This window comes from Rhizobium indigoferae, assembly GCF_034554815.1.
Classification (GTDB): domain Bacteria; phylum Pseudomonadota; class Alphaproteobacteria; order Rhizobiales; family Rhizobiaceae; genus Rhizobium; species Rhizobium leguminosarum.
In genome coordinates this window covers 953,845-1,008,074 of the sequence record NZ_CP140635.1, presented here as the reverse complement: position 1 = coordinate 1,008,074, position 54,230 = coordinate 953,845, and the positions used below count along the sequence as shown (strand labels likewise).

General features: G+C 62.5%; 59 protein-coding genes (2 of these 59 only partly in view). 24 read left to right on the top strand and 35 right to left on the bottom strand.

Translation table 11 applies throughout. The features are described 5' to 3' along the window. Positions 1-620 carry the 3' portion of a DUF2336 domain-containing protein gene (locus U5G49_RS05165; RefSeq protein WP_193444759.1) on the top strand. It extends 427 nt beyond the left edge of the window, so 620 of the gene's 1,047 nt are visible here — the last part of the coding sequence; its start codon lies beyond the left edge, outside the window; it ends in the stop codon at positions 618-620. Between the two features lie 66 nt (positions 621-686). On the opposite strand, the gene U5G49_RS05160 is transcribed toward U5G49_RS05165, so the two are convergent. From U5G49_RS05160 to U5G49_RS05150, 3 genes are all read right to left on the bottom strand, one after another. Next, positions 687-1,031 (bottom strand): DUF1491 family protein, encoded by a 345-nt coding sequence (locus U5G49_RS05160; RefSeq protein ID WP_112906364.1) that lies wholly within the window; start codon positions 1,029-1,031, stop codon positions 687-689. 62 nt (positions 1,032-1,093) lie between these two features. Further along, on the bottom strand, positions 1,094-2,542 hold the full coding sequence (locus U5G49_RS05155; protein ID WP_131605300.1) for a methyl-accepting chemotaxis protein: 1,449 nt from the start codon (positions 2,540-2,542) through the stop codon (positions 1,094-1,096). Between the two features lie 132 nt (positions 2,543-2,674). Further along, a complete protein-coding gene (locus tag U5G49_RS05150) occupies positions 2,675-3,649 on the bottom strand; it encodes an oxidoreductase (RefSeq protein WP_193444760.1) in 975 nt (324 codons plus the stop codon). A 58-nt stretch (positions 3,650-3,707) separates the two neighbouring features. On the opposite strand from U5G49_RS05150, the gene U5G49_RS05145 reads away from it, so the two are divergent. Continuing rightward, positions 3,708-4,745: an AraC family transcriptional regulator gene (locus U5G49_RS05145; RefSeq protein ID WP_193444761.1), complete on the top strand. Its 1,038-nt coding sequence runs from the start codon at positions 3,708-3,710 to the stop codon at positions 4,743-4,745. A gap of 3 nt (positions 4,746-4,748) precedes the next feature. Here the strand turns inward: U5G49_RS05145 and U5G49_RS05140 are convergent, their stop codons facing one another. Then, entirely contained in the window at positions 4,749-5,702 is a 954-nt protein-coding gene (locus tag U5G49_RS05140) for a peptidoglycan-binding domain-containing protein (protein WP_131702251.1), read from the bottom strand. After that, positions 5,674-7,254: a sensor histidine kinase gene (locus U5G49_RS05135; RefSeq protein WP_210262232.1), complete on the bottom strand. Its 1,581-nt coding sequence runs from the start codon at positions 7,252-7,254 to the stop codon at positions 5,674-5,676. The genes U5G49_RS05140 and U5G49_RS05135 overlap by 29 nt, the downstream gene beginning before the upstream one ends. Positions 7,255-7,666: 412 nt before the next feature. Here U5G49_RS05135 and U5G49_RS05130 point away from each other — a divergent pair, with 412 nt between their 5' ends. Beyond that, positions 7,667-8,161: a DUF5330 domain-containing protein gene (locus tag U5G49_RS05130; protein ID WP_193444763.1), complete on the top strand. Its 495-nt coding sequence runs from the start codon at positions 7,667-7,669 to the stop codon at positions 8,159-8,161. Positions 8,162-8,523: 362 nt separating this feature from the next. After that, on the top strand, positions 8,524-8,946 hold the full coding sequence (locus U5G49_RS05125) for a SufE family protein (protein WP_018446245.1): 423 nt from the start codon (positions 8,524-8,526) through the stop codon (positions 8,944-8,946). 401 nt (positions 8,947-9,347) lie between these two features. On the opposite strand, the gene U5G49_RS05120 is transcribed toward U5G49_RS05125, so the two are convergent. The 9 genes from U5G49_RS05120 to U5G49_RS05080 all read right to left on the bottom strand — a co-directional run bounded on the left by U5G49_RS05120 (position 9,348) and on the right by U5G49_RS05080 (position 16,567). Next, on the bottom strand, positions 9,348-9,779 hold the full coding sequence (locus U5G49_RS05120) for a MucR family transcriptional regulator (RefSeq protein WP_003557810.1): 432 nt from the start codon (positions 9,777-9,779) through the stop codon (positions 9,348-9,350). Positions 9,780-10,219: 440 nt separating this feature from the next. Beyond that, entirely contained in the window at positions 10,220-10,552 is a 333-nt protein-coding gene (mnhG, locus tag U5G49_RS05115) for a monovalent cation/H(+) antiporter subunit G (protein ID WP_193444764.1), read from the bottom strand. Next, a complete protein-coding gene (locus tag U5G49_RS05110; RefSeq protein WP_193444765.1) occupies positions 10,549-10,899 on the bottom strand; it encodes a cation:proton antiporter in 351 nt (116 codons plus the stop codon). The genes mnhG and U5G49_RS05110 overlap by 4 nt, the downstream gene beginning before the upstream one ends. After that, positions 10,896-11,372: a Na+/H+ antiporter subunit E gene (locus U5G49_RS05105; protein WP_193444766.1), complete on the bottom strand. Its 477-nt coding sequence runs from the start codon at positions 11,370-11,372 to the stop codon at positions 10,896-10,898. The genes U5G49_RS05110 and U5G49_RS05105 overlap by 4 nt, the downstream gene beginning before the upstream one ends. After that, positions 11,369-12,937 (bottom strand): Na+/H+ antiporter subunit D, encoded by a 1,569-nt coding sequence (locus U5G49_RS05100; RefSeq protein ID WP_193444767.1) that lies wholly within the window; start codon positions 12,935-12,937, stop codon positions 11,369-11,371. Before U5G49_RS05100 ends, U5G49_RS05105 begins: the two co-directional genes overlap by 4 nt. A 67-nt stretch (positions 12,938-13,004) precedes the next feature. Beyond that, positions 13,005-13,382, bottom strand: a complete 378-nt coding sequence (locus U5G49_RS05095; RefSeq protein ID WP_032980268.1) for a Na+/H+ antiporter subunit C — start codon at positions 13,380-13,382, stop codon at positions 13,005-13,007. After that, on the bottom strand, positions 13,382-13,801 hold the full coding sequence (locus tag U5G49_RS05090; protein ID WP_027685425.1) for a Na(+)/H(+) antiporter subunit B: 420 nt from the start codon (positions 13,799-13,801) through the stop codon (positions 13,382-13,384). The genes U5G49_RS05095 and U5G49_RS05090 overlap by 1 nt, the downstream gene beginning before the upstream one ends. A 4-nt stretch (positions 13,802-13,805) precedes the next feature. Continuing rightward, entirely contained in the window at positions 13,806-16,163 is a 2,358-nt protein-coding gene (locus U5G49_RS05085) for a putative monovalent cation/H+ antiporter subunit A (protein WP_193444768.1), read from the bottom strand. Positions 16,164-16,351: 188 nt separating this feature from the next. Next, complete coding sequence (locus tag U5G49_RS05080; RefSeq protein WP_018241253.1) at positions 16,352-16,567, bottom strand: hypothetical protein; 216 nt, start codon at positions 16,565-16,567, stop codon at positions 16,352-16,354. 187 nt (positions 16,568-16,754) lie between these two features. On the opposite strand from U5G49_RS05080, the gene msrB reads away from it, so the two are divergent. Together msrB and U5G49_RS05070 are read left to right on the top strand one after the other, a co-directional pair. Beyond that, the gene (msrB, locus tag U5G49_RS05075) at positions 16,755-17,168 is read left to right on the top strand and encodes a peptide-methionine (R)-S-oxide reductase MsrB (protein WP_018241252.1); all 414 of its coding nucleotides are present in this window, start codon (positions 16,755-16,757) and stop codon (positions 17,166-17,168) included. A 105-nt stretch (positions 17,169-17,273) separates the two neighbouring features. Beyond that, a complete protein-coding gene (locus U5G49_RS05070; protein WP_193444769.1) occupies positions 17,274-17,801 on the top strand; it encodes a GNAT family N-acetyltransferase in 528 nt (175 codons plus the stop codon). 20 nt (positions 17,802-17,821) lie between these two features. On the opposite strand, the gene U5G49_RS05065 is transcribed toward U5G49_RS05070, so the two are convergent. The 4 genes from U5G49_RS05065 to U5G49_RS05050 form a co-directional block, all read right to left on the bottom strand. After that, the gene (locus U5G49_RS05065) at positions 17,822-18,523 is read right to left on the bottom strand and encodes a pentapeptide repeat-containing protein (RefSeq protein ID WP_112906353.1); all 702 of its coding nucleotides are present in this window, start codon (positions 18,521-18,523) and stop codon (positions 17,822-17,824) included. Positions 18,524-18,775: 252 nt separating this feature from the next. Next, positions 18,776-19,327 (bottom strand): GNAT family N-acetyltransferase, encoded by a 552-nt coding sequence (locus tag U5G49_RS05060; RefSeq protein WP_028733864.1) that lies wholly within the window; start codon positions 19,325-19,327, stop codon positions 18,776-18,778. Between the two features lie 34 nt (positions 19,328-19,361). Further along, positions 19,362-20,030, bottom strand: a complete 669-nt coding sequence (trhA, locus tag U5G49_RS05055; RefSeq protein ID WP_193444770.1) for a PAQR family membrane homeostasis protein TrhA — start codon at positions 20,028-20,030, stop codon at positions 19,362-19,364. 116 nt (positions 20,031-20,146) lie between these two features. Continuing rightward, a complete protein-coding gene (locus U5G49_RS05050) occupies positions 20,147-20,566 on the bottom strand; it encodes a universal stress protein (RefSeq protein WP_018446258.1) in 420 nt (139 codons plus the stop codon). Positions 20,567-20,859: 293 nt separating this feature from the next. On the opposite strand from U5G49_RS05050, the gene U5G49_RS05045 reads away from it, so the two are divergent. The 3 genes from U5G49_RS05045 (at position 20,860) to U5G49_RS05035 (ending at position 24,371) form a co-directional block, all read left to right on the top strand. Continuing rightward, a complete protein-coding gene (locus tag U5G49_RS05045; protein ID WP_246289026.1) occupies positions 20,860-21,720 on the top strand; it encodes a VOC family protein in 861 nt (286 codons plus the stop codon). A gap of 176 nt (positions 21,721-21,896) precedes the next feature. Continuing rightward, positions 21,897-23,063 (top strand): AI-2E family transporter, encoded by a 1,167-nt coding sequence (locus U5G49_RS05040; protein WP_018241245.1) that lies wholly within the window; start codon positions 21,897-21,899, stop codon positions 23,061-23,063. A gap of 18 nt (positions 23,064-23,081) precedes the next feature. Next, positions 23,082-24,371 carry an NAD(P)/FAD-dependent oxidoreductase gene (locus tag U5G49_RS05035; protein ID WP_028733861.1) on the top strand — a complete coding sequence of 430 codons (1,290 nt, stop codon included), beginning with the start codon at positions 23,082-23,084 and terminating at the stop codon, positions 24,369-24,371. 33 nt (positions 24,372-24,404) lie between these two features. On the opposite strand, the gene U5G49_RS05030 is transcribed toward U5G49_RS05035, so the two are convergent. Then, a complete protein-coding gene (locus tag U5G49_RS05030) occupies positions 24,405-25,217 on the bottom strand; it encodes a polysaccharide deacetylase family protein (protein ID WP_193444772.1) in 813 nt (270 codons plus the stop codon). A 102-nt stretch (positions 25,218-25,319) separates the two neighbouring features. Beyond that, positions 25,320-25,709, bottom strand: coding sequence for a DUF930 domain-containing protein (locus U5G49_RS05025; protein ID WP_003557772.1), 390 nt, complete (start codon positions 25,707-25,709; stop codon positions 25,320-25,322). Positions 25,710-25,962: 253 nt separating this feature from the next. Between U5G49_RS05025 and U5G49_RS05020 the strand changes: the two genes are divergently transcribed. After that, entirely contained in the window at positions 25,963-28,071 is a 2,109-nt protein-coding gene (locus U5G49_RS05020) for a S9 family peptidase (protein ID WP_193444773.1), read from the top strand. A 17-nt stretch (positions 28,072-28,088) separates the two neighbouring features. Then, complete coding sequence (locus U5G49_RS05015; RefSeq protein ID WP_027685440.1) at positions 28,089-28,613, top strand: DUF1697 domain-containing protein; 525 nt, start codon at positions 28,089-28,091, stop codon at positions 28,611-28,613. 11 nt (positions 28,614-28,624) lie between these two features. On the opposite strand, the gene U5G49_RS05010 is transcribed toward U5G49_RS05015, so the two are convergent. Beyond that, positions 28,625-29,293 (bottom strand): TetR/AcrR family transcriptional regulator, encoded by a 669-nt coding sequence (locus tag U5G49_RS05010; RefSeq protein ID WP_018241240.1) that lies wholly within the window; start codon positions 29,291-29,293, stop codon positions 28,625-28,627. A gap of 218 nt (positions 29,294-29,511) precedes the next feature. Here U5G49_RS05010 and U5G49_RS05005 point away from each other — a divergent pair, with 218 nt between their 5' ends. Together U5G49_RS05005 and U5G49_RS05000 are read left to right on the top strand one after the other, a co-directional pair. After that, positions 29,512-30,459, top strand: a complete 948-nt coding sequence (locus tag U5G49_RS05005; RefSeq protein ID WP_112906346.1) for a homocysteine S-methyltransferase family protein — start codon at positions 29,512-29,514, stop codon at positions 30,457-30,459. A 21-nt stretch (positions 30,460-30,480) separates the two neighbouring features. Then, positions 30,481-30,711, top strand: a complete 231-nt coding sequence (locus U5G49_RS05000) for a hypothetical protein (protein ID WP_112906345.1) — start codon at positions 30,481-30,483, stop codon at positions 30,709-30,711. A 17-nt stretch (positions 30,712-30,728) separates the two neighbouring features. On the opposite strand, the gene U5G49_RS04995 is transcribed toward U5G49_RS05000, so the two are convergent. Then, positions 30,729-32,183: a DHA2 family efflux MFS transporter permease subunit gene (locus tag U5G49_RS04995; protein ID WP_193444774.1), complete on the bottom strand. Its 1,455-nt coding sequence runs from the start codon at positions 32,181-32,183 to the stop codon at positions 30,729-30,731. Positions 32,184-32,432: 249 nt separating this feature from the next. On the opposite strand from U5G49_RS04995, the gene U5G49_RS04990 reads away from it, so the two are divergent. The 3 genes from U5G49_RS04990 to U5G49_RS04980 all read left to right on the top strand — a co-directional run bounded on the left by U5G49_RS04990 (position 32,433) and on the right by U5G49_RS04980 (position 37,032). Continuing rightward, on the top strand, positions 32,433-33,935 hold the full coding sequence (locus tag U5G49_RS04990) for a protein adenylyltransferase SelO (RefSeq protein ID WP_193444775.1): 1,503 nt from the start codon (positions 32,433-32,435) through the stop codon (positions 33,933-33,935). A gap of 198 nt (positions 33,936-34,133) precedes the next feature. Next, a complete protein-coding gene (locus tag U5G49_RS04985) occupies positions 34,134-36,473 on the top strand; it encodes a glucose/quinate/shikimate family membrane-bound PQQ-dependent dehydrogenase (protein WP_193444776.1) in 2,340 nt (779 codons plus the stop codon). Between the two features lie 94 nt (positions 36,474-36,567). Beyond that, entirely contained in the window at positions 36,568-37,032 is a 465-nt protein-coding gene (locus tag U5G49_RS04980; protein ID WP_112906342.1) for a hypothetical protein, read from the top strand. Positions 37,033-37,092: 60 nt separating this feature from the next. Here U5G49_RS04980 and bla read toward each other — a convergent pair whose 3' ends face one another. The 3 genes from bla to dmeR all read right to left on the bottom strand — a co-directional run bounded on the left by bla (position 37,093) and on the right by dmeR (position 39,547). Then, complete coding sequence (gene bla, locus U5G49_RS04975; protein WP_193444777.1) at positions 37,093-38,022, bottom strand: class A beta-lactamase; 930 nt, start codon at positions 38,020-38,022, stop codon at positions 37,093-37,095. 113 nt (positions 38,023-38,135) lie between these two features. Then, positions 38,136-39,167, bottom strand: a complete 1,032-nt coding sequence (dmeF, locus tag U5G49_RS04970; RefSeq protein ID WP_193444778.1) for a CDF family Co(II)/Ni(II) efflux transporter DmeF — start codon at positions 39,165-39,167, stop codon at positions 38,136-38,138. 107 nt (positions 39,168-39,274) lie between these two features. Beyond that, positions 39,275-39,547, bottom strand: a complete 273-nt coding sequence (gene dmeR, locus U5G49_RS04965; RefSeq protein ID WP_047619651.1) for a Ni(II)/Co(II)-sensing transcriptional repressor DmeR — start codon at positions 39,545-39,547, stop codon at positions 39,275-39,277. Positions 39,548-39,816: 269 nt separating this feature from the next. Here dmeR and U5G49_RS04960 point away from each other — a divergent pair, with 269 nt between their 5' ends. Further along, positions 39,817-40,311: a GNAT family N-acetyltransferase gene (locus tag U5G49_RS04960; protein ID WP_018446273.1), complete on the top strand. Its 495-nt coding sequence runs from the start codon at positions 39,817-39,819 to the stop codon at positions 40,309-40,311. Between the two features lie 110 nt (positions 40,312-40,421). After that, positions 40,422-41,051 carry a glutathione S-transferase family protein gene (locus U5G49_RS04955; RefSeq protein ID WP_018446274.1) on the top strand — a complete coding sequence of 210 codons (630 nt, stop codon included), beginning with the start codon at positions 40,422-40,424 and terminating at the stop codon, positions 41,049-41,051. Positions 41,052-41,197: 146 nt separating this feature from the next. Here U5G49_RS04955 and U5G49_RS04950 read toward each other — a convergent pair whose 3' ends face one another. The 3 genes from U5G49_RS04950 to U5G49_RS04940 all read right to left on the bottom strand — a co-directional run bounded on the left by U5G49_RS04950 (position 41,198) and on the right by U5G49_RS04940 (position 43,516). Further along, a complete protein-coding gene (locus tag U5G49_RS04950; RefSeq protein WP_193444779.1) occupies positions 41,198-42,112 on the bottom strand; it encodes a cytochrome c in 915 nt (304 codons plus the stop codon). A 137-nt stretch (positions 42,113-42,249) separates the two neighbouring features. Then, complete coding sequence (locus U5G49_RS04945) at positions 42,250-42,690, bottom strand: c-type cytochrome (protein WP_018241227.1); 441 nt, start codon at positions 42,688-42,690, stop codon at positions 42,250-42,252. Positions 42,691-42,880: 190 nt separating this feature from the next. Beyond that, the gene (locus U5G49_RS04940) at positions 42,881-43,516 is read right to left on the bottom strand and encodes a LysE family translocator (protein WP_018241226.1); all 636 of its coding nucleotides are present in this window, start codon (positions 43,514-43,516) and stop codon (positions 42,881-42,883) included. A gap of 128 nt (positions 43,517-43,644) precedes the next feature. On the opposite strand from U5G49_RS04940, the gene U5G49_RS04935 reads away from it, so the two are divergent. After that, complete coding sequence (locus tag U5G49_RS04935; protein WP_018241225.1) at positions 43,645-44,337, top strand: helix-turn-helix transcriptional regulator; 693 nt, start codon at positions 43,645-43,647, stop codon at positions 44,335-44,337. Positions 44,338-44,388: 51 nt separating this feature from the next. Here U5G49_RS04935 and U5G49_RS04930 read toward each other — a convergent pair whose 3' ends face one another. Both U5G49_RS04930 and U5G49_RS04925 read right to left on the bottom strand, forming a co-directional pair. Then, positions 44,389-45,234 (bottom strand): metallophosphoesterase, encoded by an 846-nt coding sequence (locus tag U5G49_RS04930; RefSeq protein ID WP_193444780.1) that lies wholly within the window; start codon positions 45,232-45,234, stop codon positions 44,389-44,391. A gap of 137 nt (positions 45,235-45,371) precedes the next feature. Next, positions 45,372-45,974 carry a superoxide dismutase gene (locus U5G49_RS04925; RefSeq protein ID WP_008528928.1) on the bottom strand — a complete coding sequence of 201 codons (603 nt, stop codon included), beginning with the start codon at positions 45,972-45,974 and terminating at the stop codon, positions 45,372-45,374. Positions 45,975-46,198: 224 nt separating this feature from the next. Between U5G49_RS04925 and U5G49_RS04920 the strand changes: the two genes are divergently transcribed. The 3 genes from U5G49_RS04920 (at position 46,199) to U5G49_RS04910 (ending at position 48,292) form a co-directional block, all read left to right on the top strand. Beyond that, entirely contained in the window at positions 46,199-46,525 is a 327-nt protein-coding gene (locus tag U5G49_RS04920; RefSeq protein ID WP_028733845.1) for a hypothetical protein, read from the top strand. A 320-nt stretch (positions 46,526-46,845) separates the two neighbouring features. Then, a complete protein-coding gene (locus tag U5G49_RS04915) occupies positions 46,846-47,499 on the top strand; it encodes a class I SAM-dependent methyltransferase (RefSeq protein WP_018241222.1) in 654 nt (217 codons plus the stop codon). A 61-nt stretch (positions 47,500-47,560) separates the two neighbouring features. Next, entirely contained in the window at positions 47,561-48,292 is a 732-nt protein-coding gene (locus U5G49_RS04910) for a sulfite exporter TauE/SafE family protein (protein WP_018241221.1), read from the top strand. 30 nt (positions 48,293-48,322) lie between these two features. On the opposite strand, the gene U5G49_RS04905 is transcribed toward U5G49_RS04910, so the two are convergent. Next, positions 48,323-48,667, bottom strand: coding sequence for a nuclear transport factor 2 family protein (locus U5G49_RS04905; RefSeq protein ID WP_193444781.1), 345 nt, complete (start codon positions 48,665-48,667; stop codon positions 48,323-48,325). A 332-nt stretch (positions 48,668-48,999) separates the two neighbouring features. Here U5G49_RS04905 and U5G49_RS04900 point away from each other — a divergent pair, with 332 nt between their 5' ends. Beyond that, positions 49,000-50,235 (top strand): multidrug efflux MFS transporter, encoded by a 1,236-nt coding sequence (locus U5G49_RS04900; protein ID WP_193444782.1) that lies wholly within the window; start codon positions 49,000-49,002, stop codon positions 50,233-50,235. A 103-nt stretch (positions 50,236-50,338) separates the two neighbouring features. Here U5G49_RS04900 and U5G49_RS04895 read toward each other — a convergent pair whose 3' ends face one another. Then, the gene (locus tag U5G49_RS04895; RefSeq protein WP_112906332.1) at positions 50,339-50,953 is read right to left on the bottom strand and encodes a TetR/AcrR family transcriptional regulator; all 615 of its coding nucleotides are present in this window, start codon (positions 50,951-50,953) and stop codon (positions 50,339-50,341) included. Between the two features lie 117 nt (positions 50,954-51,070). On the opposite strand from U5G49_RS04895, the gene gstA reads away from it, so the two are divergent. Beyond that, positions 51,071-51,754: a glutathione transferase GstA gene (gene gstA / locus U5G49_RS04890; RefSeq protein WP_193444783.1), complete on the top strand. Its 684-nt coding sequence runs from the start codon at positions 51,071-51,073 to the stop codon at positions 51,752-51,754. A gap of 36 nt (positions 51,755-51,790) precedes the next feature. Here the strand turns inward: gstA and nadE are convergent, their stop codons facing one another. The 3 genes from nadE to U5G49_RS04875 all read right to left on the bottom strand — a co-directional run. Then, positions 51,791-52,624 carry an ammonia-dependent NAD(+) synthetase gene (gene nadE, locus U5G49_RS04885; RefSeq protein ID WP_028733840.1) on the bottom strand — a complete coding sequence of 278 codons (834 nt, stop codon included), beginning with the start codon at positions 52,622-52,624 and terminating at the stop codon, positions 51,791-51,793. Positions 52,625-52,742: 118 nt separating this feature from the next. Next, positions 52,743-53,948: an adenylate/guanylate cyclase domain-containing protein gene (locus U5G49_RS04880; protein ID WP_193444784.1), complete on the bottom strand. Its 1,206-nt coding sequence runs from the start codon at positions 53,946-53,948 to the stop codon at positions 52,743-52,745. Between the two features lie 30 nt (positions 53,949-53,978). Further along, positions 53,979-54,230, bottom strand: the 3' end of a protein-coding gene (locus U5G49_RS04875) for an MDR family MFS transporter (RefSeq protein WP_193444785.1). Its footprint extends 1,368 nt past the window's final position; the window shows 252 of its 1,620 coding nt (coding positions 1,369-1,620); its start codon lies off the right edge, out of view; its stop codon occupies positions 53,979-53,981.

Genomic DNA, 54,230 nt, shown 5'->3' with positions numbered 1-54,230 from the left:
GCGCATCGGCGCCGATCATGGAATCGCCGGCCGTCCCGCTTTCACCAGCGCCTGCCGAAACCAACGAGGCAGATGCGCTGGAGGAACAGCGGGTTGCCAATGAAGAGGCATTGCGCGAGCGCATCCTCGGGCTTGCCGGTCATCTCGGCCGTGCCGACGAGGACAGGCTCGGTCTGCGCACGCTCACGGACATTCAGGAGGCGCTGCTGGTGCGCTTCGCTCGCTCGCGCGAGGCGACGCATTTCGCAACCGCACTTGCCGACGCGCTTTCCGCCAGCCGCTGGCTTGCCGAGCGCATCATGCTCGATCTTTCCGGCCAGCAGCTCGCCACGACGCTGACCAGCCTCGGCATGAGCTTTCTCGACGCCGTCTTCGTGCTCGAAAGGCTCTATCCGCACCTTGCCGAACAGCAGCACAACGTCACTCGCGGCTGGATGGTGCTCGATGCGCTCGACCCGGAAGAATGCCACGAACGCGTCGAAGCCTGGCGGCGTGCGGATCGCTACACCTATAAGCCGGTAGCGCCTGATACGCCGGCGCCGGCAGCACCCGACCATCGCTTTATTCGCCAGGCGGCGCCGCAGCGCGACATGCGCGTCATGGGGCGGCGGTATCGCTGAGCTGGAATGACTAACCTCACCGCATGGTGAGTGTTCGAAATGGTGAGGAGCTGACGCGCCTGGCCGTCAGCCGTCCTTGGCAAGCGGGATCATGTCGCCCAATTCCTCTGCCTCCAACTCGACGATCCAGAGATCGGGGTCGAATTTGCGTTCGCGCTCCAGCATCGCACGCACCGCTTCCGGTTCGCTGCGCGACAGGCGGATCTCGAACAGGCGGTCACCGGCCTGACCTTCGTCGAAGGCGGTCTGCGGCGCCGGCGCATAGAGCGTTTCCAGGCCGCTGCGGAAATGCTGGCGGATAAAGATCGCACCCGCCTCCTCCGCACCTTTCTTCTCGACGGCGGCGAAATCGCCGCTGGCAAAGACGCGGCGCAGGAGGGCTGAAACGAAGATGTCGGCGCGTAATCTCATTGGTGCGGTATAGACCGGCCTGTGGGCGGCGGCAATGCGGAGCCAGAGTTTGACCCCCGGGGTCAGACCTTGATTGCCAGCCGCAATCCACCCCAGTGCCGTCCGCGCACGGTGATCGGAGCGGAGATATCCTTCATCATCACGAAATTGCCGCCGCCCATGTCGCGCCTGTAGGTCTGGACGAGGAAGGGTGCGGTGCTGCGGCCGGCGGCAAGACCGACGCGATCGGCGAAGATGCGGCGATTGCGGCAATTGGCGGTGTTCCAGACGGTGTCGCCGGGCCGCTGGGCCTGCGAGAATTTTCGGTTGTGGGTCGGCAGATAGCCGTTCTCGTCGATCGCCGCGCAAAAGGCGATGCGCTCGTCCAAGGCTGTGACGGGTTCCTGGATCGGCGGCAGCAGGCGGTCGGTGAGCTCGGTAAAGGCTGCCATCACCTGTGCCGGATCGGAGCCGGCTATCGGCCGATAGCGTCGGTCGAAGAGAGCATCGAGCCCGATCTGGCCTTCAGCGACGGCGCGTTCGAAGGCGCCGGAAATCTGTCTTGCCACCGATTGCGCTTCCTCGATCCAACGGCTGTCGGCGGTCTTGACGCCGGCGCTCGCCGTCAGCTGGATCAGGGTTTCCGACAGGCCGACGACACTGTCGACGCGTTTAGCCGCCTGCTGCAGCCTGACATTCGAGCCGGCGACCTCGGCCGACATCTCGCCGAGTTTCTCGACGAAGCCGGCGCATTGCTGGTCGACCGCCTCGGTGGTGTTGGCCATGACAGTCGAACTGTCGAGGATGCGGGTGATGACATGTTCCATGCTTTCGAAGGCACCACGCATCGCCTCCGACTTGTCACGCACGCCGGCCGCACTGTCGCGCGCATCGCTGCCGACGGCCGACAGCCGGTCGATCTTCACGCGCAGTTCGTCCAGCGTCTGTTGGATGGAGCCGGTCGCCTTCGAGGTCTGCAGCGAAAGCGCGCGGACCTCGGCGGCGACGACGGCAAAACCCTTGCCCGCATCGCCGGCACGCGCCGCCTCGATCGCGGCATTCAGCGCCAGCAGGTTGGTCTGGCGGGCAATGGTGCTGATCTCCTCGGCGATATTGTCGACATCGGCAAGCGACTTGGAGAAGCCGGCGATCTCAGTGCCGATCTCGTTGGAGGACTGGACCATGTGGCCGATCTCGGCGACGGAGCCGGTCAGGCGGTCGGCCGATTCTTTCAGCATGTGGCGGGCCTCGGCCGCCGTGCGGTCGGTCTCGCGCAGCGACACGGCGACCGAGCGGTTGGTCTCGGCAATCGACAGCGCTGTGCGGGTGACATGATCGAAGGCGGAGGCATGCCGGGCCGACATTCCCGCCATATCCTGGATAGCGCCGGCGATATCGACGAGATCAATGCCAAGGGTGGAGGCTTCTTCGGCAAGGCGCAGCAAAATGTAGCGGAGCGCCTCGGGGTCTGGCCCCCCCGCTTCGACCGCCGGTTCTCCGGCCAGATCGTCTATCGCCTTCAGCGCATGCATGACCGACGCTCCCCCGCCCCAATCAGAAAAGCTTCAGGCAACATGGTTAACAAGTTGCAAACAGCGGCGACACCTTAGACTTAGGTTGTAGAGAAATCAGACTCCGTGACTGTGGGTGGCCGTGTGGCGCCATCAGCTGGCGATGAAGCCCGTCAGCCGCTCGCTCAGCTGCCAAAGGCGTTCGGCAAATTCCGGATCGGTTGCCCAAGGGCGGACACCGAGCATCTCGGTCGAATCGCCGGGGACGGCGGTGGCGATATCGCAGTTCTCGCAATAGACGCCGCCCAGACCCTCGAGCTTCTCGCTGACGGCGCACCAGACGGTGGTCGACGCCCCCTGCTCAATCGTCTTCTTGTTGTTTTCCGGATCGATAACCGGCTTGCCATCCTCATCGATATAGCCGCTCGCCTTGAGGAAGTCGCTCGACTGATGGCGGACCAGATTGGTGGTGACGATACCGCCGGGATGCAGCGAGAAGGCTCTGACACCGTGCTTCGCACCTAAAGCGTCCAGTGAGACCGCAAAGAGAGCATTTGCCGTCTTCGACTGACCATAGGCGAGATAGGGCGCGTATTCGCGGTTCTCGAAATTCGGATCGTCGAGATCGACGCCGGAGAAGACGTGACCGCGCGAGGAGACGGCGACGACGCGCGCGCCCTCGGCCTTCACCAGCGCCGGCCAGAGGCGGGCAGTGAGCTGAAAATGGCCGAGATGATTGGTGGAGAATTGCGATTCGTAACCACGGGCGTCACGCGTCAGCGGGTTCGCCATGACGGCAGCATTGTTGATGAGCAGATGCAGGGGCTCGCCGCTTTCGAGGAAGCGGTCGGCGAAGTCGTCGATCGAGCCGGGGTCCATCAGGTCGAGCTTTTCCACCGCAAGGCCGGGAATGCTTTCCACGGCCGCCTTGGCTTTTCCGAGATTGCGGGCGGGAACGACAACCCTGGCGCCGGCTCCGGCGAGCACACGAGCGGTCTCGAGGCCAAGACCGGAATAACCGCCGGTGACGATCGCGACCTTGCCCGAAAGATCGTGCCCGGCAATGACGTCGGCGGCGGTTGATGCCGCACCGAAGCCGGAACCGATGGGAGCTTGTGGGGTGGACATGGCATGCCCTCCGTTGTTGCATGATGGCCTTATGTACGCCCGGGAAACGGGATTCTGAATGCTTGCAAATCCCGATTTCCTGCTTCATCGTTCAAAAATGATCAGTGACCCGCTCTCCGAAATGCTCAATCTCCTCGATGCGCGCTGCCTTGTCTCGGGCGGGCTGATCGCCGGCGGCGCCTGGGCGCTGCGCTTCCCCCGGCCGAACCGGATCAAGATCAGCGCGGTCGCCAAAGGGCGCTGCTGGCTTTGCCTCGACAATGGCAGTGAACCCATTCTGCTCGAGGCGGGCGACGTTGCGCTTCTGAACGGCCGGCACTCCTTCATCCTGGCCAGCGACCTTGCCGTTGCGCCCGCCGACGCGGTCGGCGCCTTCAGGGAGAAGGTCGACGGCATGGCGCGCCACGGCGTTGGCGAGGATTTCCATTATCTCGGTGGCCACATCGCGCTCGGGCCGCAGGGCATGGAGCTGCTGTCCGACGTGCTGCCGCCGATCATTCACGTGCGCGCCGCCCTTGCCGAAGCCGGCGTGCTGCGCTGGCTGCTCGACCAGCTGGTGCGGGAGATGGCGGCAAAGCGGCCAGGCGCCCTGCTCGCCTCGACCCAGCTTGCACAGTTGATGTTCGTGCAGGTGCTGAGGACGCACATCATGAGCTCGGCGCCATTGACGGTCGGGTGGCTCCGCGCCTTCGGCGACGATCGCATTGCGCCGGCGCTGCGGCTGATGCATGGCGATCCCGGCCGGTCCTGGCAGCTCGGCGAACTGGCGAAGGCGGCCGGCATGTCGCGCACGAGCTTTGCACTGCGGTTCAAGACCGTGGCGGGGGTTGCGCCGCTCACCTATCTGATCGGCTGGCGCATGCGCCTTGCCGAACGCGAGCTCCGGGAGGGCAGCATGCCGGTCTCGGCGCTGGCGCTTTCGCTCGGCTACACATCCGAAAGCGCCTTCAGCAATGCCTTCAAGCGGATGACGGGTATGGCGCCCAGGCGCTATCGCGTGGCGATGGCCCGCGAGGCCGGGCCGATCGAAGAGGTGGTGGATGTCGAGGGCCAGGCGATGACGACGCATTACCGGCTGTTGAAGGCGGCATCATAGCGGCTAGATCGCGCCGATTTCCTTGAGTTTCTTCAGCACCGCCTGGTTCGGCTCACCGTCTTCGGGCAGGTTATAGTGCTTCTGAAAATGGCGGATGGCCGCGCGGGTCTGCTCGCCGGCGACGCCGTCGACGCCGACATTGGCATAGGCCATGTTGGAAAGACCCTTCTGGATCTTCAGCACCAGGTCGACATTGGTGATTTCGCTTGATGGGACCTGCTTCGCCGCTGATGGGGCCGTTTTGACCGACTTTTCAGCACTGCGGATCGCCGCTGCCACCGGGTCTTCAGCCGCTGCCTTCGAGCTTACATCTTCGGGCGGCTTTTCGGCGGGCACGGTTGAGGGACCGGCGGCATCGGTCTTCAGCGCCGCCAGTACCTCCGGCGTCGGATCGCCGGTCTGGGTCATGCCGACGGTCTCCTCGAAGAAGAGAATGGCCGCACTGGTGCGCGGACCGATGATGCCGTCGGGTATGCCGTTATAGAGGCCGCGGCGCACCAGCTGCTGCTGGATGTCCATGACGAGCTGGCTCGGTTGCTGGCCGGGTACGGCAGGCGCCGGTGTCGCGTTGGTGGTGGCGGTATCCTGCGGCCGTTCGATCCGGAAGGTGGTGACGTCGCCCTGCTGCTCCTCCGCTAGGCGACGGGCGCCAAGCACGGTCGGAGACTGCGGATCGCGGGTGCGGAAGATCGGATGCGGATGCAGGCCCGGCTGATACCAGAGAGCATTGGCGGCGACGAAGGAGAAAATGACGGCGAAGGTGATCGTGCCGCCCGCGACCGACGGATTGCGGCCGATGACGCCGCCGAGCACGGAGGCGCCCTGCAGACTGAGCCCGCCCAGCACGGAGGCGCCCTGCAGGCCGAGTCCGCCGAGGGCGGCAGCGCCTGACATCAGAAGGCCCGGCTGCTGCCGTCCCCTTTTTCCCTTAGGCGATTTTCGCTTGCGCGCGGCCATCGAAACGCCCCTCTTCCAGTTCTGCGCCTGTGTTGACCGCGCCCTTCAGCCGCGGCGGAAACTCGACAGTCGCGCCATGACCGGCGTCTTCGGCGTGCTGAGCACCCGAGCCGTCCATCGCGATCTCGATGGTGATGATCGTGCCTTCGCCCGGCTGGCTGGCGATGGCGAAATACCCGCCATGCAGCGCCACCAGCCCCTTGACCAGGGAGAGACCGAGGCCGGAGCCTTCGAACTGGCGGGTATAATCATTCTGGATCTGGACGAAGGGCTGGCCAAGCAATGCCAGCTTGTCGGCCGGGATGCCGATGCCGGTATCGCTGACCGTCAGCTTGAGGATGCCGTCGCGCGTTGCCGCATCGACCGAGACGACGCCGCCAGCCTCGGTGAACTTTATGGCATTGCCGACGAGGTTGATGAGGATCTGCTGGATGGCGCGCTGATCGGCAACAACCTCGCCGAGGCCGCGCTGGATACGGCTCGTCAGGGTGAGGCCCTTGGTCTTGGCCTGCAAGGCCAGCATCGATTCGCAGGATTTGACGGAGCTTGATATATCGAAGGCTTCGAGGATCAGCTCGTAGCGACCGGCTTCGATCTTGCTCATATCGAGCATGGTGTTGACGACGGACAGCAGATGCGCGCCGGATTCGCGGACCAGGCCGACATATTCGCGCTGGCGGTCGTTTTCAAACTTGCCGAAATATTCGCCGATCAGGATATCGGAAAAACCGAGAATGGCGTTCAGCGGCGTGCGCAGCTCATGGCTGACGGCGGCGAGGAAGCGTGACTTGGCGTCGTTTGCCGATTCGGCATCCGCCGCGCGGTTCTGGGCTTCGTCACGCAGCTGCTGCTCGACGGAGACGTCGCGCAGCTGGGCAATGACGGCGGCAAGTTCGCCGTCGGCATCACGCCGGGCCGTCATGTCCATTCTGAGATAGGCGAACTGGCGTTGATCGCGCGAGACCGAGGGCCGGTCGATGCGCAGATCGACGCTCTGAGCATCCTCGCCCCGGCGCAGGTCATCAAGCGCCTGCAGGAAAAGGATGCGGTCGGAGACATGCACCTGCTCGAGGAAGCCCCTGCCCTTGGGATCGCGCATCCAGGCGAGGAAATCGCGTCGGTCGCGACCGCCGACCGTCGCCACACTGCCGTGCGGGTCGAGGAAGAAGACGAGGCCCGGGGTGGCGGCAAGGAAGAAATCCTCAGCCGACTGCGTGGCGATACCGGCCGACGAACCCTGACGGGCGAGCGCGATGCTGCCGACGGCGGAAAAGAGAAAGGCGGCGCAGACCATGGCGACACCTGCCGGCAAGGCGACGGCAGGACTGGTGACCGCCGAAAGGCCGATGGGCGCGGCAACGAGAGCTGCCGACGAGAATAGTACGAGGCGGCGCAGGATCGCGAGCTCGCGTTGGCGCACGGCTTCACCGCCGCCCGTCCGGGAGAGCCAGCTTGTCGCTGCCCGGTCTACGAGGGCCGTCATCCAGCCGCCAATGTTACTCAATACACGCACGCAATACCCGCCCGAAAGGCTGTCGATCGATCCGGACAATAGGCCTTGGCGACTTAAAGAAAGGATAAGGCAAAAGCTCTGTTCACAGGCTGAAACGGCTGAAATTCCCGTTTTGAAGCATCTGGAAGGCTCTTCGCCTTTTGTGGTTAATAGGGGGTAAGCGACGGATTTTCCTCATATTTCAGCATTGCGTTAACTCCTGTGGCAAGGCGAGCCGGCAAAAGTCCTGCAATTGCAAGCAGGTGCTGCCCTGATGCTTAACGGCGATCGCTCGCATTCGCCTAAAATGTCCCTCAAATACCGTTCGCTAAAATTTGAACTAAATTTGCCGCAAATGCGCGTGAGTTTCGAAAAGCGGCATTCGCAACTTGGCGGTAGGGTGAAAACACACCGGACAACCGGCCTGATTCGGCGACAAGAACCGGACGGGGAAACAGGATGGGCGACGACAATGTGGTTTCTGATCAAAGGATCCTTCTGGTTTGGCCTCGTGCTCGTGCTTCTTTCCGTCTTCAGCACGGAGAGTTCCGACAAGCTCGCCAACGGCCCGCAATTGCAGCTTTCCGACGCGTTCACGGCGGCAAGCGGCGCTTATGACTATTTGACCGGCATGTGCTCGGAGAAGCCCGAAGTCTGCGCCAAGGGCAGCGAGACCCTCACCGCGCTCGGCTACCGGGCCCGTGAAGGTGCCCGTGTTGCTTACGAACTTCTCGACAGCCAGTTCAAGGACGAGGCGCCGGCGACCGCAAGGCTTGCCGAACCGCAGATGCCGGTGGCGCTCAACATGCCTTCCCTCACCCCGCCTGCCATCCAGAAAAAGGTGCGCGAGGCAAAGGCTGCGCTCAACCAGCCGATGCCTTACCGCCCGCCGGTCGAAGATGATGCCGCAGCCGAGACGGTGGTAACAGGCGCAATTCCGCTGCCGACGCCAAAGCCGGCGATCTGACGAAATTTTTCGCGGGCATTCGTCCGCAATACCTTTCGGTTTTATAGCTTGCATCGGTGGTCCGCATGACGCGGAGAACCCCATGCCTGACGTGCCTGCCCTGTTTAATTCAGCATGTTGCTGCGCCGTGAGGATGCCCATCCCTCACGGCGTTTTTCTATCTTGGTTTACACAATTCCCGGCAAAACCGCTTCGCGCTTTGCCTGGGAAAATCGCTTCACACTTTTCCTGGAATTGCTTTAGCGGTTCAAATCCGCCGGTCTTTCACCTATATGCACTTGTAGAGCATTTCCTGACGCATTCCGGACGCAAAACCGCTGCGCACTTTTGCTGGAACTGCTTTAACAGTGAAAGGCTTCTCCATGGCATCCCTCGACCAGATCATCGACGACTTCGCCTTCCTGGACGATTGGGAAGACCGTTACCGCTATGTCATCGAACTCGGCAAGGCATTGCCCGACTTGGCCGAGGAGAAGCGCACCTCCGAGAACAAGGTGATGGGCTGTGCCAGCCAGGTCTGGCTGGTGACGCATACGACAGGCGATCCCGACGACCCGGTCATGAGCTTCGAGGGTGATTCCGACGCCCATATCGTGCGCGGCCTCGTCGCCATCGTGCTTGCCACCTATTCCGGCAAGATGGCATCCGAGATCGCCGGGCTCGATGCCTTCGAGATATTCTCGAAAATCGGCCTGGTGGAGAACCTCTCGTCGCAGCGCTCGAACGGACTGCGCTCGATGGTGAACAGGATCCGCGAAGAGGCAAGAGTTCGCGCCGCGGCTTGACCGCGATGATGGCTGATCGGCTTTCAGAGCCACAGCCGATCGATTCCGGCAGCGCCTGCCTTGGCACATCGAATACATTAACACTTGCTGATAGTATAGGAATACATTCTAAGCCTGTCGGCAAAGCATAAGACAGGGTCGCTCACACTATCTTGGCGCCCGTCCGAATCATCTGCGAAGGCCTGAATACCAGCGCTGTTCAGCTTTTGATTGAACCACAGGATCGCTTCAACCTTTAGCTTTAGCCGATTCCCGGCAAAACCGCTTCGCGCTTTGCCTGGGAAAACCGTTTCGCACGTTCCTGAATTGCTCCATCGAGATTATTTTCCTCGCCTTGAAAAGGCGCACAAAAAAGCCGGGCACAAGACCCGGCTTTTTGTCGTCGATGCTTTCGAAAAAGCTCAGCCGCGGCCGCGCTTGCGGCGCTGCCCGAGGCCCATCTCCTTTGCCAGGCGCGAACGCGCTTCGGCATAAGCGGGCGCTACCATCGGGTAATCGGTCGGCAGGTCCCATTTCTCGCGGTATTCTTCCGGCGAGAGGCTGTGATGCGTCATCAAGTGACGCTTGAGGGACTTGAAATTGCCGCCGCATTCCAAACATGTGATCTGCTCGTCCTGTACGGACTTGCGGACAGAAACTGCAGGCTTCTGCTTTTCGACGATCGCCGCAGCAGGCTGCGGTACGGACGTGTTGCTCAGTGCCGAATGCACGTCGGAAATCAGATTGGCCAGGTCGCTGACCGGTACAACATGGTTGCTGACATAGGCCGCGACAATGTCGGCTGTCAGTTCCACAAGCAGCTCCGGCGCATTGCCGGTCGCTATATCCGTCATATTTTTTCTCCTGTTAGCATGCTCAAACGGCCTTTGACTGACACGCCAAAGACCCGCCTCGTAGAAGCGAACAGCAAAAGCGCAGGAATCGACCTTCTGTTTCGAAAAACGCGAAATCCACCCCTAGATTCCGAAGAGCGTAACCTGTTCTTATACTGCCTGACCGGAAACCACTACGTCATGCTCCAGGCGATGGCCTCAGTTTAGACATTAAAAATCAAAACTGAGGGACTTGGAAGCAGTACGATTGTAATTCACAATCAGAACTCTACTTGCATTTTCAAATACCATCGTTTGGTCGAAACGCCAATTATTATTTGTCGTTTTTCTTGAGAAAAAATGACAGATGAAGAATTGAGGGGCTCTCCGGCAAGCTTTACTCACAGCTTCCTGTGCATAAGTTTTGCATAAATCTGGTAAAGTTGCCGAACAGCATAGGCTCAACGATCCCTGATATCATCACGAACCGAGAGCGCATCGAGATCATATCCCGAGCGATGGGCGGCTTTGGCAAGCAGATGGGCAGACACCGGCGCCGTCAGCAGGAAAAAGATAAAGCCAGCGACGGCACGGGCGAGAATCGCCGGATCTTGCGAATAGAGGCCGGCGGCAAGGAGCAACAGGCCGGAGCCGACAGTCCCCGCCTTCGAGGCCGAGTGCATGCGAGTGTAGAGATCGGGCAGCCTGACCAGGCCAATCGCCGCCGCAAGCGCAAAGAGCGCGCCGACGAGGAGCAGCAGGGCGGTGATGGCGGCCACGATATAATCGATCATCGCTTCTTGCCCCCTGCCCGCTGTTGCGTGTTGCCGTTTGTCGCAGATGCGGACGGCTTCGATGTGATGTTGCCGCGCGACAGCACGAATCGGGCGAAGGCGACAGTCGCCAGGAAACCGACGAGGCCGAGCGAGATGGCGATATCCATATAGAGCGAAAAGCCGGTCTTGACCGCGATGACGGCGATGAAACCGATGGCGATGCCGGTCAGCATGTCGAGGGCGAGGATTCGGTCCGGCAATGTCGGGCCGGCAACGACGCGCCAGACGGCGAGGATCAGCGCCAGGCCGAGGATGACGAGTGCGGCCGAGGATGCGACCGCGACGATGGCGGCGGGTGTGATCACCGGAAGGCCTCCATGATCTTGCGTTCGAAACCGTTGGCGATATCGCGCTTGGTCGCCTCGGGATCGGAACAATCGAGCGCGTGAACATAGAGCGTGCGGCGATCTGTGGAGACGTCGACCGAAAGCGTGCCGGGTGTCAGCGTGATGAGGTTTGCCAGCAAAGTGATCTCGAAATCGCTCGTCACCGTCAAAGGGAAGGCGAAGATGCCGGGTGTCAGCTTCATATCGGGCGAGAGGACGGTGACCGTGACCCTCCAGGCCGACAGCGACAATTCCTTCGAGAACAGCGCGGCGAGCGAGAGAACCGGGCGGACGCGAGGGATATGATACCCCTTGCCGCGGAAGGATTCGCGGATGATGACCTGCGCCAAGGCCCCGAGCAGGACGCCGAGGACGAGATTGTGCAGCGAGGCGCTGCCGGTAACAGTGAGCCAGGCAATGGCAAGCAGCAGGTTGAAGAGGAAGAAGATCACGGCACGCCTCCTTCCGGGAAGACCGAATGAAGATAGGCCTCTGGATCGGCAAGGCCGGCGGCGGCCGATTGCGACAGCGCCAGCAGCTGTTCCGGCACGATCCCGAAGCCGACGACCAGCACTGTCAGCGCGGCGAGCGGCAGGCCCGTGCGCCACCTGGCCCCAGACGCCACCAGGACTATCGGCGCCGGGACTATCGGTGCCGGGCGCCAATAGGCGAGCAGGAAGAGACGGCCGAAGGCGATCGTCGTCAGAAAACCGCCGACGAGGATCGATGTCGCCAGCCACCAGGCGCCGAGATCGATCGAGGCCTTGACGAGAATGACTTTCGGCCAGAAGCCGGAAAAGGGCGGCAGGCCACAGGCGGCAAGGAAGAGCACGAGGGAGAGCGCGGTGAAGCCGCCGCTTTGCCGATAGAGCCCGCCGAGGGCCGACAGCGAAAAGCCGCCGCCGCGCCGGGCGATCTCCCCGGCGGCAAGATAAAGCGCCGTCATCAGCACCATGGAATGGAGCGCATAGAAGACCGCACCGCTGATGCCGCCGAGGCCGCCGAGGGCGACCCCCGCAAGCATGTTGCCGATGCCCGATATGACGACATAGCCGAACAGCCTGCGAATATCGTTTTCGGCAAGCGCGCCGAGAGCGCCGACGAGAATGGTCGCGGCGGCGGCGAGCGCAATCACCAGGCTCAACTCCTGGCGTTCCACCGGCAGCAGCATGACCATCACCCGGATCAGCGCGTAGATGCCGACCTTGGTGAGCAGGCCGGCAAACAGAGCGGAGACGGTGATGCGCGGCGTATGGTAAGCGGCGGGCAGCCAGAAATTGACCGGGAAGGCCGCCGCCTTCATGCCGAAGGCGAGCAGGAAGAGGCTTGCCAGCGTCATCAGCGGCGCCGTGCCGCGCAAATCCCTCGCCCGGGCCGCGATATCGGCCATGTTGAGCGTGCCGAAGGCGGCATAGAGGATGCCGACGCCGACCAGGAACAGGGTCGTGGCGATCAGATTGAGCACCGCATATTTCAGCGCGCCGTCGATCTGCTCACGTTCGGAACCAAGGATGATCAGCCCGAAGGAGGAGATCAGCAGCACCTCGAACCAGACATAGAGATTGAAGATATCGCCGGTGAGAAAGGCGCCGGTGACGCCGGCCATCAGCAGCATGAGCAGCGGGAAGAAGCCGTATCGCCGGCCGCTTTCGCCAATATCGGCCAGCGCATAGATCCCGCCGGCTAGCGCGGCAAGAGCTGCGGTGAAGGCCATCAGCCCACTGAAGAGATCGACGGTGAAGGCGATGCCGAAGGGCGGCAGCCAGCGGCCCATGACCATGGTCAGCGGCCCCTCGGCCGCGACCTTGGCGAGCAGTGCCGCATTGATCAGCGCCAGCGCCGCAAGGCCAGGGATGGCAAGCCAGGCCTGCAGGCGGGGATAGCCGCGCAGCATCAGCAGGACGGCGCCGAGCGTGATGCAATGGGCGACCGGCAGGATGGCGAGCCAATGACCGATGGGCACCGGGGCGGTGATCAGGGCGGCGGAGAGATCGACGGTAGAGGTGGGGGCGGCCATCAGATGGCGCCTCCGCTATCGCGAGAGAGGGCTTGCCATGGGTTGAGCATCCGCACCAACATCCGCCTCAATATCCCAATGGCGGCAGCGGCCGGTCGTCGGGCTCGGCGGCGCGCATTTCGCTGGTGTTGTCGGTGCCGAGGTCCTGATATGCGCGGTAGGTTAGCACCAGCAGGAAGGCAAGGAACGAAAAGGAGATGACGATCGCCGTGAGGATGAGGGCCTGCGGCAACGGGTTGGCCGTGCCTGCGGGCAAGCTGTCGAGACCCGCCGGGATGATCGGCGGCACCTCGCGCGTCAGCCGGCCGCCGGTAAAAAGCAGGAGGTTGACAGCATTGCCGAGGATGGCGATGCCGAGCATGATCCGGATCGAGAATTTCGACAGCATCAGGTAGATGGCGGCGGCAAAGAACAGGCCGACGAGGATCGCGAGAAGCGGCTCCATCATTCCACCTCCTTTTCTTCGAGCGCCAGTGCGATCGAGGTGATGGCGCCGAGCACGACAAGATAGACGCCGACATCGAAGAGCATGACGCTGGACAGCGGCACCTCGGCGCCGAAAAGCGTCGGATAGATCCAGAGGCCGGTCATGAAGGGAACGGCAAACAGGATGGAGACAAGACCGGCCGCCGTCGACAGGAGCAAGCCAAAGCCGGCAATCGACAGCGGATGGAAAAACAGCGCGCGGCGAACGGCGCCAACGCCGCGGGCAATGCCGTAGATCGCTAGTCCCGAAGCAGCGATCAGCCCGCCGATAAAGCCGCCGCCCGGCTCGTTATGGCCGCGCAGCAGCACGAAGACGGAAAAAAGCAGCATCAGCGCGGTGAGGAACGGGGCGACGGTGCGGAAGATGAGGGTGTTCACGCGATCAGCCCTCCGCCGCGGGATCATTGGCGGCAAGCTTGCGCTCGCTGCCGGCGCGGATGCGGATCAGCGCCAGGATGGCAAGGCCGGTGACCGCCACGACGGCGATTTCGCCGAGCGTGTCGGTGCCGCGGAAATCGACGATGATGACGTTGACGACATTGGCGCCATGGGCGATCGATTTGGAATAGGCGTTGAAGAAAGCCGTCAGAGCGTCGTTGAACGGCGCCTGCGTCGCCCGCATCAGCAAAAGCGTGAAGCCGAGGCCGCAGGCGAGCGCCAGCGCACCGTCGAAGAGCTTGCGGCCGAGCGGCCGCCGATCGGCGGGCGAGAGACGGAGCCTGGTCATGACCAAGGCAAGGATCACCACCGAAAGGGTTTCGACCATGAACTGGGTGAAGGACAGGTCCGGCGCGCCGAACAACAGGAAGATGATGGCGACGGCGAAACCCTGGATGCCGAGCGAGACGATCGCCGTCAGCCGGTCGCGGGCGACGAGCACGGCGGCAAGACCGAAGGCGGCGATCAGGAAGACCGCCCATTCATGGAGCCTGACATCGGCCGGCCAGGCCGGAAGGCGCGGCAGTTCACCGTAGACGACGAGCGGCACGGTGAGGATGGCGGCGACGCAAAGGAAGGTGCAGGTGACATAGATCTCCAGCCGCCCCGGCTGGAGGACACGCATGAGGCGGCCAGCGAAGCGGACAAGGCCCGATATGGCAAGGTCGAAACCGTGATCCGGCCCGCGCCCGGCCGCATGCAAGAAGACGGCCATCAGGAAACGGGCGCGCGCGAGCTGCCAGTAGACGCCGATACCGAGCAGCACGGTCAGGGCGGAGAGCGCTAAGGGCAGGCCGATATGCGGCGTCAGCGAAATATCGATCTCGACGGGTGTCTGGCGGATGGCGGAGGCGATCGGCGAGGACAGGACGGTCTGGGTGAAGGTCGAAAAGATCGCCGCGAGCAGGCCGAGGACGGCGAGAACGGCCGGGCCGAGCCAAAGCAGGACGGGCGCTTCGTGCGGAGGTTTCGGCGTCTCCACCGGCTGACCGAGGAAGGGTTTCAGCGCCACGGCAAAGGCGACGGCAAACATCAGCGCATTGCCGAAGACGGTTATGGCGGTAAAGGTGAGTGCGCGGACATCGCCGCCGACGAGTGTCGTATAGATCTCCTCCTTGGCGAGGAAGCCGAAGAAGGGCGGCAGGCCGGCCATCGACAAGGCCGCCGCAAGTGCGATCATCCAGGTGAGCGGCATCGCCCGCATCAGGCCACGCAGCCTGGTAATATCGCGCGTGCCGGTCTCGTGATCGATGATGCCGGCGACCATGAAGAGCGCGCCCTTGAAGAGCGAATGCGCCACCAGATAGAGCGCCGCCGCCTCGACCGCATGGTCAGAGCCGAAGCCGATCAGCACGACGAGCAGGCCGAGCGAGGAGACGGTGGTATAGGCGAGCTTGAGCTTCAGGTCGGTCTGGCGGATGGCAAGCGCGGTGCCGACCACCAGCGTCAGCCCGCCGAAGAAGGGCAGTAGGATCTCCCAGGCGGGCGTCGCCCCCATGACGGGATTGAGCCGCATCAGCAGATAGACGCCCGCCTTCACCATCGTCGCCGAATGCAGGTAGGCGGAAACCGGCGTCGGCGCCTCCATGGCGTTCGGCAGCCAAAAATGGAAGGGAAATTGCGCCGACTTGGTGAAGGCGCCGCCCAGGACCAGAAGGAGGGCTGCGAGATAGAACCGGCTTTCGCGCACGACATCGCCCGATCCCATGAGCCGCGACATCTCAGTGACGCCTGAGATATTCCAGAGCAACAGCAGACCGGCCAACAGGCAGAGCCCTCCCCCACCGGTCACAACAAGCGCCTGCAGGGCTGCGCGGCGAGCCGCCGCACGCTCGTGATCGAAGCCGATCAGCAGGAAGGAAGTGATCGACGTCAGCTCCCAGAAGACGAAGAGCATCAGGAAACTGTCGGAAACGACGACACCGAGCATCGCGCCCATGAAGAGGAAGATGAAGGAGAAGAAGCGGCCCTGATCCTTGTGTCCTTTGAGGTAGCCGCCGGCATAAAGCACGATGAGGGTGCCGATACCGGTGATCAGCAGTGCGAAAGCCAGCGACAGGCCGTCGAGGAACCAGGAGAAGGAGAGATGAAAGCTCGGCACCCAGGAATAGCCGCCGGTGACGACCTCGCCGCGCGCGATCTTGGGAACGAAACGCAGGAAATGCAGGAAGGCGAGCAAGGGAGCGATCGCCAGGAGCCAGGCACCGTTTGCGCCGAAGATGCGGATGACGAAGGGGGCAGCAAGAGCGCCGACGAGCGGCAGACACAGGGCCAGAAATGTCAGAGCCGTGACATCGGCCATGTCCCCTCCTCTACTGCATAATTCAAAATGTTACAGTCCTTCGCACGTCCGACAAGGCGCGCGGCGCTGTAAAGGCAACAGACGAAAAGCCAGAGAAACCCAGCCTGTCTTCTGGCTTAGGCGAAACGGGGGAGCGTCTCAAGTGATTTCGGCCGCAGGCCCCACTGCATGGCGATGTTCGAAGTCGATCAGGCCATCGATCGGGAAAGACGCGACAGCAGCCGGGCGATGCAACCGTGCAGGATGAAGACCACAAGCGTAAGCGGCCAGAGCAGGCAGGCGAAGAGTCCGGCGAGACGATGGAGCGTAAAGCCGTCATGGTTGGCCCAGCCTTCCAACAGCGTGACCGCCATGGCGGCCACGGCCACCAGGCCGTAGAGCAGGACGATTGCTGCCTCAAACACCAGTGATTCTCCAATGCACGTAACATTAACCCTAACAGAAAACCCCTAACGGATGTAAAAGCAAGCGTCTTCCTCCAATTGCGGTATGCCGCCAATCTGATGGCGCGGCGCTGGAGACTTGATGAAGTGAACGCGGCGCACCACATTTTGCGCAAACGGAACCGCCCCTCGGCGAAAGGAGCACCTCATGTCCGAAACTGCGACCACCGCCAAGATCCACAAAACCGATGACGAATGGAAAGAGCAGCTCACCCCCGAGCAATACCGCATCACGCGCCAGCACGGTACCGAACGCGCCTTTACCGGCCCCTACTGGGACTCCTTCGAGACAGGGCTTTACCGCTGCGTCGGCTGTAATGCGCCGCTTTTCCGCTCCGACACGAAATTCGATGCCGGCTGCGGCTGGCCGAGCTATTTCGAAGCAGTGTCGCCCGAAGCGGTGACGGAGCATCGCGACACGGCCTTTGGCATGGTGCGCACCGAAATCCGTTGCGGCAGCTGCGAAGCCCATCTCGGCCACGTCTTTCCCGACGGGCCACCACCGACCGGCCTGCGCTACTGCATCAACGGCCATTCCATGGTGTTCGAGCCCGGGAAGTAGGCGCGCAGCCCCGCAATCGGCAAGCGGCCCATTCCGATGTGATGGGCCGCTGACTACCTCCGTCGTAGACGCTATCGACGGATCGGCGATACCAGGAGAAGGCCGATGGCGCGCGATATCCTGAAGACCGAGCGGCTGACGCTGCGGGAGATCACGCCTGCCGACCTGCCGTTTCTCCACCGCATTTTCGGCGATGCCGAATGCATGCGGTATTACCCCGGCATCAAGAGTTTCGACGAAACCGCGCGCTGGTTCCAGAGGCTCGCCTTCGACAGTTATACCAGTCACGGCTTCGGCCTCTGGGCGGTGACGGACCGGCAGAGCGGCACATTGCTCGGCGATTGCGGCATCACGCTGCAGGAAACCTCCGCGGGCCCGGAACCCGAGATCGGCTATCATCTGTGGCGCGACCATTGGGGCAAGGGCTATGCGATCGAGGCGGCCGCCGCCTGCCGCGACCACGCGCTTCATGACCTTGGCCTTGCGCGCATCGTCTCCATCGTCAGGCCCGACAACATTCCCTCGCAACGTGTTGCGGAGCGGGTGCACCGGCGGCGGGAAACATTCGCCAAAACAGGCAGCACCGATGGCGGCATAATGGAATTCTACGTCTACATCACGGACCGGACATAGAGCGGTTCAGACCCGCCTGGTTACTCGTGCTCGGCTGGACAGGGCCAGGTCGTCGGGGCGGAGAGGCCGGCCGGCAGCTTGGTCGAGGTATCGCCGCAGGCAAGGTCGATCTGGGCCTGTTCGAGCCCTGCTGCGGCCGAGAGGTCAAGGCCTTCGATGCGAGTGAGGAACATGAAGGCGCGATCGAACATCGGCGTGGTTTCGAAGGTCGCGCCGGAGAGATCGGCACGGGAGAGATTGGCGAACGAGAATTTCGCACCCGTCAGTACCGCTTTGTCGAAGTCGGCGCGGCCGAGCTCGGCCTTTTCGAAGCTCGTGCCGGCGAGCCGGGCGCCGGCGAAATTGGCCCGCTGCAGCTCGGCGCCGGCAAAGGAAGCACCATCGGCGGCGATATTGGCGAAGCTGGAGCGATAGGCCTCGATCTTGGCGAAGTTGGCGCCTTCAGCGTGTGCGCCCTCCAATGAGGCGCGCACCAGCGTCGCTTTCTCCAGATTGGCGGATTTGAAGTTGGCGCCAGCGAGATCGGTCAGCGAGAAGTCGGTGCCGACGAGATTGGCGCCTTCGAGATCACTGCCCTGCAGCATCAGGTTCTTCTTGGTGCATTCCTGCCAGTCGAGCTTCGGCGAGGCCATGCTGCCGCAATCGGCGGCCCGGGCTACAACCGGCGGAAATGCCAGAAGGACGAGGGCAAGGAGACCGAGCGACGATCTTTGCATTGCCATTGAACTATTCACCCCCATGACGCTTACATGACGCTTTCAGGCCGCCTTCCGCGAAGCAGACTGCGTCCACATTCTTACACAGCTCAGACTACAATAAAAAGATGGTGCGCGCCGTTCACAATGGCTTTGCCGGATGGGTCTGGGGCCTTGCCTAATGAGTTTGGGGCTTTGCCTGATCAGCTTGGGGTTTTGCCTGATCAGTCTAAGGCTTGGCCAGGCAGGCGGATCCACCCGCCTTGCCGGGCAGGTGGATCAATCCACCTTGCCGGGCAGGCGAAGTTCCATGCAGGTCAGGTCCAGCCAGCGGCCGAATTTGGTGCCGACCTCGGAGAATCTGCCGGCGATGCGGAAGCCGAGCTTTTCGTGCAGCCTGACCGAGGCGGTATTGTCAGCCTCGATACCGGCGATCATCACATGGATGTTGCCGGCCGCAGCACGCGCAATCAGCTCCCGCATCAGCCGCTCGCCGATGCCGGCACCGCGGCAATCCTTGTCGACATAGACGGAATGCTCGACCGTATGGCGGTAGCCGTCGAAGGCCCGCCAGTCGCCATAGGAGGCGTAGCCTGCGACCTTGCCCGACATTTCGGCGACGATGACCGGAAAGCCCCGCGCCTTGCGCGCCCTGAACCATTCCAGCCGATTTTCGAGATCGACCAGCGTGTCGTTCCAGATCGCCGTCGTGTGCTCAACAGCGTGATTGTAGATATCGCGGATGGCGGAAAGATCGGCTTCGGTGGCGTCGCGGAGGAGGACAGCGTCTGTCATGATTGCCCGGTTCGTATTGTCTGTGAAAGGCGGCATACGCCCGACCCCGACAGATGTAAACGACCGTCGTTCAGAGGCCCGGCGCCGACAGGCTGAAGCAAGTGAAGACGGCCGAATAATGCACGGCTGCGGCGGTGACGACGAAACCATGCCAGATGGCGTTTTGAAAGCGCAGCTTCTCCCAGACATGGAAAATGACGCCGAGCGAATAGATGACGCCGCCGATGACGATCAGCAGCATCGAGGCGGAAGGAATGCGCGAGGCGACGGGCCCGGCCACCAGCACGCCGCTCCAGCCCATAGCGAGATAAAGCAGGATGGCAAATCGGTCGTAACGCCCGGGGAAGACGCATTTCAGGATAATGCCGACTGCGGCGAACAGCCAGATCGCGACCAGCATCAACAGCAGCAGCGGATCGTCGGCGCCGCGTTCGAGGAAGGGCGTGTAGGTGGCGGCGATCAGCAGGAAGATCGCCGAATGATCGAAGCGGCGCAGAAACCATTTCGTGCGCGAGACCGGCCAGGCGTTGTAGGAAAAGGAAATGGCAAGCGTCAGCACCAGCCCGACCCCATAGATCCAGGCGGCCGCGAGCGCGCCGTAAGAACTCCAGACCGTGGCGTAGAAAATCAGCACGGTGGCCCCGATCAGCGCCAGCACGAGGCCGACGCCATGGACGATACCGTCGGCGATCAGTTCGTATTTATCATAAGCCCAGCGAATGCCGTTGAACTCGGCCATGCACGCCAATCCGTTTCATACCCCGATTGCAATCGTCGCATCGAACCGGCGGGCGCGCAACTGCGGCAAAGCGCACCGGCGGTAAATCTTCGTGACAGGCCGCAGTGGCGCAAAAATCAAATCTTCTGCCGGTCGACCAGCACCGAGCATTTGGCATGACGCACGACCCGGTCGGCGGTGGCGCCGATGAAGTAGTTGGAAAAGTCCGGAACGTGCGAAGCGACGATAATCAGATCGGCGCCGTGGCTTTCGGCGGTCGAGATGATGGCTTTGGCAGGCGGGCCGTTGGCGATCTCGACGGTTGCCTTGACGCCGGTGGTTGTGAGCAGCGCTTGCAGCTTGTCGCGGCTGTCCTGCATGGCGTCCTCGACCATATTGGCCGGCAACTCGATCGCGACATAGCTCGGCACATCTTCGATGACGTTGAGCGCGATGATCTCACCGCCGTCATCGAGCAAGGACGCGGCCTTGCGGAGGATCTTTTCTCCCTTTTCGATGCCGCCGAGCGCGATCGCTACGATGATCTTTCTGTACATGGCTTCCCTCCATGACTAGTATTTATAAGCTTCCTCTAAATAAGATATGGGCGCGTTGACGGCGATCAAGTGGGCGCAAGTCATCGTCAACATCTGTTCAACGCTTCATCCTCAAAAACGGGCCTTCTGTGAACAATCGGAATGCGCCATATAGGGATCAAGTACGGCAACCGAGGGACCAGAGGCGAATGAACCGGCGAAACTTTCTCGGGCTTGCCACAGGCGGCATGTTTGCCGCAACCGCCGGTACGCCTTCTCTCTTACAGGCCAATTCAGAGGCAGGAGAACAATCCATGACGACCGAAACTTCCTATGCGCTGACGCGGCCCGCCTATATCGACCAGTCGCATCTCGTCGTCACCGACCTCGGCCTCGTTTCCGGTTTCTATCAATCGATGCTTGGCCTGAAGGTCATCGAGAAGACGGCGAGCGGCGAAGTGCTGGGTGTCGGCGATCTCCCTTTGCTGACGCTGACGACCGCAAAAGATGCGACCATCGCGCCGCGCAATGCCGCCGGCCTTTTCCACACCGCCTTCCTGATGCCGAGCAGGACCGAGCTCGCACGCTGGCTGCGCCATGCGGCACAGAACAATGTCGCGCTCGACGGCGCCTCGGACCATCTCGTCAGCGAGGCGATCTATCTTTCCGATCCCGAAGGCAACGGCATCGAGATCTATGCCGACCGGCCGCACGAACAATGGAAATTCCACCAGGACGGCATGGTGGAGATGGCGACGCTTCGCCTCGACCTGCAAGCGCTCTATAACAGCGCGCCTGATGAGCGCTGGGACGGCATGGCGGTGGGAACGGCGATCGGTCACCTGCATCTGCAGGTCGGCGACATCCCGCAGGCCGACGCCTTTTACCGCGACGTCCTCGGCCTCAAGCTGATGGCGCGCTATCCCGGCGCGAGCTTCTTTGCGAGCGGCGGCTATCATCACCATATCGGCGCCAATATCTGGAACAGCCGCGGCGCGACGGCTCGCGCCAGCAATATGACCGGGCTTTCGGACTACAAGATCCGTTTCAACGACAAGGCGACGCTGGATGCGGCGGTCTCCAAGCTCGATGCGCTGGAGATCAAAAGCGAGAAGCGCGACGGCGGCATATTCCTCAGGGATCCCTGGGGCATCGGCCTGACGCTGTCGGCGTAATTTCCAGGTTGCCGCAGATCAGCCATAGCGGTTGAAGACGCTCACGCCATGCGGGCAATGCCATCGGCGCAAAGACATGCCGGATGCACCTTCACAGGCGGTCGTTCCTTCAGGGAACCGGAACCCTATCGGTGCGTTTCCGTGAGGAAGCAATGGGGCTTCGGGGACCTCACCGCATGGGCATCGCCAATGGCATCCGCAAACAAGCAAAGAAAATCGCGATCGGCGAACGCCACACCAGCGCCTGGGCACAGTCGCTGAAGGAAGCTGCGGAAGAACTGCCGCCGCCTCCGCTGCACCGTCTGGAAAAGGATGGGCTCGACGTCAGCATGGCCTGGGCGATCATCGGCATCTTCGGCATTCTTTTTCTTGCCGCGGTCTACCTGATGTCGCTGATCCTCATCCCGATCACACTTGCCGTCGTCGTCGGCATGATCCTCGGCATGGCGGCAGAAAAGCTCGGCAAGATGGGAGTGCCGCGGCTTGCCAACGCCTTCATGCTGTCGAGCGCCGTGGCGCTGGTGATCTTCCTGCTGATCAACTCGCTTGCCGACCCGCTGATGACGCTTGCCAATGAGGGCCCGGCCTTCGCCGAGCGAACCATAAACCGCGTCATGCCATATCTGGAACGCATCAGATGGCTGCATATCACGCCGGCGACATTCGAAAGCGGGTCGATGTCGATCGGTGCGCTGCTCGAAAACACCGGCAACGTGCTGCACGTGGTGACGAGTAGCCTGACGCCGGCGCTGGTGCAGGGGATGATCTTCTTTGCGGCGCTGCTGTTCTTCCTCGCTGGTCGGGTCAACTTGCGCAAGACGATCATCATGACCTTCCGCACCCGCACGCAACGCCTGGCGGCAATCCGTGTCATCAATGCCGTAGAGCAGGTGCTCGGCTTCTATTTCGCCACGGCCTCGCTGATCTATGTCGGGCTCGGCGTCGTCATGACTGTCATCGCCTATGCCGGTGGGCTGTCGGCCCCGGTGCTCTGGGGCTTCTTCGCCTTCCTGTCGAGCTTCATCCCCTATCTCGGCATCACGCTGATGACACTTGCCGTCGCGGTCGCCGGCATCCTGACCCATGATGGCATCCTCATCGGACTGATGCCGGCGGCAGCCTTCTTCACCGTGCATCTCCTCATGGAGAACCTGATCTTCCCGGCGGTGATGGGACGGCGGCTGGAAATCAATCCCTTCGTCGTCTTCCTCGCCATCCTGTTCTGGACATGGATGTGGGGTGCCGTCGGCGCCATGCTGGCGCTGCCGCTTTCGCTGATCGTCATGACTATTATCGACGAGTTGCTGATCGAGGAAAAACCGCAGCCGCAATTGCCGAAATAATCAACCGGGGAAACCTTCGTGGCAGCTGATCTCGACCTTACCGAATCCGATCATGACCAGATGGTCAGCGGCCGTTCTCTCTGGGGAAAAAGCGGCATTCGGCCCGAATGGCGGCCGATCGAGCAGAGCTTTTCCACCGACATCGCCGTGATCGGCGGCGGCATTACCGGCGCATTGGTTGCCGAACATTTAACGGCCCGCGGTTTCTCCGTTGTTATCATCGACCGGGAAGAGCCTGGTTTTGGCAGCACCGCGGCGAGCACGGCGATGCTGCAATGGGAAATCGACAGCACCCTCACCGAGCTCGAGGATTATTACGGTTTCGAGCGTGCGGCCGGCATCTACCGCCGAAGTGGTGCCGCGGTCGCCGGCCTTTCCAAGCTGATCGCCGCAAACGAGATCGCCTGCGGCTTCCGGTCTCGCAATACGCTCTATCTGGCTGATGGCCGCGAAGGCGCGCGCAACCTGCTGGAGGAGCGCCAGCTTCGTCGCCGGGCGGGCCTGCCCGGCGTCTATCTCGAACATCCCGATCTCTTCACACAATTCGAACTCGACCGGGATGGTGCGATCTATTCGCCGGGTTCGGCGGAGTGCGATCCGCTGCTTCTGACCTGGGCGCTGCTGGAGATGGCCGTCCGGCGCGGCGCGCGGCTGGTCAACGCTTCCGTGGCTGCGCTTCACAGCGAAGGTGACCGCGTCATGGCGGAGACGGATGGAGGCCACGTCATCGAGGCGCGGCATGTCGTGCTTGCGACCGGCTATTCGATGCCGGGCCTCGACATGCCGAAACTGCACCGGTCGAGTTCGAGCTGGGCGCTCGCCACCGTGCCGCAGGACCCGGCAAATTTCTGGCGCGACAGGGCGCTGATCTGGGAGGACAGCCACCCCTACCTCTACATGCGCACGACGGCGGACAATCGCATCGTCGCCGGCGGCGAGGATGACGATACCACGGATGCCGAAGTACGAGATCGGAAGCTGCCGGCCAAGATCGTCGCAATCCAAGAGAAGATGAAGCGGCTGTGGCCGAAGGCGGATACACGCGTCGCCCATGCCTGGTGCGGCACCTTCGGCGAGACGGCCGACGGCCTGCCGCTGATCGGTCCGGTGCCGCAGATACCACATGTCTTCGCGGCCTACGGCTACGGCGGCAACGGCATCACCTTCTCCTATCTCGCCGCGCAAATGATCGGCGCAATGCTGGCCGGCATGCAACGGGATTGGTTCGAGGATTTTGCCGTCGACCGCGACGGACCGGGCTTACGAACGCTGCACGAGCGCTTCCGACCGGAAATCATGCTGCGTTAAATCTTGTTCGAGACGAAGAAGAGGCTTCGGCCGTTATTCGGTCGTCTTGTCGTCACCGGTGTCCTCGACATCCTGGAGTCGGACGAATTGCGTACCCTTCGCCTTGAGATCGACCAGTGCCTTGGCCACCCCCTCGCCGGCCGCATGGGTCGGCTGATTGACATGGGAAATGACGACATCGCCGTCCTTGGCCGCGGCGATGCGCTTTTCGGTGATAACAGCCCCGAGCAGCGAGCCGCCGTCGCCGTTCACCGAATAACCGGCAATGCGATAGCCCATGGCGCGGATCTCGCCGATGGCGGAAAGATCATATTTGGCGGTCGAGCCGCGGAACCAGTGCGGCGCCGGGATGCCGGCAGCGACCATCGCGGCAGCGCCGCCTTCGACTTCCTGCCGCACCGCCTGCGGCGAGCCGGCAGATGCGATGCCATAGATCAGCGTCGGCGTATCGACGGCCGGAATATGGTTCTGACCATGATTTTCGAGTTCGAAGAGATCGGGATTCTGCAGGAACACGGCGACGGCGGCGGGATTGCGCTTCAGCCAGCGGGCGGTGACGAAGATCGTTGCCGGGATGCGTTCACGCACCAAGGTCGAAAGGATGCGCTCGTCCGCCTGCCCCATGCAGGCATCGAAGGTCAGCGCAACGCGGACATGGCCGGCGACGTTGGAACGGGCGATATGCAGATGCGGCTCGACGAGCTTTGGCGCCGGCGCCTTCGAGGCCGGACTGACTGCAGCCGGGACCTGACCGAGCGCGGCCGGCACGGCTGACGGAATTTCGTCCGCCAATGCAGTTGATATGGTGGAGAAAAGGAACGCCGAAGCGAGCAGGATGCGGTTCATACGATGGATTTCTATGATTCGAGCTGCCGATTTTAGCGGCGGCTCTCCCCCGGCGCCATGCGGCCGGATGTCACCGCAGCCGCCTGGACGGACAGGGCAGCATCAATCATAGAGATAATACTTGTCCCACTTCTCGCGCGGCACCTTCTCGCCGATCTCATAATTGAGCTCGCGCACGTTGATATGCTGCGGACCGGTGATGCAATTGTAGGAGAGATGATACCAGTCGCCCTTGCTGCGGAAGACGGCACCCGGCGCGTCCAGCGAATTGTCGCCGGGGATCGGGTCCTTGAAGGTGTAGGCGATCACCTTGTCGGGCTTGAAGCCGGTGCTGTCCTTGTTGATGCGGCTCATCGCCTCTGTGTCGCAACTCTGTTCCAGGCGGGTCGAGGGATCGAGTTTTTCCAGCTGCTTCTTGATGGCGGGATCGACGGCAAAGGCGGGGGCAGCGAGGCTTGCGAGGGATACAAACAGGAGCAGACGTTTCGGCATTGCGGAGAAAATCCCTTACTGTTGTCCATTCTTCACCCTGCCACAGGCGGCTTGCCGGAGGCTTGGCACGTGCAAATTTCGCGCGACGAGAGCGGACTTTCTTAAATATTGTGGTGACATCAAGGCAAGGCGGGCAAAGCGTCCTCCTTGTTTGTGGAAGGTCATCCGCGCCCTTGCCACACCCTTGCCGCTTGATCCGGGACCAGTGCGCCTCTATCTCTTGCCAACCCGACATTCCCACCGGAGCCATTCCTTGTCCGCTTTTAAGAGCCTGCCGACCCCGCCTGCCGCACCGAAGAAGCCGATCTCCGATACGCGCCACGGCATCACCCGCACGGACGACTATGCCTGGCTGCGCGCCGATAACTGGCAGGCGATGTTCAAGGATCCGTCGATCCTCGATCCTGAGATCCGCCGGCATCTCGACGCTGAAAACACCTATATGAACGCGGCGATGGAGGACACCAAGCCGCTGCAGAAGGTGCTGTTTTCCGAGATGCGCGGCCGCATCAAGGAAGACGACAGCTCGGTGCCGATGAAGGACGGCGCCTATGCCTACGGCACCTTCTATGTCACCGGCGGCGAACAGCCGCGTTATTTCCGCATCGCCCGCGACGGCAATGTCGCCGACGAGGCGATCCGCACCGTGCTGCTCGACGGTGACAAGGAGGCGGCCGGCAAGGCCTATTTCCGCCTCGCCGGCCTCGACCATACGAGCGACCACAACCGCGGCATCTGGGGTTATGACGACAAGGGTTCGGAGTTCTTCACGCTGAAGGTGCGCGACCTCCAGACCGGGCAAGACCTCGAGGACCGGATCGAGAATACCGGCGGCGGCGGCGTCTGGGCGCCGGATGGCAAGAGCTTCTTCTATTCGGCACTCGACGAGAATCACCGGCCATCGAAGGTGTTCCACCACATTCTCGGCCAGCCGCAGTCGGAAGACCGGCTGGTCTATGAGGAAGCCGATGCCGGCTTCTTCATGGGCGTCGGCGGCTCGCTGCTCGACGATGTCATCTATATCGACATCCACGACCACGAGACCAGCGAATACCGGCTGCTGTCGACCAAGGACTTGACCGCCGAGCCGAAGCTGGTGGCGGCGCGCGAGGAAGGCATCGAATATTCGCTGACCGAGGGCGGCGACGTCTTCTACATCCTCACCAATGACGGCGGCGCCAAGGATTTCAAGATCATGGAAGCGCCGGTCGACAATCCGATGAAGGAAAACTGGCGCGAAGTGGTCGCCCACAAGCCCGGCACGCTTGTTATCAGCCACATGGCCTATGCCCGCCATCTCCTGTGGCTGGAGCGCAAGGACGGGCTGCCACAGATCATGATCCGCGACCGCAAGACCGGCGAGGAACATGCGATCGCCTTTGCCGAGGAAGCCTATTCGCTGGGGCTGCAGGGCGCGGCGGAATACGACACCGATATCATCCGCTTCTCCTATTCCTCGATGACGACACCGTCGCAGCTCTATGACTACAACATGGTGACGCGCGAGCGCACGCTGTTGAAGACGCAGGAAGTGCCGTCCGGTCACAATCCCGACGACTACGTCACCCGCCGCGTCTTCGCTCCGGCGTGGGACGGCGAGAAGGTGCCGGTCACCCTGCTCTATCGCAGGGATACCCCACTCGACGGCAGCGCTCCCTGCCTGCTCTACGGCTATGGCGCCTACGGCATCACCATTCCGGCCGGCTTCAACACCAACTGCCTGTCGCTCGCCGACCGCGGCTTCGTCTATGCCATCGCCCATATCCGCGGCGGCAAGGACAAGGGATTTTCCTGGTACGAAGACGGCAAAATGGACAAGAAGACGAATACCTTCAAGGACTTCGTCGCAGCGGCCGACTATCTGAATCAACAGAAGTTCACCTCCTACGCGAAGATCATCGCCGAGGGCGGATCGGCCGGCGGCATGCTGATGGGTGCGGTTGCCAACATGGCGCCGGAGAAGTTCGCCGGCCTCATCGCCGCCGTTCCCTTCGTCGACGTGCTCAACACCATGCTCGACGACACTTTGCCGCTCACCCCGCCGGAATGGCCGGAATGGGGCAATCCGATCGACAGCAAGGAAGAATACGAGCAGATCGCATCCTACTCGCCCTATGACAATGTCGGCGCAAAGGCCTATCCGCCGGTCCTGGCGCTCGGCGGCCTGACCGACCCGCGCGTCACCTATTGGGAGCCGGCCAAGTGGGTGGCGAAGCTGCGCGACAAGACGACGGGCGACGCGCCGATCCTGCTCAAGACCAACATGGATGCCGGCCATGGCGGTGCCTCGGGCCGCTTCCAACGGCTGGAAGAGATTGCCTTTGAGTATGCGTTTGCAATCAAGGTTGCCGGCAAGATGTAAAGGATTCGGAGGAGCCGATGACGGTCTTTGTTGCATTGCTGCGCGCCGTCAATGTCGGCGGCACCGGCTCTTTGCCGATGGCCGAACTGAAGGCGATCTGCGAAGGCCTCGGCTTTTCCGACGTGAAGACCTACATCCAGAGCGGCAACGTGCTTTTCCGCTCGGATGAGGCGGAAAAGACGGTGGAGGAGCGGCTCGACGAGGCGCTCGGTAAGACGATGGGCAAACGCCCAGGCGTGATGGTGCGCAGCCGCAAAGAACTCGACAAGCTTGCCGCCGACGCACCCTTCCCCAAGGCCAAGCCGAACTTCCTGCTGGTCTACTTCCTGCCCGAAAAGCCGCCCGGCGATGCGCTGGAAAAGATGGTGGCGCCCGACGGCGAGGAGGCGAAACTCGCCGGCCGGGAAATCTACGTGCATTATCCCAACGGCTCCGGCCGCTCGAAGCTGAAGCTGCCGGCGCTGAAGACTGGAACGTCGCGCAATCTCAACACCGTGCGCAAGCTCGCGGAAATGGCCGCGGCGATGGAAGGCAAGGACTGACGCCCAAAAAGCTAGTGCGGCTCTGCGCCTCCATGAAAGGCTGAACCGCTCGACGCCCTCGGCATCTCCGCCACCGGCAGGAAGAGCATCTTCACGAAGGTGCGGAGCATCAGCACCTGTTCGGCCAGCGTGTTCGGCTCCTTCAGCGTCTTCGACAAAACGATGCCGCCTTCCAGGACTGAGGACACCATGTCGGCAAGCTGGTCGACGTCGACGGGTTCGCGCAGCGGATAGACGGCCACGATTTCCCGGATCATGCGGCCGAAGCGGCGCCGCCAGGCAAGCACCGCATTCCGGTTGATCTCCTGTATCTCGCGGTCGAACAGCCGCTCGTAATAGCAGATGCCCGCCACAAGGCAGCCCGGATGGCCGTTCGGCAGGTCGGAGAGCAATTCGGACAGCAGCTTCAGGCCGAGCAGGAAGGACTGCAGCGGATCGTCGACCAGATCGCGCGCGCGGCTGAAGATCTCGTCGTAGATGCGCTCGTCATTTTCGATGTAACGGTTGAGCAGCGCCTTGGCGAGCTCGTTCTTGTCTCTGAAATGATAGAAGAAGCCGCTCTTGGTGATGCCGGTCTCGGCGATCAGCTCCTCGATAGATGTGCCGCCGAAACCCTTCTGCAAGACTGCCGCTTCGGCCACATCGAGGATGCGGGTCCGCGTTTCCTCGCCCTTTCGCATGTCCCCTCCTGTACCGACGGTACAGTTTTCAGCGCCGCACCTTCAGGCTTGCTTGCGCCCCCGGCAGCATCGGTTGAAGCAAGCAATTGATATCAATCGGCAAAAACCAAAACCACCTGGAGTATACCGCAAGTCGCCTAGTTTGGCAGCCGATTAAGCGCCAGAACATCATTCATCGACGGCAGCCAATCGGGTGCCGCGAGGGAGAGGCTTCAACAATGGCAAAGTACAGAAATGGTTTGCCGCAGCTCAAAGGCGGCACCTTCATTACCGATGGCGGCATGGAAACGACGATGATCTTCCAGGAAGGGATCGAGCTTCCGCATTTCGCCGCCTTCATATTGCTGTCTTCCGAAGACGGGCGGCAGCGCATGCGGAATTACTATCGCCGCTATCTCGATATCGCCCGGCGGCACGGCACGGGCTTCGTGCTCGATACCGCCACATGGCGAGCCAATCCGGACTGGGGACAGAAGCTCGGCTATACCAGCGAAGCCCTGAAGGCGGTCAACGAGGAGGCTGTCGACCTGCTCGTCGGCTTACGCGGCGCCTATGAGCGGCCGGAGCAGCCGATCGTCATCAGCGGGGCGATCGGCCCGCGCGGCGACGGCTACAAGGCAGGCAGCATGGATGCGGCCGAAGCGGAAGATTACCACGCCTTTCAGATCGGGACTTTTGCCGGCACGGAAGCCGATATGGTGAGCGCCTTCACGCTGACCAATATCGACGAGGCGATCGGCGTGGCGCGGGCGGCACAGTCGCTCGGCATGCCCTCGGCCATCTCCTTCACGCTGGAGACGGATGGCCGGCTGGTGACGGGCCGCAGCCTTCAGGACGCCATCGAGACGACGGATGCGGCGACCGGCGGAGCGCCGGCCTATTACATGATTAACTGTGCCCATCCGACGCATTTCGAAACAGCACTCGATCCTGGAAGCGCCTGGGTGAAGCGCATCTCCGGCATCCGCGCCAATGCCTCGACCATGAGCCATGAGCAGTTGGACAATAGTGAAACGCTGGATGCGGGCGATCCCGAAGATCTCGGCCGCCGCTACCGCAAGCTCATCGACCGCATGCCTGCGGTACGCGTGCTTGGCGGCTGCTGCGGCACCGACCACCGCCATGTCGCGGCGATCTGCGAGGCATGCCTGCCGCAGGCGGCGTGACGACCTGAGAGGGAGGAGAGAATGACGATTGGGGGCACGATGTTGCGTGGGCGCGGCTGGCACGATCTGTGGCTTGCGATTACGGGACGGCAGAGGCGCACCGAGCCCGAGGCGGCCGTGGAGGTGGCGCTGCGGGATAGTGATCTCGCCTTCGGGGGCTTGCCCGGTCCGATGACCTACGGGCTCGAGGCAGACCGGCGCGAGGGCCGGCTCTTGCGACGCAGGCAGCCGCGGGAGCCGGTCGGCTTCTGACGAAGGGAAAGGCGGTGTCAGCCTTTGGCGACGGCGCCTTTCGTCTGCTTGGCCTTGTAGCCGGTGATCTCCTCGCCGGCAGTCGGCGAGAAGCGCAGGTTCCAGAAGGTCGCGGTGATCGAGATGATCGTGACGACGACGAAGGCCGCCGAGAAATCGCCAAGGGCCGGCGTCTCGGCGCCATTGAACGCCATGGAGCCGTGCAGCGCCAAGGCGCCGATGCAGATGCCGAGCGACAGCATCAGCTGCTGGAAGGTGGTGTAGAAGCTCGTGGCCGAGCTCATCCGCTCCTTGCTGATCTCGTCATAGGCAATGGTGTTATAGGCGGTGAACTGGAACGACAGGAAGAAGGCGCTGAGCACCAGGACGATGAAGACCAGCGGCATCGGCCAGTCCGGCCGGAAGGCGGCACAAAGGCCATAGCCGATCGTCCCGAGGATGCCGTTGAGGATGAGGCTCCTGCGGAAGCCCAGCCGGCGGAAGACAAATTTCGCCATCGGCTTCATGGCGAGAGCGCCAAGCGCGGTCGCGATGATGATCTGGCCGGCCGCGGCGGCAGACAGGCCGAAGCCGATCTGGAAGAGCAGCGGCAGCAGGAAGGGCTGCGCTCCTTGCGTGATGCGCGTCAGCGAACCGGCAATGACCGACGTGCCGAAGCTCGGCACCTTCATCAGCGAGAAATCCATGATCGGCGACGGGTGCTTGCGGGCATGTCTGAGATAGGCGATGCCGAAGAGCAGGCCAAGCGCGATCAGGAAGATCGAAAACGCACCCTCGCCCTCATGGCTCGACATTTCGAAGCCGAAGAGCAGCGAGCCGAGCGAGACGCCGGAAAGAATGAAGCCGATCGTATCGAACGGACCGCTTGCCTTGCCCTTGACCTCGTCGATGTAGATCGAGACGAAGATCATGCCAATGATGCCGATCGGCACATTGATATAAAAGATCCAGCGCCAGTCGAGATAAGTGACGATGAAGCCGCCGAGCGGCGGGCCGACGATCGGGCCGATCAGCGCCGGCACGAGCAGCCAGGACATGGCGCTGACCATATCCTTTCGGTCGACGCTGCGCATCAGCACCAGGCGCCCGACCGGCATCATCATCGCGCCGCCGATGCCCTGAAGCAGCCGCGCCAGCACCAGGAAGGACAGCGTCGGCGCCAGGGCACAGAGGATGGAGCCGACGACGAAGACCGCGATGGCCGAGCGGAAAACGGTGCGGGAGCCGAAACTATCGGCCATCCGGCCGCTTGCCGGAATGAAGATCGCAAGGCTCAAGAGATAGGAGGTCAGGGCGATCGACATGGCCGGGGCGCTGACGCCGAAATCACGCGCCATGGTGGGCAGCGCGGTCGCAAGCACGGTCGCATCGATATTTTCCATCAGCATCGCACTCGCGACAATCATCGCGATCACCCGGAAATTGGGTGTGGCGCGCCGAACGATCGGCGCCTGGTAAATCTGATCCGACATCGTCCGGGATCACTCGCGGTGGCGCGGCGGAGCACACAAGGCAGCAAGGCCGCGGGGGATGACATGGCGCAAGGCCAAGGGGAGACGATCTGCTATACGCCCGCGATCATGGCGGCGCTATGTCGTTTATGGCAAAGCTGCTTTGACGAGAGGTAAAGGCAGATCACGATTCCTTGCATGAGTCTGTTCTTCGTGAAGGTCTTCATCCCCTGGCTTGCGCGGCATGCATCCTAGCCCTACCTATGAACCATGACCTCCGCCCTGCAGAAAAACCGGCCCGGTGCGGCCTTTCCGTTCGACAACAGCTATGTCGGCTTGCCCCAGCACTTCTTTGCGGCGCAAGTGCCGACACCGGTGGCGGAGCCCTGGCTGATCAAGCTCAACGAGCCGCTTGCCACCGAGCTCGGGCTTGACGTCGAGGCCTTGCGCCGCGATGGCGCGGCGATCTTTTCCGGCAATCTCCTTCCCGAAGGGGCCGAACCGCTGGCGATGGCCTATGCCGGGCATCAGTTCGGCGGCTTCTCGCCGCAGCTCGGTGATGGGCGGGCGATCCTTCTCGGCGAGGTCGTCGACCGCAGCGGCAAGCGCTACGATATCCAGCTGAAGGGCGCCGGACCGACGCCTTTTTCGCGCCGCGGCGATGGGCGGGCGGCAATCGGGCCGGTCTTGCGCGAATATATCATCAGCGAGGCAATGTTTGCGCTCGGCATTCCCGCCACGCGGGCGCTGGCGGCGGTGACGACAGGCGAGCCGGTTTATCGCGAAGAGGTGCTGCCGGGCGCGGTCTTCACCCGCGTCGCGGCCAGCCATATCCGAGTCGGCACGTTCCAGTACTTCGCGGCCAGGGGCGATACCGACGGCGTGCGGGCTCTGGCCGACTATGTGATCGACCGGCACTATCCCGCATTGAAAGAGGCCGAAACCCCCTATCTCTCGCTCTTCGAAGCGGTCTCCGAACGCCAGGCGGCGCTGATTGCCCGCTGGCTGCATGTCGGCTTCATCCATGGCGTGATGAACACGGATAATATGACCGTCTCCGGCGAGACGATCGATTTCGGCCCCTGCGCCTTCATGGATACCTATGATCCGGCGACCGTCTTCTCGTCGATCGACCAGCATGGCCGTTACGCCTATGCCAACCAGCCCGGCATCGGCCAATGGAACCTCGCAAGGCTCGGCGAAACGCTGCTGCCGCTGATCGACGCCGAGCCCGACAGCGCGGTCGACAAGGCCAATGTGGTGATCAAGAGTTACGGCGAACGGTTCCAGGCGCATTGGCTGGCCGGCATGCGCGAAAAGATCGGCCTTGCCGGCGAAGAGGACGGCGATCTCGAACTGGTGCAGGCGCTGCTGTCACTGATGCAGGCGCAGGGCGCCGATTTCACCCTGACCTTCCGGCGGCTATCGGATCTTGCCGGCGATGACGTCGCAGCGCCCGCATTTGCGGCAAGTTTCCGCGAAGCGGACGCCTGCGGGCCCTGGCTCACGCAGTGGCGCGAGAGATTGTCCCGCGATCCGCAGACAGCCACTGAGCGCACCATTGCCATGCGCGGCGTCAATCCGGCCTTCATTCCGCGCAATCACCGGGTCGAACAAGCGATCAAGGCTGCCGTCGAGGACGGGGATTTCTCGCTGTTCGAGGCGCTGCTGAGCGTGCTTTCGAAACCCTATGAGGATCAGCCAGGCTTTGCCGCCTATAGGGAACCACCGAAGCCGGACGAACGGGTGCTTGCGACCTTCTGCGGAACGTAACGAGCGCTCTCGCCCGTTTTGGTGGGACATTTGCGCCACAGCGATCCGCTTCCATCCGGCCTGACGCGCCGTTCGGTGCCATCCGCGCCCTGCGGCAATTGTGGCCGTTGAAAGGCATCTCCCTCGCGCTATCTGCCTGATCGGCGGGGCTTTTCCGCCCATCCTTCACCCCGGCTAACCTCAGCGGGAGACAGCCTTATGGCGATCATCGTCACCTCCATCTTCTTCATCATCATCGGTCTGGCACTCGGCGGTGGCGGGCTCTGGCTCGTCACACTCGGCGGCAGCGTCTTCTATCTGTTTGCCGGGCTGATGTTCGTGATTACCGCCGGTCTGCTTCTGATGCGCAAGGCGGTGGCGCTCTGGGTCTATGCGGTGCTCGTCGCCGCAGCACTCGCCTGGGCGATCTGGGAGGTTGGCTTCGACTGGTGGCAGCTCGGCCCGCGCGGCGGCATGATCATCCTGCTCGGGCTCTGGCTGCTGACGCCATGGATCCGCCGGCCGCTCGGCTTGCGCAGCCCGACGGGCATCACCTACGCTGCAAACCCCTGGCCGCTCGCCGTGCCTGTCATCCTCGCCATCCTCGTCGCCCTTTATTCGATGACGACTGACCCGCATGATCTTGCCGGCGAGCTGCCCAAGGACACGGTCGCCGCCAATCCCGCCTTCGGCGGCAGCGTGCCGGATGGCGAATGGCATCAATATGGCCGCACGCCTTTCGGCCAGCGCTATTCGCCGCTCGACCAGATCACAGCTCAGAATGTCTCCACCCTCAAGGAAGCGTGGCGATACCAGACCGGCGACGTCAAACGGCCGGAGGATATCAGCGAGACGACCTATCAGGTGACGCCGCTCAAGGTGAAGGACACGCTCTATCTCTGCACGCCGCACAACTGGGCGATCGCGCTCGACGCCAAGACCGGCAAGGAGAAATGGAAATACGACGCCAACTCAGGCATGAACCCCGACCGGCAGCATCAGACCTGCCGCGGCGTCACCTATTATGCTGATCCAACCGTTGCCGCCGGCCAGCCCTGCGCCGAACGCGTCTACCTGCCGACATCCGATGCCCGGCTGATCGCGCTCGATGCGGCGGACGGGAAGGTCTGCACCAGCTTTGCCGACCAGGGCGTGCTGCATTTGGAAACCGGTATGCGCTACAATCCGGCCGGCTATTATTATTCCACCTCGCCGCCGGTCGCGGTGGCGGGCAAGATCATCGTCGGTGGGGCGGTGAACGACAATTATTCGACTGAGGAACAATCCGGCGTCATCCGCGCCTTCGACATCAATACCGGCGCATTGGTCTGGAACTGGGATTCCGGCAATCCCGACGTGACGACGCCGATCACCGAGGGCCAGACCTATACGACCAACTCGCCGAACAGCTGGTCGGTCTTCAGCGTCGACGAGACACTCGGCATGGTCTACATCCCGCTCGGCAACCAGGTGCCCGACCAGCTCGGCATCAACCGCAGCGACAATGTCGAGAAATTCTCCTCCTCGATCGTCGCGCTCGATATCGCCACCGGCCAGCTGCGCTGGGTGCGCCAGACGGTGCATCACGATCTCTGGGACATGGACGTCCCGGCCCAGCCGGCGCTGATCGACCTGACGAAGCAGGACGGCACCGTGGTTCCGGCCCTGGTCGGCCCGACCAAGCAGGGCGATCTCTATGTGCTCGACCGGCGCAGCGGCGAGCCGATCATCCCGGTCAAGGAAATCCCGGCGCCGGGTGGTGCGGTCTCGGGCGATCATACTTCGCCGACGCAGCCGATCTCGGACCTCACCTTCTCGCCGGAGCCGCTTCAGGAAAAGGACATGTGGGGCGTGTCGCTGTTTGATCAGCTCGCCTGCCGCATCGACTTCCACCGCTACTACTATGAGGGCCGCTATACGCCGCCTTCGCTCAAAGGCACGATCGTCTATCCCGGCAATTTCGGCACCTTCAACTGGGGCAGCGTGGCGGTGGATCCGGAGCGGCAGATCATGTTCGGCATGCCGACCTATCTCGCCTTCACCTCGCGCCTGGTGCCGGCCGCCGATATTCCGCCGAGAGGCCAGGACGAGAAGGGCAGCGAACAGGGGCTCAACCGCAATGACGGCGCGCCTTACGGCGTGTTCATGGGTCCCTTCCTCGGGCTGCTCAAAATCCCCTGCCAGGCGCCGCCATGGGGCTATGTCGCCGGCGTTGACCTGCGCACGGGCAAGATTGCCTATATGCACAAGAACGGCACGGTGCGCGACATGACGCCATTGCCCCTGCCCTTCAAAGTGGGCGTACCCGGCATCGGTGGACCGATGCTGACCAAGGGCGGCGTCGCCTTCCTGGGGGCTGCGGTCGACAACTACCTGCGCGCCTATGACGTGACGAATGGCCGAGAGCTCTGGCAGGCGCGGCTTCCCGCCGGCGGCCAGGCGACGCCGATGACCTATGAGACTGATGATAACAAGCAATATATCGTCATGGTCGCAGGCGGCCACGGCTCGGTCGGCACCACGCCCGGCGATTACGTGATCGCCTATACGCTGCCTTGATGGGAGCGCCTCTTCTCCTCACGAGAAGGAGCCGGCGCAAGCTCTAGGCATGGCTGTATCGCCATTCTCTCCCCGGTTTTCGGGGAGAGTTTTTATGGAAATCAGCAGTCATATTCGCAACTATTACGGGGTCGGCGCTCTTTTCGATCAATCGGCCAAATCCAAGAATCAGCAAACGACGGACTTCGACAGCACTGCGCGCAATACCGCGCCCGGTCTCGAGCCCAGCAGCACGCCGCCGTCGATCGCCAATACGATGTGGGCTCTTCAAAGCAGCGAAGGCCCCTATATCAATCCGCCTTCCGACGACGAAGCGGCGGCGAGTGCGGCGCATGACGCCCTGGTCGACGAATTCTCCAAATGGGGCAACATGACGCCGGCGGAATATATCCGCGCCCGCCATCTCGAGCAGCACGATCTGACCGAAGCCGATCTGGCCGCCATGCCGGCCGATCAGCGCGCCGCAATCGAGAAGGAAATCGCCGAGCAGATCAAGCGCGAGATGGCCGGTATCGAGGATGACGGCACCAAGACGGCGGACGACATCACCGCCGCCTGAGCCACAGGCAGATCGAATCCAGCATGCGGCGGGAGCTTTCTCCACCGCATTTTTCATGATTCACACCATCTCGACGATCATGCGGCCGACTTCGGCAAAGACCGGGTTGAGGTCCTTCACCGGCACGGTCGTCTCACTGATATAAACGGCTGCGACGATCGGACCGCGATCCGGCGGCCAGATCACTGCGATATCGCCGAGAGAGCCATTCGGCCCGGTGCCGGTCTTGTCGCCGACCTTCCAATCCGCCGGCAAGCCGGCGCGCAGCCGCTCCTTGCCTGTCGTGCTCGCCACCAGCCAGGCGATCAGCCTGTCGCAGGAGGCCTCAGTGAGGACCGAGCCGAGCGTCAGATTGCCGAGCGTGTCGAGCATCGCATCCGGGGTCGTCGTGTCGCGCGGATCGCCCTTCCGGCCCTCGTTCAGCGTCGGTTCGGTGCGGTCGAGACGGGTCGTGCCGTCACCGATCGAGCGCAGCCATTCGGTCAGCGCCGCCGGACCGCCAAAACTTTCGAGCAGCAGATTGCCGGCCGTGTTGTCGCTGACGGTCACCGCCGCCTCGCAGAGTTCGGCAATGGTCATGCCATCGGTGCCGGCATGTTTCTCGCTGAGCGGCGAATAATCGACGAGCTTGTCCTTGCCATAGGTCACCCGCCGGTCGAGGTTCTCCTCGCCCTTGTCGGCACGGGCAAGCACGAAAGCGGCGGCCAGAGCCTTGAAGGTACTGCACATCGGGAAGGCCTCGCTGCCGCGATAGCCGAAAGAGATGCTCGTCTCAGTGTCGAGCACCGAGACGCCGAGGCGGCCGCCGGTGCGTTTTTCCAGCGCAGCAAGGCGGCGCTCGATGTTGTCGTCGCCCTCCTCGGCACTCTCCTTGGCCCCCTCCTCGGCCCCCTCCTGGGCATTGGCGGGAATCGCCAGCGCGGGCAAGCCCATCGCAGGCAGGCACAATGCCGAGCCTATCAGCATGCGGCGGGTCAGACTGAGATCCATGAAATCCTCCGGCAAATCAGGAGGACAGAGCTAAGGCGCGATTGCGGCGGCATCTCGTCCCCAAGGCGATGTTAATCGTCCGTCGAGCGACCTTTGTCGTCCGATCGCGCCGATCACGCCGCGCGTGTAACCTCGACCGTTACATGCGACAATTCCTCCAACGCCGAAAGCCTGCCCTTGTAGAAGGCCGGATCGCGCGGCTTCGAGGTAAGGACGGCAACAATTGCGGCATGATGGCCGGGGCCGACCTGCCAGACATGCAGATCGGTGATCCGGTCGTCCTCCGTCTCGATGGCGCCGCGGATCTCCGCCGGCAGCGTCTCGCCTTCGGAAATGACGTCGAGCAGGACGACGCCGGAGGATTTCATCAGGCTCCACGACCAATTGGCGATCACCAAACCGCCGACGATGCCCATCAGGGGATCGAGCCAGAGCCAGCCATAAAGGCTGCCGAGCGTCAGCGCCGCGATGGCGAGCACGGAGGTCAAAGCATCGGCGATGACATGCAGATAGGCGGCGCGGATATTGTTGTCGCCGGTCTTTGCGTGATGGGCATGGTCGCCATGACCGTGCGGACGATGTCCATGCGCGGGATGGGCGTGGTTGCCATGACTGTGATGCGCGTGATGGCCATGCCCATGATGATGGTGCGCATGATCGCCATGCGCGACATAGCCGCCGCCGGCCAGCAGCCAGGCGCTGGCCAGATTGACGGCAAGGCCGATCACCGCCACGGCGATCGCCTGGGCAAAACCGATCGGCACGGGATTGGAAAGGCGCAGCAGGCTTTCCCAGGCCATCAGCAGGGCGATCAGGGCAAGGATGATGGCGCTGGCGAAGCCGGCGAGATCGCCGAGCTTGCCGGTGCCGAAGGTGAAACGCGGATTGCGCGCCTGCCGGCGGGCGAAGAGATAGGCGAGCGCCGAAATCAGCAGAGCACTGGCATGGGTCGACATGTGCCAGCCATCGGCGACCAGGGCCATGGATCCGTAGACGGTGCCGGCAGCGATTTCCGCCACCATCATCACCGCCGTCAGCGCGATCACCAGCCAGATGCGCCGCTCGTTGCGCGTATGATCGGCGCCGAGGAAGACGTGATCATGTTCCAAGGCATCAATTCCAGCCTTCTCGATTCCGGCACTCATGACAGGCTCCTTCGTCGCCGCTATAAGCTTTTGTTTTTACACAATTCCTGGGAAAATGCTTCGCAGTTTGCCCGGGAAAACCGCTTCACACTTTTCCTGGAATTGCTCTAGCGCATATAGGTTCTCAACACTTCCGATATGTCCTCGACCGCCTCCGCCCTTGCCGCATCGTCGGCGGCATTCAGCACGTGCTCACGCAGATGATCGTCGAGCACCTCGCCGGTCAGCCCGGTCAGCGCGCCGCGGACAGAGGCGAGCAGTTGCAGGATCTCGCCGCAGGGGCGCTCGGCCTCGAGGGCGCGCTCGACCGCCTCCATCTGCCCCTTCAAGCGGCTGATGCGGGCGACAAGCTTCTTTTTCTGCAGGGTGGTGTGGGACATGATAGATTCTCATATAGCATAGGGGGGTATACTATCAAGGGTGAGGCCAGGGCTCAATGCCTGTGATGGGCTCCGATCCGCCATTGACAAAGCCTGCGTTTCCGACGATCTATGACCCATGATCAAAAACGCGCACCAGAGCCGCCCGTATTTTTGGCTGTACCTGTAAAGGGCGGCCGGACAAGATCATATTGTCAACAAGCCGCCGTCAGGCGGCTTTGTTGTATCGGCAGCGTCCTGACGGCAGAATATCAAAGGACGCGAAGACCATGACCGAAATCGAAGACAGCGAAATTTCACTGATGCGCCCATCGGTGGTGACGATCCGCGCCGCCAAGCCGCGCGACCTGCCCGAACTCAACGAGATGATCGCCCTGCTTGCCGCCCATCACGGCGATTCGGCAGGCACGACGGCGGAGCAGCTGGAGCGCGACCTCTTCGGCCCGCTGCCCTGGATCAATGCGCTCGTCGCCGAGACCGGCGGAGGGCTGATCGGCTACGCCATTCTCGTGCCGCTCTACAGGGCGCAGGAAGGCAAGCGCGGCATGGACCTGCACCACCTCTTCGTGCGTGACGGCCATCGCGGTCACGGCACCGGCCAGTTGCTCGTCGACCGGGCGCGCGAAACCGCCCGCAATGCCGGCTGCGGCTACCTCTCCGTCAGCGCCGCAACCGGAAACGTGCTGGCGCACCGCTTCTACGAACAGCTGGATTTCACCCCGCGTCCGGTGACCGGCATGCGCTACATGCAGTCGATCGCTTAGGGTGACCGACTCTTAGGTTCGGCTTTCGCAAGAGCCGAAGCTCGACGCATCAAAACGGCTGCACAGTATTGCGCGACAACATGCTTTGTCGAATTGCATAAGGAGCTTTCATGCCTGATTTCAAACTCCATTGTTTCGCTCTGTCGGGGAATTCTTACAAGGTCGCGCTGTTCTTTGCGCTTGCCGGCATCGAGTGGGAAAGCATTTTCGTTGATTATCTGGGCGGCGAAACGCGAACCGAACAATGGCGAAAAACCATAAACGAACAGGGCGAGGCGCCTGTGCTCGAACATGGGCAAACGAAAATCAGCCAATCGGGGATCATCCTGGACTACTTGTCAGAGGTGACAGGCCACTTTGGGGCGCAGACGGCCGAAGAGCGGCGTGACATCATGCGTTGGATTCTTTTCGACAACCATAAATTCACGAGCTACTACGCGACGCTGAGGTTCATGTATGGCCTTCAGAAGAGCGGCGAGACGCCCGTCGTCGAGTTTTTGAGACTGAGGGCCAAAGCTGCCTATGCCATTGTTGACGAACATCTGGCGCACCAGGCCTTCATGGTCGGCGACCGGCTGACGATCGCAGACCTCTCTCTGGCGGGCTACGTCTTCATGCCGGAGGAAACCGGGATAGATCACAGCGCCTTCCCGGCTATCACAGCCTGGAAAGATCGTATCAGCAAGATGCCCGGCTGGCGCCATCCCTATGATCTGATGCCAGGTCCCACCTCCCTATGAACAGGCGTGGGACCTTGCGAAGGTGCCAAGCACAACCGCACTTTAAAGCGCGTCGCATCAAACTTGATTCATGCGACGCGCTTTGGATCTTTGTTTTTACGCATGTCGTTGCCGCAAAACCGCTGCGCAGTTTTGCGCAACATGCTTTAGCGTCCCGGCACGGCCTTCAGATAGGCGGCGATCGCCTCGCGGTCGGCGGCCGGCAGATGGGCGATGTTCTGCTGCACATCGACCATAGAGCCGCCGACGGAATCGAAATCGGGGGTGAAGCCGGTTTCGAGGTAGCTGGCGATATCGGCCTCGCTCCAGCCGCCGATGCTCTTGGAGGCCGGGGTGATATCCGGTATGCGGCCCTTGCCTTCCGGATTGGGGGCGCCGGCGAGCCACTGATCCGCCTGGAAGCCGCCCAGCGCATCGCGCGGCGTATGGCATTCGCCGCAATGACCGGGGCCTTCGACGAGATATTGCCCGCGCTTGATCTTGTCGTCGCTCTTGGCGAGCGCGACGCGCGGTTGGTCGCTGAAATAGAGGAATTTCCAGCCGCCGAGCGCCAGCCGGATGTGGAAGGGGAACGGCAGCTCATGCTGTGGCGCGACATTTGCGCTCTTCGGCAGGGTCTTCAGGAAGGCGAAGAGATCGTTGACGTCCTTATCGCTCATGCGGGAATAGGAGCTGTAGGGAAAGGACGGGTAGAGGTGCTCGCCACCCGGGCCGACGCCGCGCTTCATCGCGTTGCCGAATTCGGCGAGCGTCCAGGCGCCGATGCCGGCCTTTTCATCGGGTGAGATGTTCGGCACGTGGAAGGTGCCGAAAGGGCTCTTCAGCGCCAGGCCGCCTGCAAGCGTCAGCTTTGCATCGCCTTCGGAACCCGGTGCTGCATGACAGCTGACACAGCCGCCCGCCCAGAAAACCATCTGACCGTTCGCCGGGTCCGGCGCGCCGAGACCGGCCCAACGGCTCTCCGGCAGCGGATCGGGTGCGGTGACGAGATAGAAGGCGCCGCCGCCAAGCACGGCGACGCCGATCAGACAGAGCAGTAACCGGATGAACCTGCGGACCATGCTCCGCCTCCCCTTTACCGAGATTTTCCTGCTTGGAGCGGTTCTGCGACCAGCCCGCACGGGCGGAGAATAAGGTGATCCGCGCCGGCGGCAAGGCCGGCGCGGGTCGCGTATCAAGTTCCAGATCAAACGGCCTATCAATCCTTGATGCGATAGGCCTTGTGACAGCCGCCGCAATTGGCGCCGAGCGTGTTGACCGTGGCGCCGACGGCGGCGGCATCGGCCGGAAGCTGAGCCAGCGCGGTTTCGGCGTCGGTGGAGAGCTTGGCGGCGCGCGCCTTGAAGTCATCCATGTTTTCCCAGATCTTCGGGCTCGCCTCTTCGTCGCCCGTCTCCGTGCCCGGCTTGAACTGGTCGGGGAAGACCTTGGCCGTTGCGGCGATGGTCGTCAGCGCCGCCTTCACCGCCTCGGCGTCATAGGGCTTGGTGCCCTTGGCGATGGCTGCCAGGGCGCCGGCCGAACCGCCGATCTGCTTCATCAGCGCAATGCGCGAATCATGAGTACCGTCGGCGGCGGTCACCGAACCTAAGGCTATGCCGGCCATCGCTGCGGCGGCAGCTACTGCTTTCCAATTCATATTCCTCTCCATTTCTCCTCGGCCAACTGGCCGGAGGCCAATCTGCACCGGGAGCATGACAAAATCCATGCGTCCTGGCAGTCACGTTTTGCCGGAGCATCATAAAAACAATGTGATAGGCCGTTCTCTGCTTTTATGCATGTCGTTATCCCGGAACCGCTGCACACTTCCGGGCGACATGCAGTGGCGCTCAGGCGCTTTTCCACCCCTGCCAGAGGCTGAAGGCGGAGACGACAACCAGCAGCAGTCCGGCGAAGCGGCCGACAAAGGCCGTGACGTCAGGGTTGGCGACGAGCAGGTCGCGGCTGCGGCCGGCCGTCATCGCCAGCGTGCCGTAGATGGCAAACTGGGTGACGACAGTCATGACGCCCATGATCAGCCCCTGCATCCAGATCGGGCCATATTCCGGTCTGAGGAACTGCGGGTAGACGGCAAACATGAAGATATAGGCCTTCGGGTTGACCAGACAGGTGACGGCGCCCTGGCGGAAGGCGCGCCAGCCGGAGTGCGCCGTTCCCGGGCCAACCGCCTCGACGGTGATCGAACTGCGGATCAGCGAAATGCCGATCCAGATCATGTAGGCGACGCCGGCAAAGAGCAGCACGTTGAAAAGCTGCGGCAGCATGGTGACGAGCACGCCGACGCCGGCTGCGCCATAGGCCGAATGCACGGCGCCGCCGGCCATGATGCCGCCGGTCGCCGCCAGCCCGCGTTTGACGCCGCCGGTTAGCGAATTGGCGAGCACGAAGAGCATGTCCATACCCGGCACGATGATGATGCCGAAGAGAAGGGTGAAGAAGAGCCAGAGGTTTTCGTGGTAGTTCATGTCAGTTACCGCCTTGAGTTCTGCGGGCCGTTTTGAAAGACCCTGATTGATTTCAATCTGATAGGCGGCTCTATACGGGAACCCAACTGACAGTGTATTGTCAGGAGCGTGGCGGATGGGAGAGGTAAATGCGCAAGGCCTCGCGGCTTTTCGAGATCATTCAGATCCTCAGGCTGGCAAAAAAGCCGATGACGGCGGCGACGATGGCGGAGACGCTCGAGGTAACCGTGCGCTCGATCTATCGCGACATCGCCGCCCTTCAGGCGATGCGGGTGCCGATCGAAGGCGGGCGCGGCATCGGCTACATCATGCGGCCGGGCTTCGACCTGCCGCCGCTAATGTTCTCGATCGAGGAGATGGAGGCGATCGTGCTGTCGCTGGCGCTGCTCGAACGGACGGCGGACGAGGAGCTGAAGCAGGCCGCGCGCCGGGTCAACCGGAAGATATCAGGCGCCGTGCCGCCGCCGCTGCGCCAGGCAATGGACAACAAGGCGCTCTATGCCTGGGGCTCGATCGCGCAGCCGGCCGGCTTCGACCTGGCGATCGTGCGCCGCGCGATCCGTGACGAACGCAAGCTGATGCTCGGCTACCGTGACGAACTCGGCCGCGCCAGCGAGCGGACGATCCGGCCGGTCGCGCTGATCTACTATTCGCAGACCGCCAATATCGTCGCCTGGTGCGAGCTGCGCCAGGCGATCCGCAATTTCCGCAGCGACAGGGTGGAGCGCTGCGCGACGAGCGAGGATTTCTTCAAAGGCGACGGCGACCGGCTGCGGGAGCTTTGGACCAGTGGGTGGACGGAGAAGGCTGTGCCTGCCTGATATCAGCCGTTCGGTCGATCATCGACACGCTCGGTTCGCGCTGTTTCGCAACTAGTAAGCCAGCGTGCGGCTCACCTCGCGGCCGAAGCCGCGGATTTCGATGCGGTCTGTATAAACCTCGACGATCGCGAAGGCGTTTTCCGTCTCGGTGTCGACCACGCCCTTGAAATTGACGAAGTGACAGGCGCCGGCCATGCCGTAGTTGCCGACGTGGTCGTGGCCGTTGAGATAGGCAACAACATTGCTGGTGGAGGCAAGCAGCTCGACGATGCGCTCGCTGTCCCACATGCCGTGCTCACTGGGCGGATGAATGGGATAGTGATTCATGACGATCACCTTTTCGCCGGCCTCGGCCGCTTTTGCGATTTCATCGCCAAGCCAGGCGAATTGTTCGTCGCTCAGCGCGGCATTCCAGCGATGCGCATTCCTGGCACCCTTGGCCTGCAGCTCTGCCAGCATCCGAGCTGCCAGCGCACGATGATGATGGCCTTCGGGCGGCGCGAAGATGCTGACCTCGTTGCCGTCGAGCACGATAAAGCGCCAGCCGTGACGCAAGAAGCTATAATAGGGCGATGGCATGCCGAGGCGCGCGGCGACTTCGGACAAGTGTCCAGCAGAGACCGAGAAATCGTGGTTGCCGAGCAGGAAGAGCGCCTCGTGCCTGAGCTTCTCATAGACCGGCAGGATATCGTCGAAGCTTGAAAAGCTGCGGTCGATGACATCGCCGAGCGTCATGACGAAGCTCAATTCCCAGTCGTTGAACACCTCGATCGCCGCGGCGACCTTGGCGAGGCTGTTGGCGTAATAGCGATCCATCGCCACATGCGGCGCGATCGCCGCATATTGCGGGTCGGCGATGACGCCGAAGCGGAACAAGGGAGACGCAGAGGAAGACATGGGGCGTGATTAGGAGCGGCTGGTGACAGGGATGTGACGGCTTCGTGTGAAAACGAAACACCCGGCGTTTGAGGCGCCGGGTGTCAAATTCGAAGAGGCGGACGACATCGCCGCCATGGCGGCTGGTCTGGTACCGCTTACTTCGTGGCTTCTTCGTAGCGTTCCAGGACGTAGTCCCAGTTGATCAGGCTATCGACGAAGGCTTCGAGATATTTCGGGCGGGCGTTGCGATAGTCGATGTAATAGGAGTGTTCCCAGACGTCGACGCCGAGGATCGGGGTGGCGCCGTGAACCAGCGGGTTTTCGCCGTTCGGGGTCTTGGAGATTTCGAGCTTGCCGTTCTTGACGGAAACCCAGGCCCAGCCGGAGCCGAACTGGGTGGCGCCGGCATTGGCGAAATCGGCCTTGAACTTGTCATAGCCGCCGAGATCGGAGGTAAAGGCCGCTTCGAGTTTGCCCGGCAGCTTGTTGCCGCCGCCGCCCTTCTTCATCCACTTCCAGAAATGGATGTGGTTGTAGTGCTGGGCCGCGTTGTTGAAGAGGCCGGCATTGGTGCCGAAGGACTTCTTGACGACGTCTTCGAGCGAGAGGTCCGAAAGACCGGCTTCGGCGGCGAGCTTGTTGCCGTTGTCGACATAGGCCTTATGGTGCTTGTCGTGGTGGAACTCCAGCGTTTCCTTCGACATGAAGGGAGCAAGCGCTTCGTAATCATAGGGAAGTTCAGGCAATTCGAAAGCCATGTCAGATCTCCTCTTGGCAATTGATTGCGTCTCGGCAGGTGAGGCGGAACATAGGAGCGGAAAGGGGGAGAGGCAACCGGCGATTATCAAAAAACGACCGGCCGGAGGAAAATTTGCCTCAGTTACAGGGTTGGAGTCGCGCGTAGAAATCGCTTGGGCAAATCAATGGGAATGCCCGCCCCGAAAACCGCTTTGCCTGTTATGGAGATCAACGGAGCCCCGATATGAACAGGAATATAATCCAGCCTCTCACTGCCGCCGTACTGCTTTGCCTGGCAGGTACGGCGCATGCCTCCTCCGATGACGCCTGGAAGCAGCTCGCCGCCGACGTCGAGGCCAAATGCAAGAAGGCAGCGGTCACGATCGAGAAGCCCAGCACCACGGTCGATCCGTTCGGCAGCTCGCATTATGGGCTTGCCCTGGTGACAGGCAAGCCGAAGGGCGCCAAGGGGCTGATCGCCCAGATCTGCGTCTACGACAAGCAAAAGAAAACCGTCGAGATCGGCAGCGAACTGGACGCCAAACAGCTTGGGCTGATGCCGGCAAAATAGGCTGTAGCGGGGTCACCCCAAAGTGCCCCCCGGTGTGGATCTGTGCCTTGGGTCACATTTCGCCGGGAACCGGAACCTACCCTTAGGAGTTGAGAGGCTGGGCTTTAGAGCGGTTCAGCTTTTGAGAGAAGCACAGAACCGCTCAAATCTTTTTATTTGATGCAATTCCTGGGGAACCGCTTTCCACTTTTCCTGGGCTTGCGACTGCATAATTCCCTAAAGCAGAATTGATTTAGGGGCAAAATTATGCAGCAATTCAAAGTGTTACAGCGCCCTTTGCGCGTCCGAAAAGACGTGCGGCGCTGTAGGGAGGTGCCGGCATGTCAGAGCTTCGCAGCAGGGCGGAAGATCAGCAAAAAATCTATCAGCGTTGGGCGCCGGTCTATGACCGCGTCTATCGCGGCATCCTGCGCGATGGCCACCGCAAGCTTGCTGCACTCGCGGCCGCAGCCGGCACCGATATTCTGGAAATCGGCGTCGGCACCGGCCTGACGCTCGGGCATTACCCGCGCCACTGCCGGGTAACCGGCATCGACATTTCCGAACACATGATCGCGCGGGCGCGTGAAAAGGCGAAACGCGAGAAGCTGCAGCATGTGCGGGCGCTTGATGTGATGGATGCCCATGCGCTTACCTTTGCCGACCGGTCTTTCGATGCGGTCTGCCTGCCCTTCGTCATCACGCTCATCCCCGAGCCCGAACGGGCGCTTGACGAATGCGCGAGAGTGCTCAGGCCGGGCGGCGAGATCATCCTTGCCAGCAAGCTTGGCGACGGCGCCGGTCTGCAGGGCGCGATCGAGACGGCGGTGGCGCCGCTGGTGCGTCACATCGGCTGGTCCTCCGCCTTCCGCGTTCACCGCATCGTCGCCTGGGCCGAGCGCCGCGGTGATTTCGCGCCTGCCGATATTCTGCCGGTCTTTCCGAACGGCTTCTTCAAGATCGTCAGGCTGAAGCAGCACGGACTTGCCGCCTGAGACCGGAAACTTTTTCCCGGCGTCGCTTATTCTGATGCTACCGTTTGTCTGAGGGGACTGCATGACATCGGATTTCTTTTTCTTCATCGTCGTGGGTTTCTGCGCGCAGATCGTCGACGGCGCACTCGGCATGGCCTTCGGCGTGCTGTCGACGACCAGCCTTCTCGCCTTCGGGGTGCCGGCGGCCAATGCCAGCGCCATGACGCATGTGGCGGAAATGTTCACCACCGCCGCCTCGGGCATCTCGCACGCCTATCATCGCAACGTCGATTGGCGCCTCGTGGCGCGGCTCGCACCGGCCGGCATGATCGGCGGCGCGATCGGCGCCTATCTGCTGGCCAATATCGACGGCAAGGTGATCGCGCCCTTCGTGTCGGCCTATCTGATCGCGATCGGGCTGGTGATCCTCTACAAAGCCTTTCGGCCGCCGCCGAAACGGGATGTCCGCGACTGGATGGTGCCACCGGTCGGGCTTTGCGGCGGCGTGCTCGATGCGATCGGCGGCGGCGGATGGGGGCCGATCGTCACCAGTTCGCTGGTCAGCCGCGGCCATGATCTGAAACGGGTGATCGGCTCGACCAATTTCACCGAATTCGCGGTGACGCTGACGATTTCCCTGACCTTCATGCTGACGCTCGGCTGGTCGGAACTCAATTCGGCGATCGGCCTGATCATCGGCGGCGTCATCGCCGCCCCCTTCGGCGCGATCCTCGTCAAACGGCTGCCGGTGCGGCCGCTGATGGTGGCGGTCTCGATGATCATCATCGGCACGTCGGCAATGCGGCTCCTGTAAAGCAGTGGCGCGTCCCCGTCTCGGCCGAGCTTACAAACTGCGGCCGAAATAGACATCCACGGAGGCGATCTTGTCGCCGCGGAAGCGAAGGCTCTCGATGTTGCGGAAGCTGCCGCCATCCCGTTTTTTGGCGCGATAGCGGATGACCGCCTCGTCGCCGTCGATCGCCAGGAATTCGATGTCAAAGCCGCGGAAGACCGGCTCCTTCGGCCAGCAGCGCTCGAAATAGCTCGCCCGGTCGATGTGGTCATCGCGCGGACTGGAGAAGGTGAAATCCTCCGTCAACATCGCACCGACGATATCCTTGCGGTCGTCGAGATAGGCGGCGTAGAGATGACGGACAGTCTGCTCTCGGGATGTGCGCATGTCGCTCATGGCAATGTCCTTGGATTGACCGATTGCATAACGCAATCGGTCATGTTGTAGCAGTTTTGTCCGAGAGGGTCCAGATTGCGGCTCTCATTTCCGAAGACAGGCCACCAATGCGGAAGCGCCATCTTGAAGGATGGGCCATAGCGCGGTTATATCAGCGCGTGCCCGCCCTGGAACGGCGAGCGCATGCACCGTTACGGCCTATGCGTTCGACCTCGAAAAACTCGATCTCAGGACAGTTTCACCCGCGCCGATCTCCTCGCCGCGGCAAAGGGCACATTGTTTCACCATGCGTGCGGAACTTCGCCCGCGCGATCAATGCCGGGGCCGAGAGAATGACCGATACGCAATTGGACGCCGCCAGCGCCAGGCCCGGCTCGATCCACTGGAAGCGCAATCTCACCATCTCGCTGAGCGGCTCCTTCACCACGATCGTGGCGATGACGCTGCTGCTTCCCTTCCTGCCGCTTTATGTCGAGGAACTCGGTGTCAGCGACCATGCTGACATCGTGCAGTGGTCGGGTATCGCCTATGGCGCCACCTTCTTTGCCGCGGCTCTCGTCGCGCCGCTCTGGGGCCGGCTCGGCGATATTTACGGCCGCAAGCTGATGCTGGTGCGCGCCAGCCTCGGCATGACGCTGGCGATCTCGCTGATGGGCATGGCCGGTAATGTCTGGCAGCTGGTGGCCCTGCGCTTCTTCGTCGGGCTTGCCGGCGGTTATGCCTCCGGTTCGATGGTGCTGGTGGCGACGCAGACGCCGAAGGACCGTTCGGCCTGGGCGCTCGGCGTGCTCTCCTCCGGCATCATGGCCGGCAATCTCGTCGGGCCGCTGGTCGGCGGGGCGCTGCCGCCGATCATCGGCATCCGCGGCACGTTTCTCGCCGCCGGTGGCATGATCTTCCTCGCCTTTCTCGCCACGGCCTTGCTGATCAAGGAAGAGAAATCGCCGGCTCGCAAGCAGGCGGCCAAGGCCAGCGGCGGCTGGAAATCCATTGCCGATAAGCGGCCCGTCATCGCCATGCTGGCGACCGGCATGCTCTTGATGTTCGCCAATATGTCGATCGAGCCGATCATCACCGTCTATGTCGCGCAGCTCGTGCCCGTCGAAGCCCAGGTGACGATGATATCGGGCATCGTCATGTCGGCCGCTGCCCTCGGCAGCATTCTCTCGGCCTCATGGCTCGGCAAGCTCGCCGACAGGATCGGCCATTGGCCGGTGATTTCAGGCGCGCTCGCCGTCGCCGGGCTGCTGCTGATCCCGCAGGCCTTCGTCACCAGCTCCTGGCAGCTGATCATCCTGCGTTTCCTGATGGGCGCAGCACTCGGCGGGCTGCTGCCCTGCATCGCCGCTGTTATCCGCCACAGCGTGCCGGACAGTGCGGCCGGCAGCATTCTCGGGCTTTCCATCTCGTCGCAATATGTCGGCCAGGTGGCCGGCCCCATCCTTGGCGGCTTTGTCGGCGGGCATATCGGCATGCGGGCGGTGTTCCTCGGCACGTCAGTACTGCTTCTTGCCGGCGCTGCCTATTCCTGGATGGTACGGCCGAGGGATCGGCAGACATCGAGCTAGAGCATGATGCCGAAAAGTGTGAGCGGTTTTCGGACGACATCATGCTCTAACTTTTAGAACAGGATTCAGATTTTAGGCCGACCGGGCCTAAAATCATCCTGTTCTAGGGGGCGCTCCCGCAGATCAGCTCGACGCCCGACCGGGCGATCGCTTCCAGCGTCTCGCGGCTGTCGCCGGCGCGGGCGCGGACGGCGAGCGAATGCATGACGGCGGAGGCGAGCCTTGCAAGCATCTGCGGATCGGCGCTTTGGGGAAGCTCGCCCCTGTCCACGGCAAGGCGCATGCGCTTTTCGATCTCGTCGTCGAAATCATTGAGGCTGCGGCCGAGCACCTCGCGGACCCGCTCATGCTGGATCGCCTCGGCCGACGCCGTGCCGATCAGCAGACAGCCGCGGGCAGCGGTTTCACCGTGCAGATAGATCGCCAGCGCACCGGCATAGACGCGGGCGATGTTGTCGCGCAACGGCAGTGACGGGTCGAGCGCCTCAGTCAGCACGTCCATGCCGTCCTGCCGATACCCCTCCAGCGTATCGAGATAGAGATCCTCCTTGTCGCCGAAGGCGCCGTAGAGGCTCGGGCGGTTGAGGTTGGTCGCAGCGCTCAGATTGTCGAGCGAGGCGGCGGCATACCCCCTGTCCCAGAAGACATCCCGCGCCTTGCCGAGCGCCGCCTTGGCGTCGAAGGCCCTTGGGCGGCCGCGCTTCTTTTCGTCCTTCATATTTTGTACCGTTTCGCAGTAAATTCTTGACGAAGATTATTTTATGCGAAACAGTACAAATGTTCAAACGCTATCGGCGGGCGGCATCGACCGCCTCCCCAAGGAGAGGAAACCGCAATGAAACTCTATATGCACGCAGCCGCCTGTTCGCTTTCGCCGCACATCATCTGCCGTGAGCTGGGGCTTGATATCGAGCTCGTCCAGGTCGACCGGCAGACCCACAGGACGAGCGACGGCGAGGATTACCTCGCCATCAACGGCAACGGCTATGTGCCGGCGCTGATGCTCGACGATGGCAAGGTGCTGACCGAGGGGCCGGCGATCGTGCAGTTCCTCGCCGACAGCGTGCCGGAAGGGGCAGCTATGTTGCCTGATGTCGGCGACATCCGCCGCAACGAGGTGCAATCCTATCTCAACTTCATCACCGCCGAGCTGCACAAGCCGATGGTGTTGCTCTTCAACCCGATTTATTCCAGCGTTCATGGCGAGGTCCGCGCGCTGATCTCGAAGCGGCTCACCTGGCTGAACGGCCGTCTTGCCGGACCCTATCTTACCGGCGATGCCTTCACGGTGGCAGATGCCTATCTCTTCGTCTGCCTGAACTGGTCGCCCTGGACCGACATCGATCTCAGGCAATGGCCTGATCTGCACGGCTTCATGGCCCGGGTGGCGGCACGACCGAAGGTGCGCGAGGCGCTGCAGGCCGAAGATCTCGAGGCCTTCGATGCCGACGGCGTCTATTTTGCACCACACGCCTATCTCGCCTCATCAGGACGGACCGGCTCGCCGGTCAGGCCGTAAACGCTATGTCGGCCACACCCGCGACACCGAGGGGCATCAGAGGGCGTTGACGGCGACCGGCAGGGCGCGCTTGTGGCCGGTCGCCCGATAGGCGGCGAGGATGCGGCGGCGGGCGATCTCGCCGACCGGCTTGCCTTCGAGAAAATCGTCGATCTCGTCATAGCTGACGCCATAGGCCTCCTCGTCGGGACGCAATGGGCGCTGGTCCTCGAGATCGGCGGTCGGCACCTTGAACACCAGCTCGTCCGGGGCGCCGAGCCGCTTTGCCAGCAGGCGGACCCGGCGCTTGTTAAGGCCGGCGAGCGGCAGGATATCGGCCGCGCCATCGCCGAACTTGGTGAAGAAGCCCATGACCGCCTCGGCCGCATGATCGGTGCCGATGACGAGGCCGCCAAGCGCCCCGGCCAAGGCAAACTGGGCGATCATCCGCTGGCGGGCCTTGATATTGCCGAGGATGAAATCCTGTCGGCCCGCATCGGCAAAGGCGAGGCCGCCGTTTAACGCGGCGCCAAGCATCGCATCCGCCGGCGCCTTGATGTTGACTACCATCGAGCGGTCGGCGCCGATCGTTTCCAGCGCCCTCACCGCATCCGCCTCATCAGCCTGGACACCGTAGGGAAGGCGCACGGCGATGAATTCGGCCGCGTGGCCGCTGTCCCGCAGCTCGCGCACCGCCTTCTGGGCAAGCAACGCTGCCGTCAGCGAATCGACGCCACCGCTGATGCCGAGGACGTAGCCGCGCATGCCCGAAGCGATGAGATAATCCTTGAGGAAACCGGTTCGCCGTTCGATCTCGCGCTCAGGGTCGATGTCGGCGGCGACACCCAGTTCGCGGATGATCTCACCTTGTTCGTCGAACAGCACAGTCATAAGCCTCTTCCTCCCCGCTTGCGGAATTTCGGCGCCACTATGGCGAAAAGATGGGGGGAAGACGAAGCCGTTTCGGGCAGACCTGCCATGCATTTTATGCAAGTGGGCGGTTTGGCACCTACCGCACGATCGTGAACAGCTCCACCGGATCGGCAAAACCCTTCAGCCTGTGCGCCCCGACAGAGACGGCATCCCCTGCCCCGGCCTCCTCACGGAACGGCGCCGACATCAGCAAGGGCTCTCCCAGTTCGCTGCAGGCGGTCTGGATGCGGCTGACCAGGTTGACGTCGCCGCCGATCAGGGTGAAGTCGAGGCGGCGGCCGGAGCCGACATTGCCGTAGCTGACCTCGCCGTAATGCAGGGCGATGCCGGCCTTCACGCCGAGGCCCTCATATTGGAAATGGTCGATCTCATCAAGGATAGCGCGGGCCGATGCCAGGGCCGCGCCGCACGAATGGGCGGCATCATAGCCCGGGAAAAAGGCAAGCACGGCGTCGCCCATGAATTTCATCACCTCGCCGCCTTCGCGGGTGATGGCCGGCACGATTTTATCGAAGTAGGCGTTGAGCAGGCCGAGCACGGTGCTGCCCGGCAGCCGGTTCGACAGTTCGGTAAAGCCTCTGAGATCACAGAGCAGCAGGGCTGCCTCCATCGATTCGACCTCGTCGCGGCGGATGCGGCCGGCCAGGATGCGGCTTGCCGTCAGCGGGCCGATATAGGTATCGAGCAGGCTGAGCTCGACCTGGCGAAGGATGCGCAGTTCGCTGGTGTTGCGCAGCGCCGGCAGGATGCGCTCGATCACCTGACGTTCGGAGGCGGTAAAGCCACCCGGCCGCTTCGTACCGAAGACGGCGGCGCTGACCGGGCCGTCGACATTGCAAAGTGGCGCGATGACGAGCTGCATCAGGCCGCGATCGGCAAAGACATCGATATGCTGCCAGCGGCCATGCACACTTTCTCTGGTATCGACCACAAGCGGTTCGCGGGTTTCCATGACCTTGCGCAGTGGCGTATTTGATATGGCGACCCGGGCGCCGTGTTCCCGGTCGTGGATCTCGACCGGTTCGCCCGGCGCCCAGGCGATGGTGCGGCCGATGAACTCGGGATGCAGCGTCATCAGATGCAAGGTCAGCCGGTCGACCGGCAGGCCGAGCGCCTGGAGCCTGCGGCCGAGGCCGGAGACGAGGCCCGCTTCGTCGAGCGCGTGGCATTCATCGCCGGAGAGCCATTCGATGATGGAGAGCAGCGCAGCGGCGCTGACGGCATGGCCGGCGGTCTTCGTTTGGAGCCTGTCGGTATCGGGAGCATAGATCGCTGACGTCATGGCTTTCTCCTCCTTGAGGGAGGCGGGGCGCTAGTGAGCGCCGCCGCCGGAGAGTTGACCGGGTTTCCTGAGAAGCAGGGTTGCAAGCAGGGCGACGACGAGAGCGACGCCGAGCAGGAAGAAGGTGTCACTGAAGGCCATGATATTGGCCTGCTTGCGTATTTTCAGCGCGATGGCGACGACGGCCTTGTGCCCGGCGAGCGCCTGATCGCTGACGCCGTGGCTCATGAAATAGCCGGTGAGCCTGGCGATGCGATCGCGGGTGGCTTCCTCGAAGACCGA

Bases quoted from the DNA above. Each gene is read 5' to 3' on its own strand.
- U5G49_RS04900 (WP_193444782.1), top strand. From the start codon at position 49,000: ATGACCGATACGCAATTGGACGCCGCCAGCGCCAGGCCCGGCTCGATC.
- U5G49_RS04955 (WP_018446274.1), top strand. From the start codon at position 40,422: ATGCCTGATTTCAAACTCCATTGTTTCGCTCTGTCGGGGAATTCTTAC.
- U5G49_RS05070 (WP_193444769.1), top strand. From the start codon at position 17,274: ATGGCGCGCGATATCCTGAAGACCGAGCGGCTGACGCTGCGGGAGATC.
- U5G49_RS04980 (WP_112906342.1), top strand. From the start codon at position 36,568: ATGGAAATCAGCAGTCATATTCGCAACTATTACGGGGTCGGCGCTCTT.
- U5G49_RS04920 (WP_028733845.1), top strand. From the start codon at position 46,199: ATGAACAGGAATATAATCCAGCCTCTCACTGCCGCCGTACTGCTTTGC.
- U5G49_RS05150 (WP_193444760.1), bottom strand. From the start codon at position 3,649: ATGTCCACCCCACAAGCTCCCATCGGTTCCGGCTTCGGTGCGGCATCA.
- U5G49_RS05030 (WP_193444772.1), bottom strand. From the start codon at position 25,217: ATGAACCGCATCCTGCTCGCTTCGGCGTTCCTTTTCTCCACCATATCA.
- nadE (WP_028733840.1), bottom strand. From the start codon at position 52,624: ATGACTGTGCTGTTCGACGAACAAGGTGAGATCATCCGCGAACTGGGT.
- U5G49_RS05100 (WP_193444767.1), bottom strand. From the start codon at position 12,937: ATGGCCGCCCCCACCTCTACCGTCGATCTCTCCGCCGCCCTGATCACC.
- dmeF (WP_193444778.1), bottom strand. From the start codon at position 39,167: ATGAGTGCCGGAATCGAGAAGGCTGGAATTGATGCCTTGGAACATGAT.
- U5G49_RS05045 (WP_246289026.1), top strand. From the start codon at position 20,860: ATGACGACCGAAACTTCCTATGCGCTGACGCGGCCCGCCTATATCGAC.
- U5G49_RS04950 (WP_193444779.1), bottom strand. From the start codon at position 42,112: ATGGTCCGCAGGTTCATCCGGTTACTGCTCTGTCTGATCGGCGTCGCC.
- dmeR (WP_047619651.1), bottom strand. From the start codon at position 39,547: ATGTCCCACACCACCCTGCAGAAAAAGAAGCTTGTCGCCCGCATCAGC.
- U5G49_RS05050 (WP_018446258.1), bottom strand. From the start codon at position 20,566: ATGTACAGAAAGATCATCGTAGCGATCGCGCTCGGCGGCATCGAAAAG.
- mnhG (WP_193444764.1), bottom strand. From the start codon at position 10,552: ATGATCGATTATATCGTGGCCGCCATCACCGCCCTGCTGCTCCTCGTC.
- U5G49_RS05025 (WP_003557772.1), bottom strand. From the start codon at position 25,709: ATGCCGAAACGTCTGCTCCTGTTTGTATCCCTCGCAAGCCTCGCTGCC.
- U5G49_RS04995 (WP_193444774.1), bottom strand. From the start codon at position 32,183: ATGTCGGATCAGATTTACCAGGCGCCGATCGTTCGGCGCGCCACACCC.
- trhA (WP_193444770.1), bottom strand. From the start codon at position 20,030: ATGGCCGAGTTCAACGGCATTCGCTGGGCTTATGATAAATACGAACTG.
- U5G49_RS04905 (WP_193444781.1), bottom strand. From the start codon at position 48,667: ATGAGCGACATGCGCACATCCCGAGAGCAGACTGTCCGTCATCTCTAC.
- U5G49_RS05155 (WP_131605300.1), bottom strand. From the start codon at position 2,542: ATGCATGCGCTGAAGGCGATAGACGATCTGGCCGGAGAACCGGCGGTC.
- U5G49_RS04940 (WP_018241226.1), bottom strand. From the start codon at position 43,516: ATGAACTACCACGAAAACCTCTGGCTCTTCTTCACCCTTCTCTTCGGC.
- U5G49_RS05140 (WP_131702251.1), bottom strand. From the start codon at position 5,702: ATGGCCGCGCGCAAGCGAAAATCGCCTAAGGGAAAAAGGGGACGGCAG.
- U5G49_RS05145 (WP_193444761.1), top strand. From the start codon at position 3,708: ATGCTTGCAAATCCCGATTTCCTGCTTCATCGTTCAAAAATGATCAGT.
- U5G49_RS04895 (WP_112906332.1), bottom strand. From the start codon at position 50,953: ATGAAGGACGAAAAGAAGCGCGGCCGCCCAAGGGCCTTCGACGCCAAG.
- U5G49_RS05010 (WP_018241240.1), bottom strand. From the start codon at position 29,293: ATGCGAAAGGGCGAGGAAACGCGGACCCGCATCCTCGATGTGGCCGAA.
- U5G49_RS05085 (WP_193444768.1), bottom strand. From the start codon at position 16,163: ATGGCCGATGTCACGGCTCTGACATTTCTGGCCCTGTGTCTGCCGCTC.
- bla (WP_193444777.1), bottom strand. From the start codon at position 38,022: ATGGATCTCAGTCTGACCCGCCGCATGCTGATAGGCTCGGCATTGTGC.
- U5G49_RS05005 (WP_112906346.1), top strand. From the start codon at position 29,512: ATGGCAAAGTACAGAAATGGTTTGCCGCAGCTCAAAGGCGGCACCTTC.
- U5G49_RS05125 (WP_018446245.1), top strand. From the start codon at position 8,524: ATGGCATCCCTCGACCAGATCATCGACGACTTCGCCTTCCTGGACGAT.
- U5G49_RS05120 (WP_003557810.1), bottom strand. From the start codon at position 9,779: ATGACGGATATAGCGACCGGCAATGCGCCGGAGCTGCTTGTGGAACTG.
- U5G49_RS04910 (WP_018241221.1), top strand. From the start codon at position 47,561: ATGACATCGGATTTCTTTTTCTTCATCGTCGTGGGTTTCTGCGCGCAG.
- U5G49_RS04925 (WP_008528928.1), bottom strand. From the start codon at position 45,974: ATGGCTTTCGAATTGCCTGAACTTCCCTATGATTACGAAGCGCTTGCT.
- gstA (WP_193444783.1), top strand. From the start codon at position 51,071: ATGAAACTCTATATGCACGCAGCCGCCTGTTCGCTTTCGCCGCACATC.
- U5G49_RS04880 (WP_193444784.1), bottom strand. From the start codon at position 53,948: ATGACGTCAGCGATCTATGCTCCCGATACCGACAGGCTCCAAACGAAG.
- U5G49_RS04945 (WP_018241227.1), bottom strand. From the start codon at position 42,690: ATGAATTGGAAAGCAGTAGCTGCCGCCGCAGCGATGGCCGGCATAGCC.
- U5G49_RS04935 (WP_018241225.1), top strand. From the start codon at position 43,645: ATGCGCAAGGCCTCGCGGCTTTTCGAGATCATTCAGATCCTCAGGCTG.
- U5G49_RS05130 (WP_193444763.1), top strand. From the start codon at position 7,667: ATGTGGTTTCTGATCAAAGGATCCTTCTGGTTTGGCCTCGTGCTCGTG.
- U5G49_RS04990 (WP_193444775.1), top strand. From the start codon at position 32,433: ATGACCTCCGCCCTGCAGAAAAACCGGCCCGGTGCGGCCTTTCCGTTC.
- U5G49_RS05160 (WP_112906364.1), bottom strand. From the start codon at position 1,031: ATGAGATTACGCGCCGACATCTTCGTTTCAGCCCTCCTGCGCCGCGTC.
- msrB (WP_018241252.1), top strand. From the start codon at position 16,755: ATGTCCGAAACTGCGACCACCGCCAAGATCCACAAAACCGATGACGAA.
- U5G49_RS05015 (WP_027685440.1), top strand. From the start codon at position 28,089: ATGACGGTCTTTGTTGCATTGCTGCGCGCCGTCAATGTCGGCGGCACC.
- U5G49_RS05060 (WP_028733864.1), bottom strand. From the start codon at position 19,327: ATGCCGCCTTTCACAGACAATACGAACCGGGCAATCATGACAGACGCT.
- U5G49_RS05040 (WP_018241245.1), top strand. From the start codon at position 21,897: ATGGGCATCGCCAATGGCATCCGCAAACAAGCAAAGAAAATCGCGATC.
- U5G49_RS04960 (WP_018446273.1), top strand. From the start codon at position 39,817: ATGACCGAAATCGAAGACAGCGAAATTTCACTGATGCGCCCATCGGTG.
- U5G49_RS05065 (WP_112906353.1), bottom strand. From the start codon at position 18,523: ATGGCAATGCAAAGATCGTCGCTCGGTCTCCTTGCCCTCGTCCTTCTG.
- U5G49_RS05000 (WP_112906345.1), top strand. From the start codon at position 30,481: ATGACGATTGGGGGCACGATGTTGCGTGGGCGCGGCTGGCACGATCTG.
- U5G49_RS04915 (WP_018241222.1), top strand. From the start codon at position 46,846: ATGTCAGAGCTTCGCAGCAGGGCGGAAGATCAGCAAAAAATCTATCAG.
- U5G49_RS04930 (WP_193444780.1), bottom strand. From the start codon at position 45,234: ATGTCTTCCTCTGCGTCTCCCTTGTTCCGCTTCGGCGTCATCGCCGAC.
- U5G49_RS05095 (WP_032980268.1), bottom strand. From the start codon at position 13,382: ATGGAGCCGCTTCTCGCGATCCTCGTCGGCCTGTTCTTTGCCGCCGCC.
- U5G49_RS04985 (WP_193444776.1), top strand. From the start codon at position 34,134: ATGGCGATCATCGTCACCTCCATCTTCTTCATCATCATCGGTCTGGCA.